At 70.9% G+C, this 57,671-nt stretch carries 44 protein-coding genes and 3 pseudogenes (1 of these 47 running past the window's edge); 38 read left to right on the forward strand and 9 right to left on the reverse strand.

The window, feature by feature from the left end; genetic code table 11:
- Positions 1 to 105 (forward strand): annotated as a pseudogene (locus ACWD04_RS28455) (ketol-acid reductoisomerase); the annotation flags it as partial.
- A gap of 296 nt (positions 106 to 401) precedes the next feature.
- Positions 402 to 1,994: a phosphoglycerate dehydrogenase gene (gene serA, locus ACWD04_RS28460; RefSeq protein ID WP_451136599.1), complete on the forward strand. Its 1,593-nt coding sequence runs from the start codon at positions 402 to 404 to the stop codon at positions 1,992 to 1,994.
- An 88-nt stretch (positions 1,995 to 2,082) separates the two neighbouring features.
- Here serA and ACWD04_RS28465 read toward each other — a convergent pair whose 3' ends face one another.
- A complete protein-coding gene (locus tag ACWD04_RS28465) occupies positions 2,083 to 3,222 on the reverse strand; it encodes a PucR family transcriptional regulator (protein ID WP_451136600.1) in 1,140 nt (379 codons plus the stop codon).
- Positions 3,223 to 3,399: 177 nt separating this feature from the next.
- Between ACWD04_RS28465 and ACWD04_RS28470 the strand changes: the two genes are divergently transcribed.
- The gene (locus tag ACWD04_RS28470) at positions 3,400 to 4,326 is read left to right on the forward strand and encodes a proline dehydrogenase family protein (protein WP_451136601.1); all 927 of its coding nucleotides are present in this window, start codon (positions 3,400 to 3,402) and stop codon (positions 4,324 to 4,326) included.
- A gap of 45 nt (positions 4,327 to 4,371) precedes the next feature.
- A complete protein-coding gene (gene pruA / locus ACWD04_RS28475) occupies positions 4,372 to 6,003 on the forward strand; it encodes an L-glutamate gamma-semialdehyde dehydrogenase (RefSeq protein WP_451136602.1) in 1,632 nt (543 codons plus the stop codon).
- 114 nt (positions 6,004 to 6,117) lie between these two features.
- On the opposite strand, the gene ACWD04_RS28480 is transcribed toward pruA, so the two are convergent.
- Positions 6,118 to 8,409, reverse strand: a complete 2,292-nt coding sequence (locus tag ACWD04_RS28480) for an exo-beta-d-1,3/1,6-glucosidase (RefSeq protein ID WP_451136603.1) — start codon at positions 8,407 to 8,409, stop codon at positions 6,118 to 6,120.
- Between the two features lie 118 nt (positions 8,410 to 8,527).
- Between ACWD04_RS28480 and ACWD04_RS28485 the strand changes: the two genes are divergently transcribed.
- From ACWD04_RS28485 to cimA, 6 genes and pseudogenes are all read left to right on the forward strand, one after another.
- Positions 8,528 to 9,169 (forward strand): TetR/AcrR family transcriptional regulator, encoded by a 642-nt coding sequence (locus ACWD04_RS28485; RefSeq protein ID WP_451136604.1) that lies wholly within the window; start codon positions 8,528 to 8,530, stop codon positions 9,167 to 9,169.
- Positions 9,170 to 9,409: 240 nt separating this feature from the next.
- A complete protein-coding gene (locus tag ACWD04_RS28490; protein ID WP_451136605.1) occupies positions 9,410 to 9,538 on the forward strand; it encodes a hypothetical protein in 129 nt (42 codons plus the stop codon).
- 98 nt (positions 9,539 to 9,636) lie between these two features.
- Complete coding sequence (locus ACWD04_RS28495; protein WP_451136606.1) at positions 9,637 to 10,680, forward strand: 3-isopropylmalate dehydrogenase; 1,044 nt, start codon at positions 9,637 to 9,639, stop codon at positions 10,678 to 10,680.
- 293 nt (positions 10,681 to 10,973) lie between these two features.
- Positions 10,974 to 12,077, forward strand: a complete 1,104-nt coding sequence (locus tag ACWD04_RS28500; RefSeq protein WP_451136607.1) for a branched-chain amino acid aminotransferase — start codon at positions 10,974 to 10,976, stop codon at positions 12,075 to 12,077.
- Positions 12,078 to 12,178: 101 nt separating this feature from the next.
- A pseudogene (locus ACWD04_RS28505) lies at positions 12,179 to 12,256 on the forward strand (transcriptional regulator); the annotation flags it as partial.
- A gap of 308 nt (positions 12,257 to 12,564) precedes the next feature.
- Entirely contained in the window at positions 12,565 to 14,172 is a 1,608-nt protein-coding gene (cimA, locus tag ACWD04_RS28510; RefSeq protein WP_451136608.1) for a citramalate synthase, read from the forward strand.
- 7 nt (positions 14,173 to 14,179) lie between these two features.
- On the opposite strand, the gene ACWD04_RS28515 is transcribed toward cimA, so the two are convergent.
- Entirely contained in the window at positions 14,180 to 16,048 is a 1,869-nt protein-coding gene (locus ACWD04_RS28515; RefSeq protein WP_451136609.1) for a ricin-type beta-trefoil lectin domain protein, read from the reverse strand.
- A 280-nt stretch (positions 16,049 to 16,328) separates the two neighbouring features.
- Here ACWD04_RS28515 and ACWD04_RS28520 point away from each other — a divergent pair, with 280 nt between their 5' ends.
- The 9 genes from ACWD04_RS28520 (at position 16,329) to ACWD04_RS28560 (ending at position 29,198) form a co-directional block, all read left to right on the forward strand.
- Positions 16,329 to 17,303 (forward strand): LacI family DNA-binding transcriptional regulator, encoded by a 975-nt coding sequence (locus ACWD04_RS28520; protein WP_451136610.1) that lies wholly within the window; start codon positions 16,329 to 16,331, stop codon positions 17,301 to 17,303.
- A gap of 129 nt (positions 17,304 to 17,432) precedes the next feature.
- Positions 17,433 to 19,109: an ABC transporter substrate-binding protein gene (locus ACWD04_RS28525; RefSeq protein WP_451136611.1), complete on the forward strand. Its 1,677-nt coding sequence runs from the start codon at positions 17,433 to 17,435 to the stop codon at positions 19,107 to 19,109.
- Positions 19,110 to 19,128: 19 nt separating this feature from the next.
- Positions 19,129 to 20,184, forward strand: coding sequence for an ABC transporter ATP-binding protein (locus ACWD04_RS28530; protein ID WP_451136612.1), 1,056 nt, complete (start codon positions 19,129 to 19,131; stop codon positions 20,182 to 20,184).
- On the forward strand, positions 20,181 to 21,161 hold the full coding sequence (locus ACWD04_RS28535; protein WP_451136613.1) for an ABC transporter permease: 981 nt from the start codon (positions 20,181 to 20,183) through the stop codon (positions 21,159 to 21,161). Before ACWD04_RS28530 ends, ACWD04_RS28535 begins: the two co-directional genes overlap by 4 nt.
- A gap of 5 nt (positions 21,162 to 21,166) precedes the next feature.
- A complete protein-coding gene (locus tag ACWD04_RS28540; protein ID WP_451136650.1) occupies positions 21,167 to 22,171 on the forward strand; it encodes an ABC transporter permease in 1,005 nt (334 codons plus the stop codon).
- The gene (locus ACWD04_RS28545; RefSeq protein WP_451136614.1) at positions 22,168 to 23,154 is read left to right on the forward strand and encodes an ABC transporter ATP-binding protein; all 987 of its coding nucleotides are present in this window, start codon (positions 22,168 to 22,170) and stop codon (positions 23,152 to 23,154) included. The genes ACWD04_RS28540 and ACWD04_RS28545 overlap by 4 nt, the downstream gene beginning before the upstream one ends.
- 53 nt (positions 23,155 to 23,207) lie before the next feature.
- Positions 23,208 to 24,620, forward strand: a complete 1,413-nt coding sequence (locus ACWD04_RS28550) for a GH1 family beta-glucosidase (RefSeq protein WP_451136615.1) — start codon at positions 23,208 to 23,210, stop codon at positions 24,618 to 24,620.
- Positions 24,621 to 24,664: 44 nt separating this feature from the next.
- Positions 24,665 to 27,751 carry a glycoside hydrolase family 3 N-terminal domain-containing protein gene (locus tag ACWD04_RS28555; protein WP_451136616.1) on the forward strand — a complete coding sequence of 1,029 codons (3,087 nt, stop codon included), beginning with the start codon at positions 24,665 to 24,667 and terminating at the stop codon, positions 27,749 to 27,751.
- A 61-nt stretch (positions 27,752 to 27,812) separates the two neighbouring features.
- Positions 27,813 to 29,198 carry a hypothetical protein gene (locus tag ACWD04_RS28560; protein WP_451136617.1) on the forward strand — a complete coding sequence of 462 codons (1,386 nt, stop codon included), beginning with the start codon at positions 27,813 to 27,815 and terminating at the stop codon, positions 29,196 to 29,198.
- An 11-nt stretch (positions 29,199 to 29,209) separates the two neighbouring features.
- Here the strand turns inward: ACWD04_RS28560 and ACWD04_RS28565 are convergent, their stop codons facing one another.
- The 3 genes and pseudogenes from ACWD04_RS28565 to ACWD04_RS28575 form a co-directional block, all read right to left on the reverse strand.
- Entirely contained in the window at positions 29,210 to 30,013 is an 804-nt protein-coding gene (locus tag ACWD04_RS28565; RefSeq protein ID WP_451136618.1) for a MerR family transcriptional regulator, read from the reverse strand.
- Positions 30,006 to 30,523, reverse strand: a pseudogene (locus tag ACWD04_RS28570) (VOC family protein). The gene ACWD04_RS28565 and the pseudogene ACWD04_RS28570 overlap by 8 nt, the downstream one beginning before the upstream one ends.
- A 34-nt stretch (positions 30,524 to 30,557) precedes the next feature.
- Positions 30,558 to 31,142, reverse strand: a complete 585-nt coding sequence (locus tag ACWD04_RS28575; protein WP_451136619.1) for an MSMEG_1061 family FMN-dependent PPOX-type flavoprotein — start codon at positions 31,140 to 31,142, stop codon at positions 30,558 to 30,560.
- Between the two features lie 159 nt (positions 31,143 to 31,301).
- Between ACWD04_RS28575 and ACWD04_RS28580 the strand changes: the two genes are divergently transcribed.
- The 5 genes from ACWD04_RS28580 to ppk2 all read left to right on the forward strand — a co-directional run bounded on the left by ACWD04_RS28580 (position 31,302) and on the right by ppk2 (position 36,400).
- Positions 31,302 to 32,369, forward strand: a complete 1,068-nt coding sequence (locus ACWD04_RS28580) for a FecCD family ABC transporter permease (RefSeq protein ID WP_451136620.1) — start codon at positions 31,302 to 31,304, stop codon at positions 32,367 to 32,369.
- Positions 32,366 to 33,439 (forward strand): FecCD family ABC transporter permease, encoded by a 1,074-nt coding sequence (locus tag ACWD04_RS28585; RefSeq protein ID WP_451136621.1) that lies wholly within the window; start codon positions 32,366 to 32,368, stop codon positions 33,437 to 33,439. Before ACWD04_RS28580 ends, ACWD04_RS28585 begins: the two co-directional genes overlap by 4 nt.
- A gap of 61 nt (positions 33,440 to 33,500) precedes the next feature.
- Complete coding sequence (locus ACWD04_RS28590; RefSeq protein WP_451136622.1) at positions 33,501 to 34,322, forward strand: ABC transporter ATP-binding protein; 822 nt, start codon at positions 33,501 to 33,503, stop codon at positions 34,320 to 34,322.
- A gap of 30 nt (positions 34,323 to 34,352) precedes the next feature.
- Positions 34,353 to 35,372: an iron-siderophore ABC transporter substrate-binding protein gene (locus ACWD04_RS28595; protein WP_451136623.1), complete on the forward strand. Its 1,020-nt coding sequence runs from the start codon at positions 34,353 to 34,355 to the stop codon at positions 35,370 to 35,372.
- 77 nt (positions 35,373 to 35,449) lie between these two features.
- A complete protein-coding gene (gene ppk2 / locus ACWD04_RS28600) occupies positions 35,450 to 36,400 on the forward strand; it encodes a polyphosphate kinase 2 (RefSeq protein WP_451136624.1) in 951 nt (316 codons plus the stop codon).
- 277 nt (positions 36,401 to 36,677) lie between these two features.
- On the opposite strand, the gene ACWD04_RS28605 is transcribed toward ppk2, so the two are convergent.
- Positions 36,678 to 39,674 carry an AAA family ATPase gene (locus ACWD04_RS28605; protein WP_451136625.1) on the reverse strand — a complete coding sequence of 999 codons (2,997 nt, stop codon included), beginning with the start codon at positions 39,672 to 39,674 and terminating at the stop codon, positions 36,678 to 36,680.
- A gap of 129 nt (positions 39,675 to 39,803) precedes the next feature.
- Here ACWD04_RS28605 and ACWD04_RS28610 point away from each other — a divergent pair, with 129 nt between their 5' ends.
- The 3 genes from ACWD04_RS28610 (at position 39,804) to ACWD04_RS28620 (ending at position 43,521) form a co-directional block, all read left to right on the forward strand.
- Positions 39,804 to 40,442: a helix-turn-helix transcriptional regulator gene (locus ACWD04_RS28610; RefSeq protein WP_451136626.1), complete on the forward strand. Its 639-nt coding sequence runs from the start codon at positions 39,804 to 39,806 to the stop codon at positions 40,440 to 40,442.
- Between the two features lie 281 nt (positions 40,443 to 40,723).
- Entirely contained in the window at positions 40,724 to 41,413 is a 690-nt protein-coding gene (locus tag ACWD04_RS28615) for a DUF4255 domain-containing protein (RefSeq protein ID WP_451136627.1), read from the forward strand.
- Positions 41,410 to 43,521 (forward strand): ATP-binding protein, encoded by a 2,112-nt coding sequence (locus ACWD04_RS28620; RefSeq protein ID WP_451136628.1) that lies wholly within the window; start codon positions 41,410 to 41,412, stop codon positions 43,519 to 43,521. The genes ACWD04_RS28615 and ACWD04_RS28620 overlap by 4 nt, the downstream gene beginning before the upstream one ends.
- 75 nt (positions 43,522 to 43,596) lie before the next feature.
- Here the strand turns inward: ACWD04_RS28620 and ACWD04_RS28625 are convergent, their stop codons facing one another.
- Complete coding sequence (locus tag ACWD04_RS28625; protein WP_451136629.1) at positions 43,597 to 45,132, reverse strand: COG1470 family protein; 1,536 nt, start codon at positions 45,130 to 45,132, stop codon at positions 43,597 to 43,599.
- 343 nt (positions 45,133 to 45,475) lie between these two features.
- Here ACWD04_RS28625 and ACWD04_RS28630 point away from each other — a divergent pair, with 343 nt between their 5' ends.
- The 4 genes from ACWD04_RS28630 (at position 45,476) to ACWD04_RS28645 (ending at position 48,266) form a co-directional block, all read left to right on the forward strand.
- A complete protein-coding gene (locus tag ACWD04_RS28630; protein ID WP_451136630.1) occupies positions 45,476 to 47,104 on the forward strand; it encodes a phage tail sheath family protein in 1,629 nt (542 codons plus the stop codon).
- Positions 47,105 to 47,179: 75 nt separating this feature from the next.
- Positions 47,180 to 47,623, forward strand: coding sequence for a phage tail protein (locus ACWD04_RS28635; protein WP_033298593.1), 444 nt, complete (start codon positions 47,180 to 47,182; stop codon positions 47,621 to 47,623).
- Positions 47,623 to 48,111, forward strand: a complete 489-nt coding sequence (locus ACWD04_RS28640; RefSeq protein ID WP_451136631.1) for a hypothetical protein — start codon at positions 47,623 to 47,625, stop codon at positions 48,109 to 48,111. Before ACWD04_RS28635 ends, ACWD04_RS28640 begins: the two co-directional genes overlap by 1 nt.
- Positions 48,108 to 48,266, forward strand: a complete 159-nt coding sequence (locus ACWD04_RS28645) for a DUF6760 family protein (RefSeq protein ID WP_014153881.1) — start codon at positions 48,108 to 48,110, stop codon at positions 48,264 to 48,266. The genes ACWD04_RS28640 and ACWD04_RS28645 overlap by 4 nt, the downstream gene beginning before the upstream one ends.
- Positions 48,267 to 49,632: 1,366 nt before the next feature.
- Here ACWD04_RS28645 and ACWD04_RS28650 read toward each other — a convergent pair.
- Positions 49,633 to 49,983: a hypothetical protein gene (locus tag ACWD04_RS28650; protein ID WP_451136632.1), complete on the reverse strand. Its 351-nt coding sequence runs from the start codon at positions 49,981 to 49,983 to the stop codon at positions 49,633 to 49,635.
- Between the two features lie 1,594 nt (positions 49,984 to 51,577).
- Here ACWD04_RS28650 and ACWD04_RS28655 point away from each other — a divergent pair.
- The 7 genes from ACWD04_RS28655 to ACWD04_RS28685 all read left to right on the forward strand — a co-directional run.
- Entirely contained in the window at positions 51,578 to 51,811 is a 234-nt protein-coding gene (locus ACWD04_RS28655) for a hypothetical protein (protein WP_451136633.1), read from the forward strand.
- Between the two features lie 103 nt (positions 51,812 to 51,914).
- A complete protein-coding gene (locus ACWD04_RS28660) occupies positions 51,915 to 52,352 on the forward strand; it encodes a phage tail protein (RefSeq protein WP_451136634.1) in 438 nt (145 codons plus the stop codon).
- Positions 52,353 to 52,355: 3 nt separating this feature from the next.
- Entirely contained in the window at positions 52,356 to 53,078 is a 723-nt protein-coding gene (locus ACWD04_RS28665) for a CIS tube protein (protein WP_451136635.1), read from the forward strand.
- Positions 53,078 to 54,958, forward strand: coding sequence for a VgrG-related protein (locus tag ACWD04_RS28670; RefSeq protein WP_451136636.1), 1,881 nt, complete (start codon positions 53,078 to 53,080; stop codon positions 54,956 to 54,958). Before ACWD04_RS28665 ends, ACWD04_RS28670 begins: the two co-directional genes overlap by 1 nt.
- Positions 54,958 to 55,401, forward strand: coding sequence for a GPW/gp25 family protein (locus ACWD04_RS28675; RefSeq protein ID WP_451136637.1), 444 nt, complete (start codon positions 54,958 to 54,960; stop codon positions 55,399 to 55,401). Before ACWD04_RS28670 ends, ACWD04_RS28675 begins: the two co-directional genes overlap by 1 nt.
- Positions 55,401 to 57,359 (forward strand): putative baseplate assembly protein, encoded by a 1,959-nt coding sequence (locus ACWD04_RS28680; protein WP_451136638.1) that lies wholly within the window; start codon positions 55,401 to 55,403, stop codon positions 57,357 to 57,359. Before ACWD04_RS28675 ends, ACWD04_RS28680 begins: the two co-directional genes overlap by 1 nt.
- Before the next feature lie 14 nt (positions 57,360 to 57,373).
- Positions 57,374 to 57,671: the 5' portion of a phage tail protein gene (locus tag ACWD04_RS28685; protein WP_451136651.1), read on the forward strand. Its footprint extends 350 nt past the window's final position; only the first 298 of its 648 coding nucleotides appear in the window; its start codon is at positions 57,374 to 57,376; the stop codon falls past the right edge of the window.

A 57,671-nucleotide genomic window follows, 5' to 3' on the forward strand; every position in this document is an offset into this window, starting at 1 on the left:
CCCAAGTACAACGAGTACAAGAAGGCCGACAGCGAGTCCCTGCTGGAGACCACCGGCAAGGAGCTCCGCAAGCTCATGAGCTGGGTCGACAACGAGGACGCCTGAGTTCTCGCCGGGGGGCAGGTCCGTACGCCCTGCCCCCCGGCGCAGGCCGGCCTCACACCCCGTGTCACTGCGGGGAAAGGCGGGTGGCAGGAAGGCGGACCGCACGTCTGTGCAGGCCGTCCACCCCGTGCGGGTGATCCTTCCACCGGGGCGCAGTCCGTGCCCGGCCGCATGACTACACTTCTCAACACATACACGCGTCAGGGCCCACAGTGTCGTGCGTCTTCCACGCGGCTAGCCCCTCCACGCCTGCGGCCGTCGGGACGGCCGTCCGCACTGGACTTGTGAGGACACACGTGAGCTCGAAACCTGTCGTACTCATCGCCGAAGAGCTGTCGCCCGCCACGGTTGACGCTCTGGGCCCGGATTTCGAGATCCGGCATTGCAACGGCGCGGACCGCGCCGAACTCCTCCCCGCGATCTCCGACGTCGACGCGATCCTGGTGCGCTCCGCCACCAAGGTCGATGCCGAGGCCATCGCCGCGGCGAAGCAGCTCAAGGTCGTCGCCCGCGCAGGCGTCGGTCTGGACAACGTCGACGTCTCCTCGGCCACCAAGGCCGGCGTGATGGTCGTCAACGCGCCGACGTCCAACATCGTCACCGCCGCCGAGCTGGCCTGTGGTCTGCTCGTCGCCACCGCGCGCAACATCCCGCAGGCCAACACCGCGCTGAAGAACGGCGAGTGGAAGCGCTCCAAGTACACGGGTGTGGAGCTCAGCGAGAAGACCCTCGGCGTCGTCGGCCTCGGCCGTATCGGCGTGCTGGTCGCGCAGCGCATGTCGGCCTTCGGCATGAAGATCGTCGCGTACGACCCCTACGTGCAGCCCGCGCGCGCCGCGCAGATGGGCGTCAAGCTTCTCACGCTGGACGAGCTGCTCGAGGTCTCCGACTTCATCACGGTGCACCTCCCCAAGACCCCGGAGACGCTCGGCCTCATCGGCGACGACGCGCTGCACAAGGTGAAGCCCTCCGTGCGCATCGTCAACGCCGCGCGCGGCGGCATCGTCGACGAGGAGGCGCTCGCCTCCGCCCTCAAGGAGGGCCGGGTCGCCGGCGCCGGTCTGGACGTGTACACCAAGGAGCCCTGCACGGACTCCCCGCTGTTCCAGTTCGACCAGGTCGTCTGCACCCCGCACCTCGGTGCCTCCACCGACGAGGCGCAGGAGAAGGCGGGCATCGCGGTCGCCACGTCCGTCCGTCTGGCCCTTGCCGGTGAGCTCGTGCCCGACGCGGTCAACGTCCAGGGCGGCGTCATCGCCGAGGACGTGCGCCCCGGCCTGCCGCTCGCCGAGAAGCTCGGCCGGATCTTCACCGCGCTCGCGGGCGAGGTCGCGGCCCGTCTCGACGTCGAGGTCTACGGCGAGATCACCCAGCACGACGTGAAGGTGCTCGAACTCTCCGCGCTCAAGGGCGTCTTCGAGGACGTCGTCGACGAGACCGTCAGCTATGTCAACGCCCCGCTCTTCGCGCAGGAGCGCGGTGTCGAGGTCCGCCTCACCACCAGCTCCGAGTCGCCGGACCACCGCAACGTGGTGACCGTCCGGGGCACGCTGTCGAGCGGCGAGGAGGTCGCGGTCTCCGGCACGCTGGCCGGTCCCAAGCACCTCCAGAAGATCGTCGCGATCGGCGAGCACGACGTCGACCTGGCGCTGGCCGACCACATGGTCGTCCTGCGCTACGAGGACCGTCCCGGCGTCGTCGGCGCGGTCGGCAAGATCCTCGGCGAGGCCGGGCTGAACATCGCCGGCATGCAGGTCTCGCGGCAGGACGCGGGCGGCGAGGCGCTGGTCGTCCTCACCGTCGACGACACCATCCCGCAGTCGGTCCTCACCGAGATCGCCGAGGAGATCGGTGCCGCCTCGGCGCGTTCGGTGAACCTCACCGACTGACCAGGCAGACACACGACGACCGCGCCCGGCGGACAGATTTCGCTCTGTCCGCCGGGCGCGGTCGTACGAGGTCCCGCCGGCCCGGGATTCACAGCCGGGCCTGCTTCAGCGCCATGTGCAGCAGCAGCCGGTCCTCGCCGTCGTTCAGGTCGAGGCCGGTGAGCTGCTGGATCCGGGCGAGCCGGTAGTAGAGCGTCTGGCGGTGGATGCCCAGCTCGGTGGCGGTCCGGCTCGCCTGGCCCGCGCGGTCGAGGAACACCTCGGCGGTGCGGGCCAGTTCCGTGTGGGCCGGGGTCAGCAGGGGGCGGACGGCCGGGTCCGGCGCCGTGTCAGGGGTGCGGGGCAGGGCGGCCAGCAGTCGGTACGGTCCGATGGCCGCCCAGTCGGCGACCGGGCCGAAGCGCGATTCCGCCGCGGCCGCACGGGCGGCGGACAGGGCCTCGTGCCAGGAGTCGGCCAGCTCCGCCAGACCTCGGCGGGCGGCGGCGAGACCGCCGGTCGCGGCGGGACCTGCGGTGGCCCGCAACCGCTCCGCGGCCGTCGTCGCCGGATCGAGCGCCTCGGGGGAGCGCAGCCGGACCAGGGCGGCCAGGGCCTGGGCACCGGCGCCGGGCACCGCGGCGAGGGCCGCCGCCGACGGCACCGTACGCACGGAAGGGGTCTCGCCCGGCCACGGGGTCACGCACACCACGGTGTGCAGGCCGTCCGCGTCTGTGCCGAGGGCCTCGCGCAGCGCGCCCACCGCCATGTCGCGCTGCCATCCGCGCCCGGCGACGAGCACCGCGCCGAACTCCCGTGACAGGTCCGCTCCGGCCCGCTCCTCGTCGGCGAGCAGGGCGCCGATCCGGGCCGCCACGTCCATGGCCGCCGTCAGCTGTTCCTCCGTCGGTCCGGGGTCCGCGTCCAGCAGCCACACATAGCCCAGGACGACACCCCGATGGCGTACCGGAAGGCAGACGCGGTCCCGGAACACCCCGGCCTCCGGGGCGGCCGGGATACGGACCGGGCCCGTCGCACGGGTGATGCCGAAGCCCTCGAACCAGGCGCGCACGGCGGGCGTGGAGCGCCGGGTCAGGATCGAGCGCGTACGGACGGGATCCATGGCCGTGTCGTCGTCGCTGTCATGAGCCCCGAAGGCGACCAGGCCGAAATCGCGGTTCTCCAGGGTCGCGGGGGTGCTGAGCAGCGCGGAGATCTCGTCGACCAGCTCCTGGTAATCGCCCTTCACCCCGTTATTCTCGCACCCCTTCAGACATATGTCTGAGATCCAGTACACGGATGCGTGACAGCTGTCGATGGCACGGGATTGCGGGGGTCCCTAGATTTCACAGTGGTTCTCCGTGCCGTCCCGGTCCGTTCATCCGCGTCCCGGTCCGGCCTCGTTCGTACTCCGTGGAGGTGCCCCGTGCTGGGTCCCGTGATTCTCGCCGCATCCCGCAGCGACAAGATGCGTCGTTTCATCTCGGCCGCGCCGGGCACCAAGCAGGTCGTCGGCCGCTTCATCGCGGGCGAGGGCGTCGACCAGGTCGTCCCGGTCATCCAGGACGCGGCCGCCAAGGGCCTCGATGTCACCCTCGACGTCGTGGGTGAGGACATCACCACCCCCGGGCAGGCCGCCGCCGCCCGCGACGCCTACCTGGAGCTGGCCGGCCGCCTCGAGAAGCTGGGGCTCGGCGAGCGCGCCGAGATGTCCGTCAAGCTCTCGATGTTCGGCCAGGCGCTGGAAGGCGGCCACGAGCTGGCTCTCGCGAACATCCGTCCCGTCGTCGAGGCCGCCGCCGCGATCGGCACCACGGTCACGCTGGACGCCGAGGACCACACCACCCTCGACTCGATGTTCGCCATCCACGAGGAGCTGCGGAAGGACTTCCCGCAGACCGGCTGCGTGATCCAGTCCTACCTGTTCCGTACCGAGGCCGACGCCCGCCGCCTCGCCGCCGCGGGCAGCCGGGTCCGCCTGGTGAAGGGCGCGTACAAGGAGCCCGCCTCCGTCGCCTACCAGAACAAGCCGGAGATCGACAAGGCGTACGTCCGCATCCTGAAGACGCTGATGCAGGGGGAGGGCTACCCGATGATCGGGTCCCACGATCCCCGTCTCATCGCGATCGGCCAGGAGCTCGCGCGCCAGGCCGGGCGCAAACTGGATGAGTACGAGTTCCAGATGCTGTACGGCATCCGCAGCGAGGAGCATGTCCGGCTCGCGGCCGAGGGCCACCGGATGCGCGTCTACACGGCGTACGGCACCGACTGGTACGGATACTTCATGCGCCGCCTCGCGGAGAAGCCGGCCAACCTGCTCTTCTTCGCCCGCTCCGTCGTCACCAAGGGCTGACCTGCCCGGCCGACCACCCACCTCAACCAAGGAGACAAGGCACTCATGGACGCTGTCACCCAGGTCCCCGCGCCGGTCAACGAGCCGGTCCACTCCTACGCCCCCGGCACCGCCGAGCGAGCCCGTCTGGAGGCGAAGCTCAAGGAGCTCGCCGAGAACCCCATCGACCTGCCGATGACCATCGGCGGCGAGAAGCGGATGGGTGGCGGCGCGCGCTTCGACGTCGTGCAGCCGCACAACCACAAGGCCGTCATCGGTACCGCCGCCGCGGCCACCGAGGCCGACGCCCAGGACGCGGTCGACGCGGCCCTCGCCGCCGCCCCGGCCTGGCGCGCGATGTCCTTCGACGACCGCGCCGCGATCATCCTGCGCGCCGCCGAGCTGCTCTCCGGCCCCTGGCGCGAGACGCTGGCCGCCTCCACGATGCTCGGCCAGGGCAAGACCGCACAGCAGGCGGAGATCGACTGTCCCTGTGAGCTCGTCGACTTCTGGCGCTTCAACGTGCACTACGCGCGCCAGATCCTCGCCGAGCAGCCGCCGGCGAACTCTCCCGGCGTGTGGAACCGCATGGACCACCGCCCGCTCGAGGGCTTCGTCTACGCGATCACGCCGTTCAACTTCTCGGCCATCGCGGGCAACCTGCCCACCGCCCCCGCCCTCATGGGCAACGTCGTGGTGTGGAAGCCGTCCCCGACGCAGACCCACGCGGCCGTGCTGCTGATGCAGCTCCTGGAGGAGGCCGGACTGCCCGAGGGCGTCATCAACCTGGTCACCGGCGACGGCATCGCCGTCTCCGAGGTGGCTCTGAACCACCGCGACCTGGCCGGTGTCCACTTCACCGGCTCGACCCCCACCTTCCAGCACCTGTGGAAGACGGTCGGCAACAACATCGCCAACTACCGCACCTACCCGCGGCTCGTCGGCGAGACCGGCGGCAAGGACTTCGTCGTCGCACACCCCAGCGCCGACCGCGCCGTGCTGAAGACCGCGCTGACCCGCGGCTCCTTCGAGTACCAGGGCCAGAAGTGCTCGGCCTCCTCCCGTGCGTACATCCCGGCCTCCATCTGGAACTCCGGGTTCCGGGAGGAGTTCGCGGCCGAGGTCGACGGCATCACCATGGGTGACGTCACCGACCTGTCGCACTTCATGGGCGCCGTCATCGACGAGCGTTCCTTCGCGAAGAACAAGGCGGCGATCGACCGCGCCAAGGCCGACCCGACGTGCACGATCGTCGCCGGCGGCACGTACGACGGCTCCGTCGGCTACTTCGTCCGTCCGACCGTCATCGTCTGCGACGACCCGGCCAACGAAGTCTTCACCACCGAATACTTCGGCCCGATCCTTGCCGTGCACGTCTACCAGGACGAGAAGTACGACGCGATGCTGGAGCAGATGGAGTCGGTCTCCGACTACGCGCTGACCGGCGCGGTCATCTCCAACGACCGTGCGGCGGCCGCGTACACGATGGACAAGCTCCGCTACGCGGCGGGCAACTTCTACATCAACGACAAGTCGACCGGTGCCGTCGTCGGCCAGCAGCCCTTCGGCGGCGGCCGTGGCTCCGGCACCAACGACAAGGCGGGCGCCCCGCAGAACCTGCAGCGCTGGACGCTGACCCGCGCCATCAAGGAGACGCTGGTCGCGCCGACCGACTACATCTACCCCCACCAGGGCTGACGCCCCCGGGGCGCCCGCACCGGGCGCCCCGCCCCGCCCTCCGCCTCCCGGCCGGCTCCCCCCGCCTGCCGGGAGGCGGTTTCCATCTCCGGGGTCCGGCACCCCCGCGTGACCTCAGCCCTTCACGGTGAAACCGGCCCGCAGGAGGGTGTCGTCGCCGGAGGACGGGCCGACCAGCAGCTCGAAGGCGCCGGGCTCGACGACCCGACGGCCCGCCGCGTCCACGAGGGTGCACTCCGAGACCGGCAGCTCCAGGTGCACCTCGCGTTCCTCCCCCGGGGCGAGCGTCACCTGCCGGTAGGTCTTCAGCTCCTTCTCGGCCCAGGTCACGGACGTCACGGTGTCGCTGATGTACGCCTGCACGGTCTCCAGGGCCGGCCGCGCGCCGGTGTTGCGGACGGTGACGCGCGCCCTCAGCGTGTCGCTCTCCCCGACGGTCGCCTCGAGCACCTCCAGGCCGGAGTACGCGACGGTCGTGTAGCTCAGGCCCTCGCCGAACACGAAGGCCGGACGCTGGGTGAGGTCGGCGTACCGGGAGCCGTGCTGGCCGCGGATCTGGTTGTAGTACGTCGGCTGCTGCCCCGCGTGCCGGGCGAAGGAGACAGGCAGCCGCCCCGACGGCTCGACGAGGCCCAGCAGGACCTCGGCCACCGCCCGGCCGCCCTGCATGCCCGGGTTGAAGGCGTGCAGGACCGCGGCCGCGGCGAGGGCGGACGGCGGGAGCACCAGCGGCTTCGAGCTGATGACCACGACGACGAGCGGCGTGCCGGTCGCGGCGAGCGCGTCGAGCAACGCGGCCTGGCCGCCGACGAGTTCCAGGGTCGCGGTCGAACGTCCCTCGCCCACCAGCTCGATACGGTCACCCACCACGGCGACGACGTAGTCGGCGGCCTCGGCCGCGGCGACGGCCTCGCCGATCAGGGCCTCGGAGGGCTCCGCCGGGACGACGACGTCCGGGCGGGGCTGTCCGTCAGGGAAGAACGCCCCCTCCGGGTCGGGGCCCACGGAGAGGATCTCGGCGCCTCGCGCGTAGGTGACGTCCCAGCCGTCCGGGACGTGTTCGCGGAAGCCGTCGAGCACGGTGCGGATCATGGGGCGCGGGTGGCCGTCCGGCAGCCAGTCCACCTGGCCGGAGGAGCCCGCCCAGTCGCCCAGCTGGGTCTGCGCGTCATCGGCGTTGGGCCCGATCACGGCGACCCTGCGCGGAGCCTGTCCCGCCCCGGCGACGGCGCGTCCGTCCGGGCCCGGCACGAACCCGCCGGCCAGCGGCAGGGTGCCGTCGTTGGTGAGCAGGACCAGCGAGCGGCGGGCGGCCTCCAGATTCAGCACGGCGTGCCCGGCGCTGCCGATGACCGCGGCCTGCCGGGCGGTGTCGGGGTGACGGGGGTCCTCGAAGAGGCCCAGCTCGAACTTCAGGGTCAGGACGCGCCGTACCGCCGCGTCGATCGCCGCCTCGTCCAGGGTGCCCTCGGCGACCGCGTGCTGCGCGCCCTCGAAGAACTGCGGGGTGGTCATCACCACGTCGTTGCCCGCCTGGGCCGCCGCGGCGGCCGCCTGGGTGTGGTCAGCGTAGATCTTCTGCTCCCACACCATGCGGCCGACGTTGTCCCAGTCGGTGACCAGCGTGCCGGTGTAGCCCCACTCGCCGCGCAGCACCTCGTTCAGCAGCCAGTCGTTGACCGTGATCGGCACCCCGTCCATGGACTGGTAGCCGAGCATGAACGTACGGCAGCCCTCACGGGCGACCCGCTCGAACGGGGGCAGGAACCAGGAGCGCAGCTTGCGCCGGGAGAGGTCGGCCTCGCTCGCGTCCCGGCCGCCCTGTGTCTCGGAGTAGCCCGCGAAGTGCTTGGCGCACGCCAGGACCGCCGTCGGGTCACCCAGACCCTCGCCCTGGTAACCGCGCACCATCGCCGAGGCCAGCTCGCCGATCAGGAAGGGGTCTTCGCCGAAGGTCTCGCTGACCCGGCCCCAGCGCAGGTCACGGGTGATACAGAGCACCGGCGAGAACGTCCAGTGGACGCCTGTCGCCGCGACCTCGACGGCGGTGGCCCTGGCGACGCGCTCCACGAGCTCCGGGTCCCAGGTCGCGGCCAGTCCGAGCTGCGTGGGGTAGATCGTGGCGCCCTCCCAGAAGGAGTGGCCGTGGATGCAGTCCTCCGCGACCAGCAGCGGGATGCGCAGCCGGGTCCGGTCGGTCAGCGCCGCCGCTTCCAGGACGCGCTCGGGGGAGGCGTGGAGGATCGAACCCGCGTGCAGGTCCTCGATGAGGTGACGTACCCCGTCCTTGGCGTTCAGCTGGAGCATCTGGCCGGTCTTCTCGGCCAGGGTCATGCGGCCGAGGAGGTCGTCGACCCGCTCGGCGACGGGGAGCGCGGGGTCGAGGTAGGGCAGGGAGGGGGACACGAGGGGTCCTTTCGCGACACGGTTCCGCCCTCACCATAGAGTCGATACCGACCACCTGGTAAGTATCTCCGGAGGGTTGAACGGCTATCCGGTGCGTCGAAGTGCGGGAGAGTGGCGAGTGACGGCCGAAGAGCGGCGCGGCTACGCGAAGGGCCGCGCGAAGCGGCGCGAAATCCTGGGCCAGGCCATGTCCCTGTTCGGTGAGGCCGGCTATCGGGGGGCTTCGCTGCGGGTGATCGCGACCCGGTGCGGTATCTCGCACACCGGCCTGTTGCATCACTTCCCGACCAAGGAGGCGCTGCTGCTCGCGGTCCTGGAGCACCGTGACGACGTGGACGACGAGTGGCTCTCGCTGGGCGGCACCACGGGCGTCGGGCGGCTTCGGCGGTTCGTCGAGCTGGCCGAGCTGAACTCCACCCGGCGGGGGATCGTCGAGCTGTTCTCGGTGGTCTCCACCGAGGCGACGGCCGCCGATCACCCGGCTCACGGATATTTCGTGCGCCGCTACGAGAACTCGGTCGCGGGCGCGCAGCTCGCTTACGAACAGGCGCGGCTGGAGGGTGTGCTGCGGGCCGGTATCGCCCCCGACGCCGCGGGCCGGCAGCTGATCGCGCTGATGGACGGGCTCCAGGTGCAGTGGCTGCTCAGCGACTGCGTCACGGACATGGCCGGTGTCCTGCGCGCACACATGGAGGCGCAGCTCACCGTGGCTCTCCGAGGCCGCCGCGACGAGGTCAGCCGACGCGGCCGTCTCAGATAGTAGGAAGTCCGAGTATCTGTAGAGACAAGTGGCCCGAGCTGTCCTAACTTTGTGGGAGCCGAACGAATCGCTGATCCGGCGACCGGCGTGTGTGAGCGTGCCGAAGCAGGCAATCCCTGCGGCATCCGCTCCCCGCCCCTTCAGGCGCCTCGAAATCCCGATCTCGACAACGCGATCCCGACATCCGTCGCGCGAAGTCCCGATCCCGCAATCCACGCGATCTCAAGGAGTCGATCCCTCATGACCGAGACCACTGTCCGCCGCGTCCGTCACGCCTCCCGCCCCGCCGAGTCGGAGCGCAAGAACGCCGCCGCCGCCCTGCAGCGGGCTCTCGACCGCCGGGACAACGGCGGGTCGACGGGTCACTGAGGGGATCCCTCTGTCGGCGCCCGTCATCCGGAGCCATGCGACGTCCGTATCGTGGACGTCGAATGTCATGGGGTGGGACGGAGGGCTAGGGTTCTCACATGTCTCGCAGCATCGATCTCGCAGTGATCCCCGGCGACGGTATCGGCCAGGAGGTCGTCACCCAGGGCCTCAAGGTTCTCAACGCTGTCCTCCCGCAGGATGTGAAGCTGGAGGCCAAGGAGTACGACCTCGGCGCCCGGCGATGGCACCGCACCGGTGAGACCCTTCCCGACGCGGAGCTGGAAGCCCTCAAGGGCCACGACGCCATCCTGCTCGGTGCCATCGGGGACCCGTCCGTGCCCTCGGGCGTGCTGGAGCGCGGGCTGCTGCTGAAGCTGCGTTTCGCGTTCGACCACTTCATCAACCTGCGGCCGTCGAAGCTCTTCCCGAACACCGCCACGCCGCTGGCCGGCCGGCCGGAGATCGATTTCGTCGTCGTCCGCGAGGGAACCGAGGGCCCGTACACGGGCAACGGCGGTTCCCTGCGCACGGGCACGGAGCACGAGGTCGCCACCGAGGTCAGTGTCAACACCGCCTACGGCGTCGAGCGTGTCGTGCGTGACGCCTTCGCGCGTGCCGCCGCCCGCCCGCGCAAGAAGCTGACGCTGGTCCACAAGAACAACGTCCTCGTGTACGCCGGCCGCCTGTGGAAGAACACCTTCGACAAGGTCGCGACCGAGTTCCCCGAGGTCACCACCGACTATCTGCACGTCGACGCCGCGACGATCTTCTTCGTCTCCCAGCCGGAGCGCTTCGACGTCATCGTCACCGACAACCTCTTCGGTGACATCCTCACCGACCTCGCCGCGGCGGTGACCGGCGGCATCGGCCTGGCCGCTTCGGGCAACATCAACCCGACGGGCGCCTTCCCGTCCATGTTCGAGCCGGTGCACGGCACCGCGCCCGACATCGCGGGCCAGGGCAAGGCCGACCCCACGGCCACGATCCTCTCCGTCGCCCTCCTGCTGCGCCACCTCGGCTACGAGGCCGAGGCCGTGCGCATCGAGGAGGCCGTCTCCGCCGATCTCGCGGAGCGTGACGGAAAGAACGCACGCACCACCGACGAGATCGGTGACGCGCTCGCGGTACGTGTAGCGAGCTGACCCGACGTCTCCACTTCGAAGCCGCCGGGTCGCAACCGCACCCGGCGGCTTCACCTCGCGGTCTCCGGGTGCCACCATCGACCCCTGGACCGCGTTTTCGCGTCGTGCGAGCGACATCGTGAAACGTCACCGCAATCGAGTCATTTCGTGCAGAGCCGCCCCCGGGAGATAATCGAACGCGGGACCGCGGCTCGCCGTAGAGCTCGGACGTCCTACAACCTGCCCGGCGCTTCCGGGCGGGAGAAGGCGTGAGCGCGGTCCATCACACACAAGACCGTGAAGGACACGCACTCATGACGACGCCCACGATCGAGCTCAAGCCCTCCTCGCACCCGCTGTCCGACGCGGAGCGCGAGGCGGCCCTGGCCAACCCCGGATTCGGCCGGCACTTCACCGACCACATGGTGACGATCAGCTGGACCGAGGGCCGCGGCTGGCACGACGCGCAGCTCGTGCCGTACGGTCCGCTGTCGCTCGACCCGGCCAACATGACGCTGCACTACGCGCAGGAGATCTTCGAGGGGCTCAAGGCCTACCGGCAGCCCGACGGCACGGTCGCCACCTTCCGTCCGGAGGCCAACGCCGCACGCTTCCAGCGGTCCGCCGCCCGGCTCGCGATGCCGGAGCTGCCCGTCGAGACCTTCATCGAGGCCTGTGACGTCCTGGTCCAGCAGGACCGGGCCTGGGTCCCGGCGCACGGCGGCGAGGAGTCCCTCTATCTGCGCCCCTTCATGATCGCCGCAGAGGTGGGCCTCGGTGTCCGGCCGGCCAACGAGTACCTCTTCCTCGTCATCGCCTCTCCCGCCGGCGCCTACTTCCCCGGCGGTGTGAAGCCGGTCTCGATCTGGCTCTCCCAGGACCGGGTGCGCGCCGTTCCCGGCGGTGTGGGCGACGCCAAGACCGGCGGCAACTACGCCGCCTCCCTCCTCGCCCAGGCCGAGGCGGCGGCGCAGGGCTGCGACCAGGTCGCGTACCTCGACGCAGTCGAGCACAAGTGGGTCGAGGAGCTCGGCGGCATGAACCTCTACTTCGTGTACGAGCAGGAGGACGGCGGCAGGCGGATCGTCACCCCCTCCCTCACCGGGTCGCTGCTCGCCGGCGTCACCCGCGACTCCCTGCTCACCGTCGCCCGTGACCTCGGTTACGCCTCCGAGGAGGGCCGCGTCTCCATCGATCAGTGGCGCGCCGACACCGAGAACGGCACCCTCACCGAGGTCTTCGCCTGCGGCACCGCCGCCGTCATCACGCCCGTCGGCACCGTGAAGTCCGCGGACGGCGAGTGGACCCAGGGCGACGGCACCCCCGGCGAGGTCACCCTCAAGCTGCGCGAGCGCCTGCTGGACATCCAGCGCGGCATCGCCGAGGACACCCACGGCTGGATGCACGAGCTCGGCTAGTCACCGGTCGTACGCAAGAAGGCCGCGCCCCTCGCGGCGGTTCCCAGGGGGCGCGGCCTTCGTCGTCTCGTGTCGCGAGGTACGAGCGCCGCTCAGGGCCTCGGCTCGGCGCCTACGTCGCGCCGTACGTCCCCGACGGCCACCGCGACCCGCACCGGACGCTCCGGCTGGAGGCCTGGGCAGTGCGACGAGGTCCTCGCCCGCATCCTGAGACGGGCCGGGGCCCGGGAGCGCCGCTGTGCCAGACTGCGTGCGTGTCCTCGTTCGCCATGATTATCGGCAGCAGGCGCGCCGGTCCGCAGTGACCGTCCCGTATCACCACGTACGGAACGGACATCGTGCCCCAGACCCGCGCGCAGACCTCTCGCACCCGCGAGGGGTTTTTTCGTTTTCCGGCCCACACCACGGCAGGAGCGAGGCACGCGAGAGGATGGGGGCAAGTGGAGCCGATTCGTCCGGATCCGCTCACCCGACAGGAGTCAGAAGCATGACCACCAAGGCCACAGCCCCCGACGACACCTTCCACGTCTTCGACACCACCCTGCGCGACGGTGCGCAGCGCGAAGGCATCAACCTGACCGTCGCGGACAAGCTGACCATTGCCCGGCATCTGGACGACTTCGGCGTGGGCTTCATCGAGGGCGGTTGGCCCGGAGCCAACCCACGCGACACCGAATTCTTCGCCCGTGCCCAGCAGGAGATCGACTTCCAGCACGCCCAGCTCGTCGCCTTCGGCGCCACCCGCAGGGCAGGAGGCAAGGCCGCCGAGGACCCGCAGGTGCAGGCGCTCCTGGACTCGGGCGCCCCGGTGATCACGCTGGTCGCCAAGTCCCACGACCGCCACGTGGAGCTCGCCCTGCGCACCACCCTGGAGGAGAACCTGGAAATGGTCCGCGACACCGTCGCCCACCTCCGGGAACAGGGCCGCCGGGTCTTCGTCGACTGCGAGCACTTCTTCGACGGGTACCGTGCCGACGCCGAGTACGCCAAGTCGGTCGTACGCACCGCCCACGAGGCCGGCGCCGATGTGGTCATCCTCTGCGACACCAACGGCGGGATGCTTCCCGCCCAGGTCCAGGCCGTCGTCTCCACCGTCCTCGCCGACACCGGCGCCCGGCTCGGCATCCACGCCCAGGACGACACGGGCTGCGCGGTCGCCAACACCCTGGCCGCCGTGGACGCGGGCGCCACTCATGTGCAGTGCACGGCCAACGGCTACGGCGAGCGGGTCGGGAACGCCAACCTCTTCCCGGTCGTCGCCGCGCTGGAACTCAAGTACGGCAAGACCGTCCTGCACGAGGGCGCGCTCGCCGAGATGACCCGCATCTCCCACGCCATCGCCGAGGTCGTCAACCTCACGCCCTCCACCCATCAGCCGTACGTCGGTGTCTCGGCCTTCGCCCACAAGGCCGGACTGCACGCCTCCGCGATCAAGGTCGACCCGGACCTCTACCAGCACATCGACCCCGAACTCGTCGGCAACACCATGCGGATGCTCGTCTCCGACATGGCGGGCCGCGCCTCCATCGAGCTCAAGGGCAAGGAGCTCGGCATCGACCTGGGAGATGACCGCGCGCTCGTCCAACGGGTCGTCGACCGGGTCAAGGAGCGGGAGCTCAAGGGCTACACGTACGAGGCGGCCGACGCCTCCTTCGAGCTGCTGCTGCGCGCCGAGGTCGAGGGCCGTCCCCGCCGATACTTCCGCACCGAGTCCTGGCGGGCCATCGTCGAGAACCGTCCCGACGGCACCCACGCCAACGAGGCGACCGTGAAGCTCTGGGCCAAGGGGGAGCGGATCGTCGCCACGGCCGAGGGCAACGGCCCGGTCAACGCCCTGGACCGGGCGCTGCGCGTCGGCCTGGAGCGGATCTACCCGCAGCTCGCCAAGCTGGAGCTGATCGACTACAAGGTCCGCATCCTCGAAGGCCGCACCGGCACCGAATCCACCACCCGGGTGCTGATCGCCACGGGCGACGGATCCGGTGACTGGGCGACGGTCGGCGTGGCCGAGAACGTCATCGCCGCGTCCTGGCAGGCGCTGGAGGACGCGTACACCTACGGTCTGCTGCGCGCGGGCGTCGAGCCCACCGACTAGGAGTCCCTCACCGGAGCCGCCACTTCTGGTTGGCGGCTCCGGTGCAGGTCCAGATCTGCACGCGGGCGCCGTTCGCCGTGGACCGGTCGGCCACGTCCAGGCACTTGTCGGCCGCCGTGTTGACCACGTCTCCGGTCGAGGAGTCGTACGTCCAGCGTTGCGCGCCGGAGCCGTTGCAGGTGTACAGCTGGACCTTCGCCCCGTCGGCCGTCGAGCCCGATGTGACGTCCAGGCAGGCGCCCAGCACCTTGACGGAGCCGTCCGCGCCGACCGTCCAGCGCTGGTTGGCCGCGCCGGTGCAGTCCCAGATCTGGACGGGGGTGCCGTCGGTGCCGGTGTTGCCCGTGGCGTCCAGGCACTTTCCGCCGAGGCCGGTCAGGGCACCGCTGCTGCCCTGGGAGCCCGACTGGGTCCCCGACCAGGTGAACGTCGCCGAGGTACGGCCGGGCAGGGAGTAGGTGAACTTCTGCCCGCCCCAGTTGACGGTGACCTGCTGGGCGGAGGACGAACCGTTGTACGCGATCAGCGCCTTCGAGCCGTCCGGGTTGCGCCAGGCCACGTTGGGCACGGCCGAGCTGCCGGTGGAGGCGATCCGGGCGGCGCCCGGCCGGACGTACTTCGTCAGGTGGCCCATCGTGTAGTACTCGATGGTGTAGTCGACCTGACCGTGCCTGCTGTCCCCGTTGTGCACGGTGATCAGGCCGTCGCAGGTACCGCAGCCGCCGTTGTGCGGGCCCCGGTTCTGGTCGACGGCCAGCGACCACTTGGTCACCGACTTCGCCCAGTTGCGGGTGTAGTCGATGATGTTCAGCATGTCCTCGCGCTGCTGGTCGCCGATCCAGGTGCCGCCCGAGTGCTCGGTCTGAAAGGCGTCCAGCTGCGGGTACTGGTTGTGCACGGCGGTCTGCTTCGCTATGTCACCGCCGTAGCCGTGCCAGGCGACGCCGCCGAAGTTCGGGTGGCTGCGCACCGCCGGGTCGTCGACGGTCGGGGCCGCGTACGCGTCGTAGCTGTCCCAGTTCCAGTCGTGCGCGAGCACCTTGGTGGAGAGGCCGGCCGACTGGAGTCCGGGCAGCAGCTCGCTCTTGGTGAAGTAGGCGAGACCCGAGCCGTTCCAGCTCATGGAGGGGTAGCCGGAGCAGCAGGTCGGCTCGTTCTGCGCGGTGACGTAGTCGACCGGGACGCCCTGGGCCTTCCACGCCTGGAGGTACTTCACGAAGTAGTCCGCGTAGACGCCGTAGTTCTCGGCCTTCAGCCAGCCACCGTTGAGCTGTCCGTTGTCCTTCATCCAGGCCGGCGCCGTCCACGGGGAGGCGACCGTCGTCAGCGCCGGATTGAGCTGCTTGGCCTGCTCGGTGAGCGGCAGCACGTCCTGCAGATCGTGTGCGATCGAGAAGTCGGCGAGATCCGGGTCCGTCCGGCCGGCCGGCATGTCGTCGTAGGTGTAGCCGAAACGAGCCAGGTCGGACCCGCCCATCGGATTGCGTACGAACGACAGCCCGATGCCCTCCGTGGGCGAGAAGAGCTTTTTCATCGTCGCGTCGCGGGTGGCCTGGCTGAGGGCGCCGCTGCCCTTCATCAGCCAGGCCGCCGTGTCCGTGAACGAGGCGCCGCCGCCGGTGAAGGTCTGGTAGCGGGTGTTCTCGTCGACGGTGATGTTCGTGCCGGGGCCACCGTTGCCGGCGCCGAAGGCGATCGGCGTCTGCGCCTGGAGGCCGCGGGTGACATGGCGGCCGCCGGAGTCGTCCGTCGTGGTCAGCGCGATGTTCACGGTCTCGCCGGCGGCCTGTGCGGTGCCGGAGGAGAGCCCGGTCAGTCCCGCGGTCGCGAGCATCGTCGCGACGAGGACTCTCGCCGCTCTGCTTGTCCGATTCATGGGCTGCTGCCTTTCTCGGCAGGGGCGTGGGGGAAATTCCGTCGAACGAGCGTGAGTGAACTGGTTATTACGTGTCCGCGTCAAGAGGTTGTTACGTTCAAGAGGTGAACGAAAGGTCTCCCGGACCCGCTTCGGGCATGGGGGTGGACCAATCTCGGCGTGAAGTATTGACGCTCCTGTTCCGGCGCGGTTAACTCCAGCCGCAACGCCGGTACCGGTTCCGGAACCGGTACCGAAGCTCCGCCCCACCCCCTGCCCCGCCTTGTCCCTGGAGGCCCCGTTGCGTGTCACCATCGCCGATGTCGCCCGCGAGGCCGGCGTCAGCAAGACGACCGTGTCACGGGTCATCAACCGCAAGGGTGAAGTGGACGGTTCGACGGCCGCCCGTGTTCGTGAAGTGATCGCAGTCCTCGGCTACGTACCCAGCTCGGGCGCCGTCGGACTGGCCCGTGGCAGCAGCCGGACGGTCGGCATGCTGGTCCCCTCACTCACCTGGCCGTGGATGGGCGAGGTGCTCCAAGGGGTCGTCGACACCGTCGAGGCGGCCGATTACGGGCTGCTGCTCTTCACCTGCAACCGGGGCGCCGAGTCCGTCGAGCGCTTCACCACCCAGGTGTCGGCGCGTGCCTTCGACGGGCTCGTCGTCGTCGAGCCGGAGAACACGCTCGACCAGCTCACCGCTCTGCACCGGTCCGGTCTGCCGATCGTCCTGATCGACGACAGGGGCCACCACCCGGAATTCCCCTCCGTCGTGACCACCAATCACGAGGGAGGCGCGTCCGCCGCCCGTCATCTGCGGACCGCCGGACGCACCGGACCCCTGGTCGTCACCGGCCCGGAGCACTTCGGCTGCGTACGTGACCGGCTCGCGGGCTTCCGTTCGGTCCTGCCCACCGAGCTGGTCGTGGACGGGGACTTCACCGAGCGCGGTGGCCGTCTCGCCGTGGAGGAACTCCTGGCGGCGGGCACCCGGTTCGACTCCGTCTTCGCGCACAACGACATCAGCGCGGCCGGGGTCCTGCGGGCCCTGAGGGCGGCCGGCCGCCGTGTACCCGACGACATCGCGGTGGTCGGCTTCGACGACATCCCGATGGCCGAACACACCGAACCGCCGCTGACCACCGTGCGCCAGCCCGCCCGGCAGATGGGCGAGGCCGCGGCCCGTCTGCTGCTCTCCCGTCTCGGCGGCACCGCGGTACCGGACGGCCCGGTCGTGCTGCCCACCGAACTGGTCGTGCGCCACTCGGCGCCGTAACGGACCCGGCCCCGCCGGTCACCCGTCCGCATCCCCGAACCAGCCGCACCCGCCTCACCCGCACCAGGCGCGTCGAGCGCCCTGCCCATGCCCCGGATCTCCCAGACCCGCAGTCCTCCTGGAGTCGCCATGTCCGTACGCCGTCGTCACTCTCTGAGAGCGCTCTCAGCAGCCACCGCCGTGGTCGCGCTCGCCGCCGGCTGCTCGTCCGCCAACTCCGGCGCCGACAAGGGGGGCGCCGGCGCCTCCGGCGTGCTGACCCTCGGCAAGCCGGACGGGCCGCAGACGAACAACAGCAACCCGTTCCTCGCCACCTCGGCGAGCGCCACCCTCGGCTACCGGCACATGATCTACGAGCCGCTGGCGATGACCAACCAGATCCGCCCCACCGACGAGGCGGACCCGTGGCTGGCGACCGCGTGGGACTGGCAGTCCAACTTCACCGAGCTCACCTTCACGCTCGACAAGCGGGCCGAGTGGGCCGACGGCAAGCCGCTGACCGCGGCCGACGTCGCCTTCACCTTCGAACTGCTGAAGAAGCACCCGGCGCTCAACGGCAACGGCATCCCCTACGACGGCATCGCGGTCGAGGGTGAGAAGGTGGTCCTGACCTTCAGGGAATCGCAGTTCGTCAACCAGAACAAGATCATTACGACGTACGTCGTGCCCAAGCACATCTGGGAGAAGGTCGAGAACCCGGAGACCTGGCCCAACCGCACCCCGGTCGGCTCCGGCCCGTACAAGCTGAAGACCTTCACCCCGCAGACCACGACGCTGACGGCCACGCCCACTTACTGGAAGGGCGAGACCAAGGTCAAGGAGCTGCGCTACACCGCGTACAACGACAACAGCGCCGCGACCACGGCCCTGGCGAACGGCAAGCTCGAGTGGTCGTTCGTCTTCATGCCGAACTACAAGCAGCTGTACGTCGCCAAGGACCCCGAGAACCACAAGCTCTGGTTCCCCTCCGGGCTCGGCATCCACGGCCTGTGGTTCAACACCGCCCGCAAGCCGTTCGACAACCCGGCCCTGCGCAAGGCGATGGCCATGGTCGTCGACCGCAAGGCGATCCACGTGCAGGCCCAGGCGACCCTCTACCCGGAGATCAGCAACCCGACCGGCATCCCGCTGCCCGCCGGAGAGTCGTTCCTCGCCCCGGAGTACAAGAACGCCACCACGGCGCCCGACGTGGCCGGAGCCAAGAAGATCCTCGACGAGGCAGGCTTCGACCTGAGCGGCGGTGTCCTGAAGGACCCGAGCGGCAAGCCGGTGGAGCTGACCTTCACCGACCCGGCCGGCTGGAACGACTACATCACCGGGCTGTCCATCATCAAGGACAACATCAAGCAGCTCGGTATCGAGGCCAAGGTCAAGACGCAGACCGCCGAGGCGTGGGGCAACGACGTCGCCACCGGCAACTTCGACGCCACCCTGCACTGGACCAACAGCGGTGCCACGCCGTACGACATGTACCAGAACATCATGGACGGGGCCATCCTCCAGCCCATCGGAAAGAGCTCCCAGCTGGGCAACTTCGGCCGCTTCAAGAGCCCCGAGGCCACCGCGGCGCTGAAGGAGTACGCCAACGCCACCGACGACACCACGCGCACCAGGGCGATGAACACGCTACAGAAGATCATGGTCGAGCAGGCGCCCGTCATCCCCACGGCCGCGGCCCCCATCGGTGCCGAGTACTCCACCAGGAACTGGGTGGGCTGGCCCACCGAGAAGGACCCGTACGCAGCCCCGCAGCACACCCAGCCCGACGTGCTGGAAGTCGTGCTGAACCTCAAGCCCGCCAAGTAAGTACGGGGACGAACCGGCCATGACCACCGAACAGTCCGCAGACGTGCGCACCGCGAACGACGTGGTGCTCGAAGCACGCGGAGTCACCAAGCACTTTCCCGTACGGCGCACCGCCGGTGACCTCGTCGCCCGCAGACGCCGCACCGTCCACGCCGTCGACGACGTCTCGCTGAAGCTCCGGCGCGGCACCGTCACGGCCCTGGTGGGGGAGTCGGGCTCCGGAAAGTCCACCGTCGCACGGCTGCTCGCCCAGCTGTACCCGCTCACCGCGGGGGAGATACACCTGGGCGGCACGGCGGTGAAGGCCGGGCGTGGCCGGTCCTTCCGCAGATACGTCAAGCAGGTCCAGCTGATCTTCCAGGACCCGTTCGCCTCGCTCAACCCGGTGCACACCGTGCGCTACCACCTGACCCGGGCACTCAAGATCCACGACCGGGCGGGGAACGGGGAAGCGGACCTGGAGAAGAACCTGGCCGCTCTGCTCGAACGTGTCCAGCTGACTCCTCCTCATCAGTTCCTGGACAAGTTCCCGCACGAGCTGTCGGGAGGGCAGCGCCAGCGCGTCGCGATAGCGCGCGCGCTCGGCGCCGACCCTCAGGTGCTGCTGGCCGACGAGCCGGTGTCGATGCTGGACGTGTCGATCCGGCTCGGCGTCCTCAACCTGCTGCGCGACCTCAAGGAGCGTCTGCACCTCGCGATCCTCTACATCACCCACGACATCGCGTCCGCCCGCTACTTCGCGGACACGACCCTGGTGATGTACGCGGGCCGGATCGTCGAGGGCGGTGACAGCGAGACCGTCACCCAGCACCCCGCGCACCCCTACACCCAGCTGCTGATCGCCTCCGCGCCGGACCCCGACCGGGTGGCGGACGAAGAGGCGCAGGAAGAGACCGGAAGCGGCGAGCCGCCCTCACTGATCGCCCCGCCGGACGGCTGCCGCTTCCACCCCCGCTGCCCGAAGGCCATGGAGCGCTGCCGTACCGAACTGCCGCCGCGCTTCGACCTGGCGGACGGACAGTGGGCCGCCTGCTGGCTGTACGACGGCACCACCGCCGAGGGAGCAGCGAAGTGAAGTACATCCTCCAGCGGCTGGCCTTCTACGCGGTCACCGCGTGGGCAGCCATCACCATCAACTTCCTGCTCCCGCGCCTGATGCCGGGCGACCCGGTGGAGGCTCTGATGAGCCGGTACCAGGGACAGCTCGACACCAGCGCCATCGCCTCCCTGAAGGCGCTGTTCGGGCTCGACGAGAACCAGTCCATCTGGTCGCAGTACACCGACTACTGGTCCCACCTGTTCGACGGCGACCTCGGCCTGTCCTTCACCTTCTTCCCGACCCCGGTCAGCGAGGTGATCTCCCAGTCACTGCCCTGGACGCTCGCGCTGGTCGGCATCACCACTCTGATCAGCTTCCTGCTCGGCACCGGCATCGGCGTCTACAGCGGCTGGCGGCGCGGCTCCTGGCTGGACGGGCTGCTGCCCGTGACCACCTTCATCTCCGCCATCCCGTACTTCTGGCTCGGCCTCATCGCCATCGCGCTGTTCGCGGTGAAGTGGCAGATCTTCCCGGCCGCCGGAGGGTACGACAACTCCCTGGTCCCGGCCTTCGACTGGCCGTTCATCTCCAGCGCGCTCTACCACGGGGTGCTCCCCGGGGTGACGATCGTGCTGAGCGCCATCGCCGGCTGGATCCTCGGCATGCGCAACATGATGGTGACCGTCTCCTCCGAGGACTACGTCATGGTGGCGCAGGCCAAGGGGCTGTCCGAGCGGCGCGTGATGTTCTCCTACGCCGCACGCAACGCGGTTCTGCCCAACATCTCGGGCTTCGCCCTCTCGCTGGGCTTCATCGTCGGCGGCACCCTGCTGGTCGAGATGGTCTTCTCCTACCCGGGCATCGGCTTCCAGCTGTTCCAGGCCGTCGGAGCCAAGGACTACCCGCTGATGCAGGGCGTCTTCCTGATCATCACGCTCTCCGTGCTCGCCGCGAACCTGCTGGCCGACATGGCCTACGCCCTCCTCGACCCGCGCACCCGCAAGGAGGCATGACGATCATGGCCGTCACCACCACCGACGTAGTCGTCACGGACACCGCCCCCGCCGCGTCCCGGGCCAGGCTCCGCTTCCTGCGCGGCGGGAAGACCCGCACCGGGCTGCTGATCCTCGCGTTCTTCGTCGTTCTCGCCGTGGCGGGCCCCTGGCTCGCCCCGTACGACCCGGACGCGATGAGCGACCAGTTGCTGCAACCGCCCTCCGCCGACCACTGGTTCGGGACGACGCAGACCGGGCAGGACGTTCTCTCGCAGATCCTGGTCGGCACCCGCGGCGTGCTGCTCGTCGGCTTCCTCGCCGGCATCCTGGCGACGGTGCTGTCCGTGCTCATCGGGGTCAGCGCCGGATTCCTCGGCGGAGCCGCCGACGAAATCCTCTCGATGCTCTCCAACATCTTCCTCGTCATCCCGGGCCTGCCACTGATCATCATCATCGCGAGCTTCGTCGAGGACACCGGGGACCTGCTGATCGCCGCCGTCATCGCCCTCACCTCCTGGGCCTGGGGCGCGCGCGTCCTGCGCGCCCAGACCCTGTCGCTCCGGCGCCGCGACTACGTGGAGGCGGCGCGGGCGACCGGCGAATCCACCTGGCGGATCATCCTGTTCGAGGTCATGCCGAACCTCACCGCCGTCATCGCGTCCGGCTTCGTCGGCACCGTCATCTTCGCGGTCCTCTCGGAGATCACCCTCGCCTTCATCGGCGTCGCCGACATCTCCCACTGGAACTGGGGCACCGTGCTCTTCTGGGCCCAGTCCAACCAGGCCCTGGCCCAGGGAGCCTGGTGGTGGTTCGTCCCGGCCGGACTGTGCATCGCCCTGCTGGGCACCGCCCTCTCGCTCATCAACTTCGGCATCGACGAGTTCGTCAACCCGCGCCTGCGCACCGCGACCGGCGCCTCCCGAAAGGTCCGGATGCGGGTCGGCTTCACCCCGGTGGCCCGCACCGCGCCCGAGGCGCCCACCGCACCCGGGTCGCCCGGAACGCCCAGCAAGGAGCACAGCGCATGACCGCCGAGCCGATCCTCACCATCAGCGGCCTGAACGTCGACTACGGCACCGGTGCGAGCGGTGTCCGCGCGCTGCGGGACATCGACCTCACCCTGCACCGCGGTGAAGTCCTCGGCCTGGCAGGCGAGTCGGGCTCGGGCAAGTCCACACTCGCGTACGCCGTGACCCGGCTGCTCTCCCCACCCGGGGTGATCACCGGGGGCGACGTCCACTACCACCGGCCGGGCGGCGGGCCCGTCGACATCCTCTCCCTCACCCCGGACGAGCTGCGCGCCTTCCGATGGCAGGAACTGTCGATCGTGTTCCAGGGCGCGATGAACTCGCTGAACCCGGTGCACACCGTCCACAGCCAGCTCACCGACGTCCTCACCGCGCACCGACCCGGCATGCGGGCGGCCGAGCGCACCGCGCGGGCCGAGGAACTGCTGCACCTCGTCGGGATCTCCGCCGACCGGCTCGCCGCCTACCCGCACCAGCTCTCCGGCGGCATGCGGCAGCGCGTGATGATCGCGATGGCACTCGCCCTGGAACCCGAGATCGTCATCATGGACGAGCCCACCACCGCCCTCGACGTGGTGATGCAGCGGCAGATCCTGCGCAAGCTGGTGGAGCTGCGGGAGCGCCTCTCCTTCTCCGTCGTGTTCATCACCCATGACATCTCGCTGCTGATCGAGTTCTCCGACCGGATCGCGATCATGTACGGCGGACGGATCGTCGAGCAGGCCGGCGCCGCCGAAATCTACCGCGACCCCCGCCACCCCTACAGCGAGGGCCTCCTGCACTCCTTCCCCGCGCTGCACGGACCCCGCCGCGAGCTCACCGGCATCCCCGGCTCGCCCCCGCACCTGTCCGCGATGCCCACCGGCTGCGCCTTCCACCCCCGCTGCGGCAAGGCGTTCGAGCCGTGCGCCCGGCGAGTACCGGTTCTCGCCCCGCCGGAGGCAGGCCAGGACCGCGAGGCCGCCTGCTGGCTGCACCACTGACCGACCGTACCGACGCACACCACCCCGCAGCAGAACCGGAGTCACGGAGAGCCATGAACCTCGTCACGCCCCGCAGCAGCCCGCAGCCCACCGCCGTCCAGGGACTCCCTTCCGACTTCCGCTGGGGCGTCGCCACCTCCTCGTACCAGATCGAGGGCGCAGCCTCAAAGGACGGCCGCACCCCTTCGATCTGGGACACCTACTGTCGTGTGCCGGGCGCCGTCCACAACGCGGAACACGGTGACGTGGCCTGCGACCACTACCACCGGATGCCCGAGGACGTGCAGCTGATCGCGGGCCTCGGCGTCGACACGTACCGCTTCTCGCTGGCCTGGCCGCGTATCCAGCCGGGCGGCCGGGGCCCCGCCAACGCCAAGGGCCTCGACTTCTACAAGCGACTGGTCGACGAGCTCCAGGACAGGAACGTCACCCCCTGGATCACCCTCTACCACTGGGACCTGCCGCAGGAGCTGGAGGACGCGGGCGGCTGGCCGGCCCGCGACACAGCCCTGCGCTTCGCCGAGTACGCCATGCTCGCCTACGAGGCACTGGGCGACCGGGTCGAGCACTGGACGACCCTGAACGAGCCGTGGTGCTCGGCGATGCTCGGATACGCCTACGGGGTGCACGCCCCCGGCCGCACCGACCTGGGCGACGCCATGGGAGCCGTCCACCACCTGCTTCTGGGCCACGGTCTCGCCGCCCGGCAGATGCGTGAGGCGGCGGGGAGCAACCCGCTGGAACTCGGCATCACCCTCAACCTCGGCACCGCCACCCCGGAGACCGGCAGCGAGGCGGACCGGGAGGCCTGCCGCCGCGCCGACGGCATGGGCACCCGTCTCTACCTCGACCCGATCGTCCACGGCCGCTACCCGCAGGACGTCGTCGACGACCTCGCGGCGCAGAACATCGAACTGCCCGTCCAGGAAGGCGACCTGGCCGCCATCGCCACCCCCCTCGACGTCCTCGGTGTCAACTTCTACCGGGGCGCCCTGTTCTCCGGAGTCACCGAAGACGGATCGCCGACCGACGCCGGCGGCCTGCCCGTCGTCCGCGGGGTGGAGCGCGACCTGCCCCGCACGGCCATGGACTGGGAGATCACCCCCACCGAGCTCACCGATCTGCTGCTGCGGCTCCAGCGCGACTACGGGCTGCCGACCGTCATCACCGAGAACGGAGCGGCTTTCGACGACACGGTCGCCGCCGACGGCTCGGTGCCCGACACCGACCGCACCGCCTATCTCGCCGACCACGTCGCCGCCGTGTCCGAGGCCCGCAGGCAGGGCGCGGACGTCCGGGGCTACTTCGCCTGGTCGCTGATGGACAACTTCGAGTGGGCCTACGGCTACGACAAGCGGTTCGGCATCGTCCGCGTCGACTACGACACACAGGTGCGGACGCTCAAGGACAGTGCCAAGTGGTACCGCGACACGATCCGGCTCACCCGGAACGCCAGCACCGACTGATCTCCCCCGTGCCGAACCACCACCGGAGCAGAGAAGAGCCGCACATGCCCCGTACGCCCCACGCACGCGCACGCCACCGGGCGAGACCGGTGACCGCCGCGCTCGCCGCCGCCACCGTCCTCGCCTCCCTGCTCGCCGGAGCCGTCCCCAGCGCGGCGGCCGACGGCGACGAGCCCGCACCGGTCCTCGTCGACCGTTTCGAGGGCGAGGTCCCCCTCGGCAACCCGCCGGCCGACTCCCTGTTCACCTGGGGCGGTGACAGCGACGACCACCCCGCTCTGGAGCTCAAGGAGCGCGCCGACGCCCCCGAAGGCGCCAAGGTCCTCCAGGGCACCTACGACATCAGCGCCTACGGCGGGCTCAGCCACGAGTTCGCCGTGGACCAGCCCCCGAAGGACTGGACGGCCCACCAGGGCATCCGCTTCTGGTGGTACGGCCAGAACACCGCGCCGCTGCCGCCCGGTTCGGGCAAGCGGATCAACTTCGAGATCAAGGACGGCGGCGCGAACGGTGGCGCCTCCGAGCTGTGGACCACCTCCTTCACCGACGACTGGGAGGGCTGGCACCAGGTCGAGATCCCCTTCGCGGACTTCGTCTACCGGGCCGACTACCAGCCCGTCGGCGGCATCGACCAGGTCCTCGGCCTGAACGAGATGTGGGGCTACGCCCTCACGCTTCCGACCGGCGCACCCGGCTCCTTCGCCATGGACGCAGTCGAGCTGTACGGGAAGGCCGACCCGGCCCTGAAGTCGAACGTCGTCGTCGACTCCGCCGTGCACCCGGTGACGGAGGGCGCTACCGCGGACATCAAGATCTCCGTCGCCACCACCGGCTCCCTCCCCGTCGAGGAGCCCGTCACGGTCGCGTACACCACGAAGGGCGGCAGCGCCGGCGCCGGCAAGGACTACACGGCGGTCACCGGCACGCACACCTTCCCGGCGGGCACCGCCTCCGGCAGCACGCACACCGTCTCCGTGGACACCGCCAAGGACAAGGGTGCCGAGCCGGCGGAGACGATCCCGCTGGAACTCACCGTCACCGGGGCCAAGGCGCCCAAGGAGAACCCGCAGGTCGTCATCGACGCCCACGGACTGCCGTACCAGAACACGAAGCTCCCGGTGAAGAAGCGCGTCGCCGACCTGCTGTCGCGGATGTCCCCGGCCGAGAAGGCCGGCCAGATGACCCAGGCCGAACGCAACGCGCTGAAGGCGCAGGGCGATATCGCCACGTACGACCTCGGCTCGCTGCTCTCCGGCGGCGGCTCCGTGCCCACCCCGAACACGCCCGAGGCCTGGGCGAAGATGACCGACGCCTACCAGTTGCGCGCGCAGGCGACCCGCTTCCAGATCCCGCTGATCTACGGTGTGGACGCGGTGCACGGCCACAACAACGTGATCGGCGCGACGATCATGCCGCACAACATCGGCATCGGCGCGAGCCGTGACCCGAAGCTCGCCGGGAAGACGGGCGCCGTCACCGCGAGCGAGGTCCGCGCCACCGGCGTCCCGTGGGACTTCGCACCCTGTGTGTGCGTCACCCGTGACGAGCGCTGGGGACGTTCCTACGAGGCGTACGGAGAGGACCCGGCCCTGGTCGAGGCCATGGAGACGGTCATCACCGGCATGCAGGGCAGCCCGTCCGGCAGGGACCTCGACCGCAACGACAAGGTGCTGGCCAGCGCCAAGCACTTCGTCGGCGACGGCGGCACGGACTTCGGCTCGTCGACGACCGGTTCGTACACCATCGACCAGGGCGTCACGAAGGTCACCCGCCAGGAACTCGAAGCGGTGCACCTCTCGCCGTTCACCGAGTCCGTGAAGCGGGGCGTGGGCACGGTCATGCCGTCGTACTCCTCGCTGGACATCATCGGCGACGACGCCGGCCCGGTGAAGATGCACGCGCACGCGGAGATGATCAACGGCGTACTCAAGGACCGGATGGGCTTCGAGGGCTTCGTCATCAGCGACTGGCAGGCCATCGACCAGATTCCCGGTGACTACGCGAGCGACGTCCGCACCTCGGTCAACGCCGGGCTCGACATGATCATGGTCCCGACCGCGTACCAGGACTTCACGAAGACGCTCCAGGACGAGGTCACCGCCGGCCGGATCACCCCGGCCCGGATCGACGACGCGGTGTCCCGGATCCTGACGCAGAAGTTCCGCCTCGGCCTCTTCGAGAAGCCGTACGCCGACACGACGAACCTGGACAAGGTCGGCTCCGCCGAGCACCGTGCGGTCGCCCGCGAGGCAGCCGCCACGTCCCAGGTGCTGCTGAAGAACGACGGCGCGGTGCTGCCGCTCAAGGCGTCGCAGAAGGTCTACGTCGCCGGCTCCAACGCCGACGACCTCGGCAACCAGGCCGGCGGCTGGACCATCAGCTGGCAGGGTGCCTCCGGTGCCACCACCACGGGCACGACGATCCTGAAGGGCATCGAGAAGAACACCTCCGGGGCCACCTGGTCCCAGGACGCCTCCGCCCCCACCGAGGGGTACGACGTCGGAGTCGTGGTCGTCGGCGAGAAGCCGTACGCCGAGGGCATCGGGGACGTCGGCAACGGCCATGACCTGGAACTCACCGACGCCGACAAGAAGGCCGTCGACACCGTCTGCGCCGCCATGAAGTGCGCGGTCCTCATCGTCTCGGGCCGTCCGCAGCTCATCGGCGACCGCCTCGGTGACATCGACGCCCTGGTCGCCTCCTGGCTGCCCGGCACCGAGGGCGACGGTGTCGCCGACGTCCTCTACGGCAAGCGGGCCTTCACGGGACAGCTCCCGGTGACCTGGCCGAAGTCCGAGTCGCAGCTGCCGGTCAACGTCGGCGACGCGGCGTACGACCCGCAGTTCCCGTACGGCTGGGGACTGACCACCCTCGAAAAGGCCCCGACGGGCGGCGAAGTCACCCTCACCGGCCTCGCCGTCGCCGCGCGGCTCGCCGAGCGGGCGGGCCTCGGGAAGACCGCGGCGGGCAAGGAGATCGTGGACCGGGCGAGGCTGCTGGTCCAGCAGAAGACCGGCGGGAAGCTCACCGAGGCGGTGTCGAAGCCGTTCGCCGAGGCCGACCACCTGCTGCTCACCGGTGACCTCGACGGAGCGGTGGCGAAGCTGCGCACGGCGTACCGCGCCGTGTAACAGCGGACACGTGACCCGGGCGGGCGACGCATTTTTCGCCCGTCCGGGTTACTTTCGGAGTATGCGGAAAAGGCTGTTCGCTCCCCTGTGGGCCTGCCTGCTGCTGATGATCTCGGCGGCCGTGCTGGCACTCATCCCCGCTGCCCAGGCCGCCGCCCCTGCGACGATCGACGACGCCGCCCGCGCTCTGCGCCAGGGCCCCGTGTACGTCGACCCGGCGGCTTCCGGTCAGCTCTCGGCGTCCCAGGAGGCCGCTCTGGAGAAGAAGATCACGGACGCCGACAAGCCGGTCTTCGTGGCCGTCCTGCCCGCGACGTCCGCGTACCCGCCCGAGAACCTCCTGCAGAACCTGCGCACCGACACCGGGATCACCGGCGTCTACGCGGTCCGCCTCGGCGACGGCTTCGACGCGGGCGCCGACCCGCAGGTGATGCCGACCCGGGCCGTCGAGAACCTCACCACCGCCGTGAAGGCACCCGGCACGGACACGTCCGCCGCGACCCAGCTCAACGCCTTCGTCGACCGCGCCGTCGACGAGGCCAAGGGCAGCGCCCCGGCCTCCTGGTCCGGCGGCGGGGCCGCCGACGGCGCCGCGAACGGCGTGCCGGTGGGCGGACTGATCGTCCTCGGCGGCGTCGTCCTCGTGGGCGGAGGCACCGCGCTCGCCGTGGCCCGCCGGAACAGGAAGCGCAAGGAGGAGGAAGAGCAGGCCGCTCTCGAGAGGCTGCGCGTCGTCGTGGACGAGGACATCACCGCGTACGGCGAGACCCTGGACCGGCTGGACTTCCACCCCGCCGAGAAGGGCGCCGACGACGCGATGCGCATCGACTACGAGCGCGCGCTCGACTCCTACGAGGACGCCAAGTCCCGCATGGGCAACGCCCGGCACCCCTCCGACGTACGCGAGGTCACCCGCGCCCTGGAGGACGGCCGGTTCTCTCTCGCGGTCCTGGAGGCCCGCCGTAAGGGCGGCGTGCTCCCGGCGCGCCGGCCGCCCTGCTTCTTCGACCCGCGCCACGGGCCCTCGGTCGCGGACGTCCTGTGGACGCCGTCCGGCGGTGCGGCCCGCGAGGTCCCGGTCTGCGGCGCCGACGAGGTCCGCCTGCGCGAGGGCGAGGACCCGATGAGCCGCACCGTCGACGTCGGCGACGGCCGGCGGCGCCCCTACTGGGAGGCGGGGCCTGCCTACGGCCCCTGGGCCGGCGGCTACTTCGGCGGCGGCCTGCTGCCGGGCCTGCTGGTCGGCACCATGCTCGGCTCGATGCTCTCCACCCCCGCGTACGCGGGGGAGTACGGCGGCGGCGACTTCGGCGGAGGCGGGGGCGGTGACTGGGGCGGCGGTGACGTCTCCGGTTCCGACTTCGACTCCTCCGGCTTCGGCGGCGGTGGTTTCGGCGACGGCGGCGGTTTCAGCGGCGGCGGAGGCTTCGACGGCGGAGGGTTCTAGGTGCGGAGAACCTACTGCCAGGTCGCGGTGTCGGGGTCGATGCCGTGGGCGCGCGCGCAGGCGTCGACGATTCGACGGAACCACGTGGCAAGGCCTGCGCGGATGCCGTCGTAGTGGGCGGCAAATGCCGGATCGGCCTCATACATGCGGCCGAGACAGACCTGCATCTGCCTGGTGAGGGGAAAGTACGAAGCGGACATCTCGCGGTGCTGTTCGACGAGGTGATTCGCTTCCGGGCTGCCAGGTGTGACGCCGGCGTCCATCGCGTCCCCGAGGGCGCGGTCGAGGCGGGCAACGGCGTCGGCGATGTCCTGCCATTCCTCCGGACCGCGAGAAGCTGAGCGTTCGGCGTACTGCTGCCATTGCGCCGTGTCTCCGTAGCGCTGACGGGCTTGGGCGGGCCAGTCCGGGTCCCACTGGGGGCCGAAGATCGCGGCCTGCTGCTCGATGGTCAGCAGCAGGCCGCGCTCGTGGGCGTCGATCATTCGATCCAGTCCGGCGCTGAGCTGCTGGAGGCGGTCGATCCGTTCAGCGACATCGTTGCGCTGCGCGCGCAAGGCACCGGGCACGTCTGCGGTCGAGTCGTCCAGGACGGCCCGGATCCTGTCCAGGCCGAGACCGGTCTCGCGGCAGACGACGACGCGGTGCAGGCGTTCCAGATCACCAGCGGTGTAGACCCGGTATCCGGCAGCCGTGCGCAGTGACGGCCGCGCCAGACCGATCTCGTCCCAGTGGTGCAGCGCGCGGACCATCACGCCCAGACGCGTCGAGACCTGACCGACGGTCAGGCCGTCGGCGTCGGTGGGATCAGGCATGCTCCTCATTGTCACCGCGACCGACGCCCGGCGGGGTGATCCCGATGGACTCAAGGTTCCGCGCCTCCTGACCGGCCGGATCGAAGGGCTTCGCCGCAGTGAAGACGATCCGTGCGTTCTCGGGGGTGATCACCTCCACATCGCGGGTGTTCCAGAAGGTGTCCCGTGGACCGTCGACCGAGTCCGGACGCAGCGCACGGCAGGCTTCGACAAGGGAATCGACCTGGCTGACGCTCATCGCAGGCGTCTCCTCCGGATCGCTCGCCGCCGTGACGAGGAGTACGTCCTGGAAGGCCCACCGGCGCAGATGCACGAGTTCGCCCGGGATGCTGAACAGCTCGATGAACCCGAGCCCACGAATCCAGAAGTCGACCGACGCCGCCAGGTCGCTCGTGGGGATCGTCACGAACGCCGGCATCCCGTAGATGCCACGGAACGGCTCCGGCGGGACCGCATCCGGGCCGGGAGTGGGTACGGGCTTGTCTCGAACGCGTTGTAGTAGTCGCTCATGCACACCACCCTTCCGCCTCACGCAACGTGAGGGTCAAGCCGGGCGGGCGCCCTCCCACGTCTCCGGGGCCCACATGCCCGAGCGCTTGAGCGATGCCGGGCAGTGCAGGTAGATCTCGTCGATGTCCACGACCAGCGCCAGATCGGGGCGGCGGCCCTTCACCGTCATCCCGTCGAAGAAGGGGGCGTCGGTGAGGATGCGGGCGCGGCCGTTGATGCGAAGGACGGTCATCGTGCCCGGTATGAGGTAGAGCAGCCCGACGTGCGGGTTGGACAGGATGTTGTGGAAGCTGTCGCCGCGACGGTTGCCCGGCAGGTCGGGCAGCGCGAGGGTGCGCGAGTCAAGGACGAGCGTGAAGCCCGGTTCGCCGCCGCGCGGTGAGGTGTCGCAGTTGCCGTCGGCGTCGGAGGTCGACACGGCGCAGAACGGCGCACGGGCCAGGAGGCCCAGGTCGTCCTCGGTGAGCTCCTCGTGCACCTTGTCGATGACGAGCGGCCACGGTGTGCCGAGGATCTCGCGCAACTGCTCCGCCGACTCCAGGGGCACCGCCCCGGCCAGGGGGTCACCGTCGGGGGAGGGCGCGACGGCGGTGGCTGCCACGGGCGCTGCGTTCGGCAAGGGATTCTCCGTACCTCTTGGGGGCACCGCAGCGGATCGCTGACCTGGCACTGTTAGGCTCACCTTACTTATGCTCGCGGGTGCACTCCGTCCCGGGGGCGACGAGCGAGGGTGAGGAACAGTGCGCAACCGCATGTCGCAGCCCCGGGTGTACGGGCTGTGAGCGGACCAGTACTCCACGGAGCGGACGGACGGAAGACCGGGGCACCCGAGCGGCGTCGTGCACGCAGCCGCCCCGTCCTGGCCCTCGGACTCCTCGCCGCCGTGGCCGTCCTGCTGCTGACCGTCCTGGCGAGCCTCGCCGTCGGCTCCGGGGACGTGGCCTTCGATGACGTACTGAGGGGCGTGTTCGACCCGGACCTCGGTGTCAAGGGCCAGCTCATCGTCCAGGAGGTCCGCGTTCCCCGCACCGTGGCGGGTCTGCTGGCCGGGGCGGCGCTCGGCCTGGCGGGCACGGTGATGCAGGGAGTGGCCCGTAATCCGCTCGCCGATCCCCAGCTGCTCGGCATCAACGCGGGTGCCTCGGTCGCCGTGGTGTGTTCGATCAGCTTCTTCGGGTTCACGGTCGTCACGCAGTACATCTGGTTCGGCTTCCTCGGCGCACTCCTCGCCGCCCTCCTCGTGTACGGCGTCGGCTCGCTCGGCCGCGAGGGCGCCACCCCGGTGAAGCTGGCGCTGGCCGGCGCGGCGACGAGCGCGGTACTCACCTCCGTGACCAGCGTGGTCCTGCTCCAGGACCGCGAGAGCTACGACCGCTTCCGCTTCTGGCAGCTCGGCGCGCTCACCGCCCGGGACGCGGAGGTGCTGTGGCAGGTGTCCCCGTTCATCGCGGCCGGCGCGGTCCTGGCGCTGCTCCTCGGCCCGCAGCTCAATGCCTTGTCCCTCGGCGACGACCTGGCCCGCGGCCTCGGCCAGCGGGTGGGCCTCGCCCGGCTGACCTCGGCACTCGCCGTCGTGCTGCTGTGCGGCGCGGCGACCGTCGTCGCCGGTCCGATCGGCTTCGTCGGCCTCGCCGTACCGCACGCCGCCCGGCTCATCACCGGCCCCGACTACCGCTGGGTCCTCCCGTACAGCATGGTGCTCGCCCCGGTCATGCTGCTCGTCGCCGACATCGTCGGCCGGGTCGTCGCCCCGCCCGGCGAGGTGCAGGTGGGCGTGGTCACCGCCGCGATCGGCTGCATCCCCTTCATCTGGCTCGTCCGGCGCAGGAAGCAGGTGGAGCTGTGACCGGGCTCCTGCGCGAGGAGACGCCCGATGCCCGCCTCGCGGACGCCGTCCGCACGGTGACACGGGTACGCGGCCGTGGGCGCCGCCGCTCCGTGCTGGTGGCGGCCTGCCTGCTGTCCGCCGTGGTGGCGGCGTTCGCCGTCTCGCTCAGTGTCGGCGACATGGTGATGCCGCTCGGCAAGGTCGTGGAGACCCTGTCCGGCGGCGGTGACGGCGGCTCGCGGTTCGTCGTGCTGGAACTCCGCCTGCCCCGGGCGCTGCTCGCGATCCTCGTCGGCATCGGCTTCGGGCTCTCCGGAGCCGTCTTCCAGTCCCTGCTGCGCAACCCGCTGGCCAGCCCGGACGTCATCGGCATCAGCGCGGGGGCGAGCGCGGTCGCCGTCACCGCGTCGCTGCTCTTCCAGGTCAGCGGCCTCGCCCTGTCCGGAAGCGCCCTGGTCGGGGCGGTGGGCGCCGGCGCGGCGATCTACCTGCTCGCCTGGCGCCAGGGCGTCGCCGGCCAGCGCCTCGTGCTGATCGGCGTAGGCTTCGGCACCGGCCTGAGCAGCATCGTCTGGTACGTGATGGCACGCTCCGACACCGCCGACGCCCAGGAGGCGTACCTCTGGCTGACGGGCACCCTCAACGGCCGCTCCTGGGGCCAGGTGTGGCCGCTGCTGAGCGCCCTCGCCGTCCTCGTGCCGCTCACCGCTCTCGCCGCCCGCGCGCTGGGCCCGCTCCAGCTCGGGGACGACGCGGCCGCCGGTCTCGGTGCCCGGGTCGAGCCCGGCCGGCTGGCGCTGCTGGGCTGTGCGACCGCCCTCGCGGGCGTCGCGACCGCGGCGGCGGGGCCCATCGGCTTCGTGGCGTTCGTGGCCGGGCCGATCGCCCGCCGTCTGGTCCCGGGACGGGGCGCGGCCCTGCCGCACGCGGCCCTGACCGGGGCCCTGATCGTCCTGGTGGCCGACTTCGGCGCCCAGCACCTGCTGCCGTCGGTCCAGCTGCCGGTGGGCGCGGTCACCAGCATCATCGGCGCCCCCTATCTGCTGCTGCTCCTGGCCCGCGCCAACCGCGGGGGCAGCGGTGGCTGACCTGCGGACATCCCGGACGGGCGACTTCGAGACGGACGACAAGGAAAGGCGTGGCAGCGCCATGACTGAACACACTCTTCGAGCCCAGGACGTCCGTCTCGGCTACGGCGACCGGGAGATCGTCTCCGGCTTGAGCGTCAGCGTCCCGCCGGGCCGGATCACGGTCATCGTGGGACCGAACGCCTGCGGCAAGTCGACGCTGCTGCGGGCGATGGCGCGGCTGCTCGCACCCTCGGAGGGCGCGGTGCTGCTGGACGGCCGGAGCATCCAGGAGATGCCGACGAAGGAGGTTGCCGCGGTGCTCGGCATCCTTCCGCAGAGCCCGTCCGCCCCGGAGGGGATCACGGTCTCCGACCTCGTCGGGCGCGGCCGTTATCCGCACCAGGGCTGGTTCCGGCGCTGGGGCGCCGAGGACGACGAGGCGGTCGCCCAGGCGTTGCTCTCGACGGGCACCCTGGACCTCGCCGAGCGCCCGGTGGACGAACTCTCGGGCGGGCAGCGCCAGCGGGTATGGATCGCGATGGCGCTCTCGCAGCGTACGGACATCCTGTTGCTGGACGAGCCGACGACCTTTCTGGACGCCAGCCACCAGCTGGACGTCCTGGACCTGCTCACCGACCTGAACCATGAGCACGGCGTCACGATGGTGGCGGTGCTGCACGACCTGAATCTGGCCTGCCGCTACGCCGACCACATGATCGCCATGAGGGACGGGCAGATCGTCGCGGAGGGCCGGCCGTCCGACATCGTGACGGAGTCGCTGGTCGGCGAAGTGTTCGGCATGCGCTGCTCGGTGATGGAGGATCCGGCGTCGGCTACGCCCATGGTGGTGCCGCTCGGCCGCCACCACGTGCGGGGCGCGGCTGCCCATCCCGGAGCATGATCAACGTGTAGTTAGGCTACCCTAATCGGCATGAACGATTCTGCTCCACGCCCCCGCCGCACCCCGGTCCTGATGGCAGGTGTCGTCGCGGCCCTCCTCGTCGGCCTGGCCGCCTGCGGCTCCTCCGACGACACCGCGGGCTCCGATTCCGCCTCCTCCTCGGGCGGGGCGGCCGAGGGCGCCTTCCCCGCGAAGGTCGCGACGAAGTTCGGCGACGTCACCGTCGACAAGGCCCCCAAGCGCATCGTCGCGCTGGGCTGGGGCGACGCCGAGACGGTCCTCGCCCTCGGCGGTCAGCCCGTCGGGGCGAGTGACTGGCTGGCGTTCGGCGGCGAGGGCGTCGGACCGTGGGCCAAGGGCATGTACGACAAGAGCCCGCAGATGATCGGCACGCTGGAGCCCGAGTTCGAGAAGATCGCGTCCCTGCAGCCCGACCTCATCCTGGACACCAAGTCCAGCGGCGACCAGACGCGTTACGACACCCTGAGCAAGATAGCCCCGACCGTGGGCGTGCCCGAGGGCGGCGATCAGTACAAGCTCTCCTGGGAGAAGCAGACCGAGATGGTCGCCGCCGCGATGGGCGTCCCGGAGAAGGGCGAGAAGCTCATCGCGGACACCGAGGCGAAGTTCGCCGAGGCCGTGAAGGCGCACCCCGAGTTCAAGGGCAGCACGGTCACGCTCGGCTCCCGGACCTCCGAGGGCTACGGCGCCTACGTGTCCGGAACCGGGCGGGTCGACTTCGTCGAGCGCCTCGGCTTCGAGAACAACCCGGCCGTCGAGGCCAAGGCCGGTGAGGGCTTCTCGGTTCCCGTCTCCAAGGAGAACCTGGACCTCCTCGACGCCGACCTGACGGTCATGGCCCCCATCGGCATCCCGGCCACCGACATCAGCGACGACCCGCTGTACAAGGCCGTCCCGTCGGTGAAGGCCGGGCACTCCCTCGTCTTCGACGACCAGGGCATCAGTCAGGCGTTCGCCACCGACTCGGTGCTGTCGACCGGCTACGCGATCGACAAGGTCGTCCCGCTCTTCGCGGAGAAGATGAAGTAGGCGGCCGCACCGCTTCGCACCCCGCTTCCCGTGCCACCTGGTGGCGCGGGGAGTGAACGGGTGCCAATCTTGGCCTGATGGACCGCGATGAGGTGGAGAAGCAGCTGCTGGACGGTCTGACCGTCGACACCAGCAGGCCGGAACAGCCGATCCTGCTGGACGCGGCGGGCAGGCCGATCAAGACCTGGCGCGAGAACTACCCGTACGACCGCAAGATCCGCCGCAAGGAGTACGAGCGGATCAAGCGCATCCTGCAGATCGAGATGCTCAAACTCCAGCGGTGGACCAAGGACACCGGCGCGCGGGTCGTCGTGCTCTGCGAGGGGCGGGACGCGGCCGGCAAGGGCGGCACCATCCAGCGCTTCACCGAGCGCCTCAATCCGCGTGGCGCGCGCATCGTGGCCCTGGACAAGCCCACGGACCGCGAGCGCGGCCAGTGGTACTTCCAGCGCTATGCGGCTCACCTTCCGGCGCCGGGCGAGATCGTCTTCTTCGACCGCTCCTGGTACAACCGGGCCGGGGTCGAACGCGTCATGGGCTTCTGCACCCCGCCGGAGTACGAACTCTTCCTCAGGCAGTGCCCGGCCTTCGAGCAGATGCTCGTCGACGACGGGATCGTCGTCGTCAAGTTCTGGTTCTCCGTCTCCCGCGCCGAGCAGCGCACGCGCTTCGCCATCCGCCAGGTCGACCCGGTGCGCCAGTGGAAGCTCTCGCCGACGGACATAGACTCCCTCGACCGGTGGGACGACTACACCACGGCGAAGATCGACATGTTCCGCGCCACGGACACCGGGCACGCGCCGTGGACCGTGGTGAAGAGCAACGACAAACGCAGGGCCCGCCTCGAAGCGATGCGCAGTCTCCTCGCCCGCGTCGACTACGCGGCGAAGGACCCCGACGCCGTCGGCAAGCCGGACCCCCTCATCGTGGGCGCCGCCGCGACCCTGCTGGAGCCGGGCGAGGAGGACACCGCCCTCTCACCCACCCGCCTCGCCCCGAACACGGAGGGGCCCGGGGAGCACCCCTGAGAGGTCTCAGCCGCGCGTGGCGATGACGTCGTCGTCAACGGTGGCCGGCGTCTTGCCGTGCCTGTTCTGCTCCGTGGCAGGGGGAGGGGCCACCGAGGTGCGGCCCCGCGTCGTGATGCTCGTGGCTCTCCTGCTGCGGACAGGTCCGCGAGGGCGGAAACCCGGATGTGGGCGGGTGAGAAGGAGGGCCGCGAGGGTAACTCCGCAGTCAGGACAGATCCGGGCAGGCAGACGGACGGCTGGCCCCTCGATCCGCGCGCGGGCCGCGCCGTGCCGGTCAAGTGGGCTCATCCCGGGCACTGTTCAGCGCTGCCGGAAGGCCGCCTCTCCGTCGTATGCCGAGTTTGCGGTAGGTGCTGGTGAGATGGGTTTCCACCGTACGCCGCGCCAGGTGCAGCTGTTCGGAGATCTCGGCGTTCGTCCGGCCGTCGGAGGCCAGTGTGGCGATGCGGAGTTCGCCGGCGGTCAGTGAGCCGCGGCCCGTGAGCGCGGCGTTCCTGCTGCGGGCGCCGCTGGCGCCCAGGGCCAGTTCCGCGCAGCCGGACAGCCGGACCGCGCCCAGTCGTTCGGCCGCCGTCGCGGCCTCCCTGAGCAGCGTGCGTGCACGGCGAGGCTGACCGGCGGCCGTGAGCTGGATGCCGTGGGCGATGAGTGCGGGGATCAGCTCGATGTCGAGTGATGTGCCGCGCAGGATGCCGACGGCCTCGGCGGTGAGTTGGAGACCGCGTCGGCCGCCGGTGGCCGCGCCGAGGACGCGCAGGGCGCGACCCCGGGCCCGGGGCGTGTCCCATACGGCGGCGTACCGGCTCTCCTCGGCGGCGAGCGTGAGGGCCTCCCACGACTCCCCCAGCAGGAGATGGCATTCGGCGGCGGCCGAGCGCCACGGTGTGACGACAAGGCTCTCCACGTCGCGGCCGAGCTGGCGCCTGCCGCATTCCCGGAAGTCGCGCAGGGCGCCCGCAGGATCGCCGACGGACGCCCGCAGGACACCACGCGCGTAGAGGAATCGATCCTGCTCCCCATTGTCCTGTGCTTCGTCGACCTCGACACCGGCGATGAGCTGTTCGGCCTCGGCGGGACGGCCGCACTCGACGAGTGCGAGGACGCGGTGGGCCAGGAAGGTGCTCGCACCCGTGCGGGGCGAGTCGCCCGGAGCCGGGAGTCTGTCGGCGGTCTCCTCCAGCACCCGCCGGTGATCGCCACGCGCGGCAGCGGTGTCCACCCGCGCGTTGAGCAGCGGCCGGTGGGCGGGGTGCAGTGGCGTCAGCCGGTGTTCGGACAGCCCGGTCCTGATGATTCGTTCGGCGTCGTCCGACGCGTCGGCCCACTGCGCCACAGCGGCGGCCGCAGCCAGCAGGTAGGGCACCAGAAGTGGATCCTCCGGGGCCGTCAGCAGCCGCCGGACCTGCCGCATGGCCGACTCGGCGGACAGCAGCCCGGCCGTCGCCTCGTACCGGACCAGCAGGGCACGCAGAGCCGGGCTGATCCATTCCGGGGAGCGCTCGGCGCGCTCGCGCAGCCCGGTGTAGACGGCCCGCCGGATCTCGGGGTCGTGGTCGGAGAAGAACGCCGACGCCGTCTGGATCGTACGGGCGAGGACGGGTTCGCCGTCCAGCGAGCCCAGATCGCGCATGACGTCGAGCGCGGCGTACGGCTTGCCCCGGTGGGCCAGGACGTTGCCCAGGTTGACCGCGGCCACCACCCGGTCCCTGGGCCGCTCCTGGAGGTGCAGCGCCTCGGCCAGCCGGGGTATGCCACCGGTCCGTAAGGCGGCGAACTCCAGTTCGCCGAGCGCTGTGAGCACCGCGGCCCGGCGCTCGCGCGGCATCGGTTCGTCCAGCGCGCGGCGCAGATAGTGTGCGGCGGCGCCGGTCCTGCCGGCCCTGGACGCGTCGGCTGCCGCGTCCAGGAGGGCCTTGGCGAAGGGCGCCGTACCGCCGGGCGCCGTATGCAGCAGATGCCCGGCCACCGCCTCGGCCCCGTCGCCCCGGCGGTGGCGGATTTCCGCCGCGCGGAGGTGCAGGGCCTGCCGGTGCGAGCGCGGCCGGCCGTCGAGGACCGCTCCGCGCAGCAGAGGGTGCGCGAAGCGCGGGACGCCGGTACCAGGGGCGCGGCGCAGCAGTCCGAGCCGGAGCATCGCGGTGATCCAGCCACCGACGCGTTCGGGGTCGGTACCGGTGAGCTCGGAGAGGAAATCGGCGAATTCGTCGCCGAGGCCGTGGCCCGGGCAGGGGGCGCCGTGCCAGGCGGGCCCCTTGCGGGGGCCGGGCATACCGGGACCGCCGGAGAGCCCGTGTCCCCCCTCCACTTCGCCCTTCCTCCCCTCGCAGTACCGCGCCGCGTCCTCCAGTTCGGCGAGTGCGCGGGCGACCATGGTGCTCTCGTGGCCCGTGCTGCTCAGCCACCACGAGACCGCTGCCACGAACGCCCCCGGGTACAGCTCGGCGCAGTTCTCGGGCAGTCCTGGCTCCGGGCAGCCGCCGTCCGCGTCGCCGGGCCGGCCGCGGTGCGGGAAGACCGCCCGCAGATCGTCGAGCAGCGCGCGCAGCAGCAGCGGGTTGCCGGCGCCCGCCCGTACGCAGCCGTCCACCCAGGTGTCGCTGGTGTCCGGGCCCAGGGCACCGCGTACCAGCTCCTCGGCGGCGGGACGGCTCAGGGGCGCCACCGCGTGCATCCGGACCACGCCGGGGGGCAGGGAGTACGCGAGGCCCGGTGCCGGCGGGGCGATGTCGTACTGCCCGCGCTCGGTCACCACCATCAGGACCGGCATCCCGGCCAGCTGCCGGGCGCCCTCGGTCAGCCAGCGCCGGGAGGCCTGGTCGGCGAGGTGTGCGTCGTCGACGGCGACCAGCAGGGGTGAATCGGCCGCGTGCTCGCACAGCAACTGCCACAGGCGGGACGGGTGGCGGAGGTGGCGCGGGGTCTCCGGGGTGTCGCTCTGGAGGCCGGCGAAATTGCGCGGTGGGTCGAGGAGCTGAGTGACGAGGGCGAGGGGGATGCCGGAGCTCTCGGCGGAGGCATGGGCCCGCAGGACCCGCATGCCGAGCCCCGCGCCCAGTTCGGCGGCGGCCTCCAGCAGGGCGCTGCGGCCCGTACCGGTGGGCCCGCGGAACAGGACCAGCCGTCCGGATCCGTCCATGGCCCGGCCCACCTCCGCTGCCAGCAGGTCCAGCGCGGACTCGCGTTCGAGCAGTCCGGCTGAGGCGGGGCTCAGCGCCGACGGCGGGACCGTGACCGGTGGACGGGGGCGTAACCGACCCGATGACGCTTTCACGAGAACTTTGCCCCGATCTCGTGGTCGGTCTCGTGGTGGGCCACGTTGTGGTCGTCCTTTCGGCGAAGGAAGGATGGGAGGAGCGGGAACGGTTCGTTCCGACACTGCAAGACGCGAGGACGTACAGGCATGGTTGGTCGAGCCCCGGTCAGAATCCCCGTGGAGGTCCATGCGTCGGACCCGCTGTCCCTGGACGGAGCGGTCAGCCAGCTTCGGCGGCACTCCGAGGTGGAGCTCATCGATGAGGGCGCGGGCCGGCCGGGCACGGTCGCGGTCCTGCTGGCCGAGGCACTGGACGAACCCACGCTGTCGCGGCTGAGGCGGCTGACACGCGCGGACGGGACCAGGACCGTCCTCGTCACGAGCCTGATCCGCGAGGTGGAGCTGCTCCAGGTGATCGAGTACGGAGTCGGCGCGATCGTCTGGCGGCGCGAGGCCACCGGCCACCGCCTCCTACGGGCGGTCCTGGCGGCCTCCCGGGGCGACGGGGATCTGCCCTCGGACCTGCTGGGGCGGCTGATGGCCCAGGTCGGCACGTTGCAGCGCGGCGCGACCAGCGCGTCGGGCGCCACGGCATCCGGCCTGGCTCCACGCGAGGTCGATGTGCTCCGACTGGTGGCCGAGGGCATGGACACCGGGGAGATTGCCAGCAAACTGTCGTACTCCGAACGCACGGTCAAGAACGTCATGCACGGTCTGACGACCCGGCTGCAGCTTCGCAACCGTGCCCATGCCGTCGCATATGCCTTACGGGAAGGCTACATCTGATGGTCCGTGCGCCGATGCAAGGGCCCTGAGGGCAGGGGAAGGGCGACGCGGGGGTAGTGGTGTTGCCCCTCGACCGTCCCCCGTGCGCCTCGCGGGGCGGGCGTCCTGAAGGCGACGATGGACTGGGGCGCTCCGTGCCGAGGTCTGCCCGTGTCGGGCTGGACCCCGGACGGCCCGGCCGAGTGCAGTGACAGGCTGATACATGACAGGTCGTTCCGCGGCGGTTCGTTCGGCGACGAGCGGTCCCGCGACGGGCAGCGACGGTGAAGGGCAGGACGACCGTGATCCACGAGGTGGATGACATCCTGAGAGGGCTGCTCGTCCGCGGCGCTTTCGCCGGGTCCGACGTCGAGGTCACCTTCGACGCCCCGACGCGCGAGTGGGCGGCCAGACGGAACGCCCCTACCATCGACGCGTATCTCTACGACATCCGCGAGGACACCAAGCGGCGCCAGCGCGGCAAGATGTCGCTCCGCGACGAGCAAGGGATCGTCCTCAAACAGCACCAGCCGCCACGCTGGTTCCGGCTCTCATACCTCGTCACGGCCTGGACCAAGCGCCCGCAGGACGAACATCGGATGCTCTCCGCCGTACTGCACACGCTGCTGCCCAAGGAGATCCTCCCACCGGAGGACCTGACCGGCACACTCGCCGGACTGGGCCTCTCCGTCCCGCTGACCGTCGCGGGGCTGCACACCGAGGCGCGCTCACTCGCGGACATCTGGTCCGCGCTCGGCGGCGAACTCAAACCCTCGCTCGACGTGGTGATCACCGCGCCCTTCCTGGCCTACCCCGAGTACAGGGTCGGTCCGCCCGTCACGGAAGGGCTCGGCGTTCAGGTACGTGGGACGGAAGGCCGGCCCGACGACAGTCCCGTGCGTCACCACAGCGCGGAGAGCGTCGAAGTCGCCAAGAAGGACTTCGCGCAGAAGCACGGCACGACAGGAACGCCGCAGGAGCAGCGGAAGTGAGCGACCACTCCTCTCCGCTCCTCGAACGGCTCGCAGAGCTGCGCGAGCGGGTGGCCGACCTCGTCGAGCATCGCAGCGCCACCGACCCGACGGCCGCCGATCCGATGCGAGGGATGTATCTGACGGGCGACGCGGTACGGCACCTGCTGTCCGGGAGTACGGGGGGCGCCCGTCCCGCCGGCCCGGACGAGCTGGGCGGGTCCGGGGAACCGGAGACCGCGGAGAAGCCCGAGCCGTCCGACGACGACCGCCTGCACTGGCTCGCCCACTGGCTGGAGCTCAGCCCGCTCGACACCCAGATCCTGCTGATCGCGCTGGCCCCCGACCTGGACCGCACGTTCGAGTCGCTGTACGGCTACCTCAACGACGACGTCACACGTCGCCGGGCGACCGTCGCGCTCGCGCTCGACCTGTGCGGGGTCCCCACGCACTCCGCCGCCGGACGGTCCCGATTCCGTCCGGCCGCGCGGCTGCTCACTCGCGGACTGATCGAGATCGACGATCCCGAACGCCCCTTCCTCAGCCGCTCCTTGCGCGTTCCCGACAGGGTCGTCGCCCATCTGCTGGGCGACGACACCCCGGACTCGGCGCTGGAGGGGACCGTACGCCTGCTTCCGTACCTGCCCGTGGAAGAGGACGCTAAGAGCCCGGAGGGGGCGGCGAGCACCGGCACGGTGCACGGCGTGGACCCGCTGGTACGGAGGCTGGCGGATCAGCTTTCGGCGCGTCCGCTCATGGTCTACCTGCGTGAGCACCGCGACGGCGACGGGCTCGCCTTCGCCACCGTCGCCCTGGGCGCGGCCGGTGTCCCGGCCCTGCATCTCGTCCCGGGGGAACGCCCGGGGGGTCACCGCCCCGAGGAGCACGCGCCGGTGGAACGCACGGCGGGGGAGCGCCTCCCGTACCGGGAACTGCTCCGTGAGGCGAGGCTGACCGGGCGCGCGATCGTGGTGAGCTCGCTGCCCGAGAAGCCCCAGGAGCTGCTCCGGGCGCTCGCGGTGAACGACATCCCGGTGCTGCTCGCGGACTCGCGCCCGTACGACCCGCAGTGGTGGGACAGGGGGCGCGACCCCATCGTGCTGGACGCGCCCCGGCAGCGTGCCGGAGATCTCGACGCCTGGCGGGCGGCGCTCGGCCCGGAGGAGCCGCAGTTCGACCTGGCGCCGGTCGTCGCCGCGTACCGGCTCGGGCCCGGCGGGATCGACCGCGCGTCCCGCGCGGCGCTGGACCTCGCCGCGTTCGACGGTACGGAGCTGTCCGCCGCACATCTGCGGCTCGCGGCCCGGCAGCAGTCCGCATCGGGTCTCGAGCGGCACGCCCGCCGTATCCGGCCCGACGTCGGCTGGAACGACCTCGTGCTGCCCGAGGGCCCGCTGGCACAGCTACATGAACTGGTCCTTCGGGCCCAGCACCGCGACCGGGTGCTCGGCGACTGGCGGCTGAGCGCGGGCGGCGGGCGTGGGCGGGGCGTGGTGGGGCTGTTCGCGGGCGATTCCGGCACCGGGAAGACGCTCTCCGCCGAGGTGGTCGCGGGTGCACTCGGCCTCGATCTCTACGTCGTACAGCTGCCGTCCATCGTTGACAAGTACGTCGGTGAGACGGAGAAGAACCTGGAGCGGATCTTCACCGAGGCCGACCGGACGGACGCGGTGCTGCTCTTCGACGAGGCGGACGCCGTCTTCGGTAAGCGCTCCGAGGTCAGCAGCTCCAACGACCGCCACGCGAACATGGAGAGCGCCTATCTGCTCCAGCGTCTGGAGTCGTTCGACGGCATCGCTCTGCTGACCACCAACCTGCGTTCGAACATCGACGACGCCTTCACACGCCGGCTGGACCTGGTGGTGGACTTCCCCTTCCCCGACGAGGTGCAGCGCCTGGCGCTCTGGCGGCACAGCCTCGCCCACGTCCCGTGCGCCGACGACATCGATCCGGCGTCCTGCGCGGCGGACTTCGAGCTGGCGGGCGGCTCGATCCGCAGCGCGGTCGTCACGGCCGCGTACGCGGCGGCGGGCCGCGGCGACGGCGTCTCGACGGCGGATCTGCTGGCGGGCGCCCGGCGCGAGTACCGCAAGGCGGGCCGGCTGGTCCTGGACGACGCGTCCTGGTAGGCCGGTCGCGCCGGGGGCCGGGGTCGTCCACCAGGACGGCAGGCCCCCGGCCCCCGGGGCGACGACCCGGGTCGTCTACTCCATCGGTGCCGGGAGCCAGTCCTTGGCCGTCACCGTGCCCGGCTCGTCCTGTCCGTTGATCCAGCCCACCTTCGTCTTGTTGAGCGTCAACTCGTCGAGGACCCCGGTCTGCTCGGCAGCGAACTGGCCCTGGTACTCCTTGATCCTGCTGAAGAGGCCCGGGGTCGGCTTCTCCTTGCGCTGTACGTGCTCGCGCAGGTAGTCGATGTTGGCCTTCGTGCACGCGACCGTGATCGTCAGGTCGCCGTCGTCGAACTCGGCCTGCGTGCCCCAGAGCATGACGTTCCGCACCCACGGCACCTCCGGGCTGGGCTCGTCCGCCTTCAGCGACACCGTCTTCGCGTCGACGAAGTGCGATGCGAGGAGCGCGGTCATCGTGGAGCGGCCCAGGTTTCCGAGTCCGTCGGTCTTCGCCAGCGCGCTGAAGTCGCCGTACGTCGAGTCGTTGGACTGCTGGAAGCACTTCAGCGCCTTCTCGGTCGCAGCGTCCAGCTTGCCCACCGTGTGTGCGGCGGTCAGCTTGCAGCCACCTGCCCCCGAGGCCAGCCGTACCTGTGCGAACTGCACGAAGAGGTTCGGCTTGTCCTCCGACGTGATGGGCAGCGGGCCCCGCTCGACCTTCTTCTCCTCCTTCGCGGGCTTCTCCTCGCTCCCTCCGCCGCCGCCCGACGAATCCGGCTTCTCGGAGGGCTCGGTGTCCTGCGTGGGCTTCTGGGCCGGCTGCTCCGGCGGTTCATCCGGCAGCGCGGTGGCCGCCGCCTGCTCGAGCTTCGGCTGCGCGAGGGTGCGGACCGGTGCCTTGTAGGTGAACCAGAGCACGAGGCCGGTGATGGTGAGAGCGAGCAGCAGACTCAGCGTGGTCATCATCCAGAGCGGCAGCAGACTGCGCTGTACGTACGTCCCGTTCACCGCCAGGGGCTCGAACCCCGAGCGTCGCACCGACAGCTCGTAGGGCCGCTCCTGCTTCTGCCCCACCCAGGTGATCTGCCGGGGCTTGAGCGTCGCGTCGACGAAGGCGGCGCGGCCGGGCCGGATCTGGACGTTGGACGGGACGATCTCGTACGAGAGGTCGTCGCTGGCCTTGTCCCCGCCGCCGATCGACGCCGTGAGCACGGTGTTGCCGAGGTTGTCGACGGCCAGCTTGGGCCGGCCCCTGAAGCGCCCCTTGACGGTCTGCGGGACCAGCTCGGCCCGCACCTCCATGAACGTGGTGAAGGTGACGTTGCCCTCGGCGACCGTGGTGGTCTCCGGGTGCTCGGTGGGCAGGATGCGCACACCGTACGGGTGCGGCCCCGCGGTCGCGTCCGGGGTTCTGGGCGGGGCGAACGTCAGCTCCACGACTCCGGTGGTACCTGGAAAGAGCCTGAGGGAAGGCGGTTCCACCGAGACGTACGGTGCGACGTCGCCGACCGCCTCGAAGCGGTACTCATCGACGACGTCGCCGGTGTTGCGCAGACGCAGTCGTACGGTGGTGCTGCTGCCCGGGTCGACCGTGGTCGAGGCGGGCTCCAGAGATGTCCAGGTGGTCACCCGACGGACGCTACTGCCCATGGGAGAGGCGATGTCAGAGGACGCGGGGTAGTGCCGCTGCCCGAAAGGTAACGCGCGCTGCCCTCGCGTCCCTTCGCGTGCGACTCCGGTCGAGGGGCGGGGACCGCGCCAGCGGCCGCACTCCACGGTGCGGCGCCCGATGCCGCCCCGCCGCGTCCCTCCAGGAGCCGTGATGACGCGAGGAGACCTCGGGGGCCTTCCCTGTTGCCCTTGGGGGCATGTGCGGTGCCCTCGACAAGGCACTGAAGGGCGTTTACCCGCTCGCACCTCTGCCGCGAGTGTTGAGTCTGGCCTTGTATCGGTACCTCGAGGAGAGCAGAGCATGCCGTCTTACCTTTCGCCGGGCGTGTACGTGGAAGAGGTGGCCAGCGGCTCTCGTCCGATCGAGGGGGTCGGCACCTCGGTGGCCGCATTCGTCGGGCTGGCGCCCGACGGTCCTCTGAACGAGCCGACGCTGGTCACCAACTGGACCCAGTACGTGGCTTCCTTCGGCGAGTTCACCGACGGCTACTTCCTGGCGCACTCGGTGTACGGCTTCTTCAACAACGGAGGGTCCGCCGCCTATGTGGTCCGCGTGGGCGGAGCGCCCGGCGGAGTGACAGGCGCGGCGGGCGAGGGTACCGACCCGGTCGGCGGACAGCGCGGCCGGTCGGCCGTCGCCGCCGGTGCCGCGGCGCCTGCCGCACTGACGGCCGGGGAGCCCCAGGCCCTGGGTACGTTCAAGGTGTCGGCCGTCGCGCCCGGCGAGAGCGGCACCCTCAGCGTCGAGGTCACGGACGCCGAGGGCGAGGGCCCCGCCGAGCGTTTCCGGCTGGTCGTCAAGGACGGCACGAAGCCCGTCGAGACCTTCGACGTCTCGGCGAAGAAGAGCGCCCGCAACTATGTGGTCGCTCAGGTCAAGGAACGCTCCAAGCTGATCTCCGTGCAGGAAGGGGCCGCGGCCTCGCAACTCGCCCGCCCCGACAACCAGACGGTCGCGCTCGAGGCGCCTGTCGCCGCCGCGCAGACCCCCGCGGTGCCGGACGCGGCGGAGAGCGAGTCCGTCGGCATAGCCGAGTACCTCGGCGACTCCTCGGACCGCACCGGCTTCGGCGGTCTCGAAGCGGTGGACGAGATCTCGATGGTCGCCGTCCCCGACCTGATGGCCGCCTACCAGCGCGGCGCGATCGACCTGGAGGCCGTGAAGGCCGTCCAGCTCGGTCTGATCGCCCACTGCGAACTGATGGGCGACCGGCTGGCGATCATCGACCCGCCGCCCGGCCTCAACGCCAGGCAGATCCGGGTGTGGCGTCAGGAGACGTCCAACTACGACTCCAAGTACGCGGCTCTCTACTACCCGTGGATCAAGGTCTTCGACCCGGCCGGCGGCCAGACCCGGCTGATCCCGCCGAGCGGCCACGTCGCCGGCATCTGGGCCCGCAACGACTCCGAGCGTGGCGTGCACAAGGCCCCCGCCAACGAGGTCGTCCGGGGCGCCGTCGACCTGGAGATGCAGATCACCCGGGGCGAGCAGGACCTGCTCAACCCGATCGGAGTCAACTGCATCCGCACCTTCCCCGGCCGCGGCATCCGCGTCTGGGGTGCGCGCACCCTCTCCTCCGATCCGGCCTGGCGCTACCTCAACGTCCGCAGGTACTTCAACTACCTGGAGGAGTCGATCCTCAACGGCACGCAGTGGGTGGTGTTCGAGCCCAACGACCAGGCGCTGTGGGCCCGGATCAGGCGGAACATCTCGGCGTTCCTGGTGACGGAGTGGCGCAGCGGCGCGCTGTTCGGCGCCACGCCGGAGGACGCCTACTACGTGAAGTGCGACGCCGAGACCAACCCCCCGGAGTCGGTGGACCTGGGACGGGTCATCTGCCAGATCGGGGTCTCGCCGGTCAAGCCCGCCGAGTTCGTGATCTTCCGGCTGGCGCAGTTCTCCGGCGGCAGCGGCGAGTTGGAGGAGTAGGACGTCACACACTCCGGACCCGCTTGACCTCGCGTACAGCCACAGGCCCCAGCACCAGTAGAAGGAACGGCTTTCATGAGTCTCTCCCAGGGTGATGCCCTCACTACCCACAACTTCGGCCTCCAGATCGACGGAGTCATGGTCGAGTACCTCCACGCCGTGGGCGAGGTGGGGATGGAACAGGACGTCATCGAGTACCAGCAGGTCTCGGCGAACGGCCAGCCGATCACCAAGAAGATGCCCGGCGTGAAGAAGGCCGGCGAGACCACCGTCACACGCGGGATGGAGCAGTCCACCGCCTTCACCGAGTGGATCAACGCCTCGCTGCGCGGTGACATGGGCTCGGCCCGCAAGAACGCGAGCATCATCTACATGGACTACCAGTACAACCCGGTCAGGCGTCAGCACCTGCGCAACGCCTGGTGCACCAAGGTCATGGGTGCGGCGGCGACGGCCGGCGAGGCCTCCGTGATGACCGAGACCGTCACGATCGTCTACGAAGAGCTGGTCACCGAGTAATGCGCCGTGGACCGGCCAGGCCCGCCACCGGCGCCGGCGCCGCTGCCGTCACGCCCGCTCCCGCGGACGTGACGGCCCCGGCCGTCGCACCGGCACAAGCACCGCCCGCACGGCAGCAGTTGCAAACGGAGTTCGCGTTCGAGTTGCCGCGCGGGTACGTGGACGACATGGGAACCGTGCACCGCGAGGGTGTCATGCGGCTGGCGACCGCCCGGGACGAGCTGATCCCGCTGCGGGACATGCGGGTGCAGGAGAACCCCGCGTATCTCTCGGTGGTGCTGCTCGGCCGGGTCATCACCCAGTTGGGCACCGTGGCACACATGCACGACGGCGTGGTGGAGAACATGTTCGCCTCCGACCTCGCCTTTCTGCAGGACTTCTACCGTCAGGTCAACGCCGAGGGCCACACCAGGGCCGGCGTGTCCTGCCCGCACTGCGAGCAGCCGTTCGAGGTCGAGCTCGGCGGGAGCCGCCTGGGGGAATCGTGACGTACGCGACCGACCGGATTCATGAGGAGATCGCGTACATCGCCTACCACTTCCACTGGAACCTCGACGACATCCTGGATCTGGAACACCGTGAGCGGCGGCGATATGCCGAGCAGATCGCCACGTTGGTGACGCGTGCTGCAACGGAGCGGTGATGGGCATATTCGACCGGCTCAAGGGCCGGGGCCGAGGCAGGAACCAGAGCCGTGGCCTGGGCCAGGCGCAGGGCGAGGGCGTCACGGCACCCGCCCCCGAGGCGTCCGCCGGCGACGGTGCCGGCGTCCCCGGCCGGGGACGGGACTGGGCCGGTCTGCCGCCGATCCAGCGCGCGCTGCGGGCACCGGCGAGGCAGACGGTCGCGTCCGCTGACTTCGGTGGCTCGCTGGCCACCTGGCAGAACCACTCCTTCTCCGGGACGCTCTCGCACGCGGTCCTGGACGATGCTCCGACCGGTCTCATCAAGGACACGGTGTCGTTCGCCCTGGGCTCCGGGCCGGCAGCCCCCGGAGAGGCCAGGCTCTACCCGGTGGCGGCCCCGACGGGCGGCGGTGACGGAGAGGGCGGCGATCCGGGCGGCCGGACCGATCGGCAGGGGCCTTCGGTCCAGCGCGCCCTGGGCCCGCGGGTCGCTCCCGTCCGGCCCCGGCCGGGGTCCACGCCCTCGGCGCTGACCCGGGCTTCAGCCCCGGCCAAGGTCCAGCGCCGGGTGCTGCCCGCGGTGTTGCCGAGCAGGACGACGCCTGCCCCGGCGGCAGGGGCAGACGCGCGGGTGTCTGTGCCGACGTCCGCTCCGCCGCAGGTGCCTTCGCCTTCCGCCACCTCTTCTCCGGCTCCCGCTCCCCGCCCTGCTCTCCCGCCCTCCGCCGGGACTCCGGCCGGCGCCGTCCCTGTGCAGCGCCCGGAGGGAGGCCAGGACGGGCCCCGCGGCGGTTCCGCGCGGACGGAGCCGCCGGGCCCCCGGCGACCGGGGCCGACGGGGGCGCCCGAGGCGGCACCGCCGTCGGACCGGAGCCGTCCGGCTCACACCGCCTCACTCCCCGTACAGCGACGGGAGGCCGGCGCTCCCGGCCGGGCGGCCGGACCGGCGGGCTCCGCCCCGCCGCGGCGCTCGTCGCTCGGCCCCCCGATGTCAGGACCGGTGGTGCCCCCGGCGCCACCGACGGCGCGGACCTCCCCGGCACAGCAGCGTCGCGGCATCGCCGCCCCCGTCGTACGACCGTCACCGCAGGCACCGCAGGCACCGCCGATACGGCAGGCACCGGAATCGCCGGCAGTCACGCCCCCGGGCATCTCCGGGGGCGAAGTGCCGTCGGGGCGGGCGTCTGCGTCCGGCGGTGGCGGGAACAGCGGGACGTCTCCTGTGCGCGGGGCACCTGCGGCCGGGCCGGAAGCTGTTGCGCGCGCGGCCGGTACGTCGGGGACAGGCCCGTCCGGGGCCGGTACGCCCGGAACGGGTGCACCCGGGCCACGTCCGGCCGTCCGGCCCGGGCTGGGAGCTCCGTCGAGCCGGCCTGTCGGCGGTCAGGCGGCCAGCCCGGCGGCCGCCCCCGCGGTGCGCCGGCAGACCGGTGCCCCGGCTCCCGGCCACACCCCCCTCGTACAGCGTTCACCGGCGGCCGGCGGCCGGCCGAGCGCCCCGCCGTCGCCGCCTGCGCCGTCCGCGCGGCCTGCGGCTGGGCCGGTGGCGCCCGCCACCGCTTCCGCGCCGGCGCTGCCCGTACAGCGGCGCGACGTCCCTGACGGGGCGTCACCGAGCCGACGTGGGCCGATGGCAGCGGGGCTCCGTCCGGTTCCGGAGGCCGACGTCTCCGAGCCCACCAGCTCCTCCAGCTCCGGTACGGGTGCGAGCGGCGCGGTGCCGGGGCCCGCCACCCCTGTGCGACCTGTCGTCCCGACGCGTGCGAGCTCCGCCTCGGCGGCCGATTCGAGTGCGGGAAGGGCTGGTGGTTCCGGTTCCGCAGCGGTACAGCGGCTCGCCGCCCCAGGGACAACTGATCACGGTGCTGTGCCGACGCCGGCAGGGCCGGGTGGTAAATCCGGCCCTGCCGGCGAACCGTCGGTGCGGCGTGTTCCCGTACGGGGCCCGGCACCCGCACCCGGCCCCCGTACCGTTCTTCCTTCGTCATCCGCCCACCCGGCCGAGGTTCGCCGTTCCGGTCCGGTTGCCGGCGGTCCAGCAGTGGCCTCTGGTGAGGCGGTGCCCAGCGCGCCTGTACGACCGCTGAGCGGATCCGAGGGGGCCGGCGCCGACAGAGATGCTCCGTCGCTGGGTTCGACGCCGCCCGTGGCGTCGCGCGGATCGGCAGCAGCCCGGCCGGCCGCTGCGACGCCGGTGCAGCGGGCAGCACCGCCCACCGTGACGGTGCGGCGGCCGGGAGCGGCTTCGGCCGTCCCGCCTGTGAGCCGCACACGGTCGCTGCCCGTACTCGGCGCCGGTCCCGCACCCGTCTCCGACACCGGCTCTGCGAAACCGGAGCCGGTGAGGCCCCTCGCGAACGACGCACCCGGACCCGGCCGTGAGGGCGGCGCGCTGCCTGTGCAGCGGTCGTCCCTCGCCCAGCCCCCGCCCCGGACCCCCGCCTCCGTTCCGGCCTCCCGCAACCCGGTGGCGCCCACGAGTGCCCTGCCGTCCGGGGGGCGAACGCCCGCCGTGCCCGTGGCGTCGGCCGACGCTCCTTCGGCGTCGCGGTCGCGGCCCATGCCGGTCGCCCCGCTGGTGGGTTCCTCGCGACCGGTCACGGCCGCCGGGTTCACGCCGCCTCCGGTGGGTCCGGAGACCGCAGCCTCTGCCGCGGTGACGGGCAGCGCGCCGGCGGCCACCGCGCGGCGCGCACCCGCTGCCGGAGTCTCCGCGCCGCCGGGCGTCCGCGATGCCGCACCACGCTCCTCGCGTGCGACGGCCCCCGCTCCGACGACGAGGAGCGCCCCGGCCGTCGTGCGTCCGCACCGCGTCCGGAGCGCGGCCGCAGCAGGTGCGGCCTCGGGAGCCGCCGTAACGGTCGGTGCTCGCCGGCACGCGGTGCAGCGTTCGGTGGCGCCGTCGCCGGTGCCCCCCGCTGCCGTCCGGCCACTGCCCCGGACAACCGCCCGCTCCGCCCCTCCCGCCATGCCGTCCACGCCTGTGCGACCCGGCGGCGGAGGGCACCATCTCAACGGTGTCGCCGCGGCTCTCCCGGTCGTTCAGCGTTCCGCGTCCGCGTCAGCGCCGCCCGTCCCGGCCGGGATCGCTCACCCGCCGGTGCCGGGCGCTCCCGGAGGCTCCCGCCCTCCCGAAGCCTCCGGTGTCCAGGCCGCCTCCGTGGACCGGCCTGTCCGGAGCCCCGTCGTGCCCCTGGTGCCCGCCCGGCCCGCTCCGGCCGCCGCGCTCCCCGTGCAGCGGGCGCCCGCCGTCCCGGCCGCGCGGCCCTCTCAGCCCCCCTCCGCGGCTCCGGCCCCGGTCCGGACACCAGCACCCGCTCCTGCGCGTGTGACCGCACAGCGCCGCGCCACGTCCGTCGCGGCGGGGCGGAGTGGCGAGGGCGAGGCCTCCCGGGACAGGCCCCCGCCCTCCGTGACGAGCCAGTTCAAACCGCGCGAGCTGAAAGAGGACCAGATGGCCGAGCTGGTCCACCGGATGATCGGGCCGATGACCCGGTTGCTGCGCACCGAGCTGCGGCTCGACCGGGAGCGGGTCGGCAGGCTGCGCGACCCACGCCACTGACAGTCCGTGCGAGAGCCGAGCCGCACGATCCGTCCCGCAAGCCCGTACGTCCGGCCCCGCCGGCCCCCCGACCGCACGTGGAACCGCAGGAAGGCCCCACCCGATGCCCCAGGAACTCGACGCAGGCTCCACCATCTTCTTCAACCTCACCATCGACGGTGAGAGCCTGGGCAACTTCAACGGTTGCGAAGGGCTCTCGTCCCAGGTCGAGATCGAGCAGCGGCAGGAGGGCGGCAACAACGGATTCGTCTGGCAGCTGCCCTCCCGCGTCACCTTCTCCAACATCACGCTGACCCGGCCCCTCACGGAGGACACCGCGAAGGTGGCGGAGTGGATCTCCTCCGTGACCACGGGGGTGACCCGGCCCACCGGGCAGATCGCCGCGCTGCGCGCGGACGGTTCGATGGTCGCCCAGTGGGGGCTGATCGACGTACTCCCGGTGAGCTGGCGCGGTCCTTCCTTCGACCCGGCGAGCCCCGCCGTGGCCACCGAGGTCCTGGAGATCGCCCATCACGGGTTCACGGACGCGGGGGAGGCGTAATCGATGAGATTCTCCAGCTTCGGCATCGGTGACAGCCTGGTCCGGGCGACGCTCGCCATCCACCAGCCGCCGATCGGCAGCAGCACCAAACCCGGCGCGCTCATGAAGACGTTCAACTTCGACTTCAACCCGTCCCAGTTGTCGCTGACCCGCAGGGCTCAGTGGAAGACCACGCCCACCGCCGCGGTGAGGGACGGCGCGGTCCCGGAGTTCATGGGGCCCGAGCCCCGGGAGATGACCGTGGAGATCTTCCTCGATCGCTCCGAGGAGCCGGACAGCAGCGATGTGCGCAAGAAGGTCGAAGCCCTCTTCTCCTGCTGTGAGACGACCACCGCCAGCATCGCGGCGAAGCAGCCGTCGACTCCGTGGGTGGTCTTCGAGTGGGGTGCCTTCTCCACGGCCCGCTTCAACGCGTACGTCAGCTCCGTGGAGGCCCAGTACACCCTCTTCAACACCAACGGAATGCCCATCCGGGCCGTCTGCCAGGTGAACCTGCACGAGATCCCGAGCAGCACTCCCGGCCAGAACCCCACCTCCGGCGCGCTCACCACACGCCGGGTGCACCGGGTCGTGGCCGGCGACTCGCTCCCGCTCCTGGCGTGGCGCGAGTACGGCGACGCCACGGTGTGGCGCACGATCGCCGAGGCCAACGGCATCGACGATCCGACGGCGCTGACGCCCGGTGCCGAGCTGATGCTTCCCGCCGCTGAAGAGGTCGGCGCCTGATGACCGATATCGGTTTCTCCAACATCCTCACGGTGCAGATCGCCGGTGCGAAGCTCAAGTCCCCGGAGGACAAGAAGCTGGTGGCGGGCCGCGTCGACTTCGGCGCGGGCGTGCCCGGTGCGTTCCAGCTCACCTTCCGTGACGACAAGAAGGACATCCTCGCCAAGCTGAACGTCGAGATCGGCGTGCCGGTGGTCATCTCACCCCTTTCGGACGGCAAGGGCACGCCGCTGATCACCGGCGAGGTCACCGCCCTGGAGACCGACTACGACCGCACCGGTACCTTCACCGTCATCCGTGGTTACGACAAGGGGCACCGCATGCTCCGGCAGCGCCGGGTGGCGGCGTACAAGAACAAGACCGCCACCGAGATCGCGGTCGAACTGGCGCGTAAGAACGGCATTCCGATGGGGAAGACCCAACGGACCAAGGGGCAGTACGAGTTCATCAGCCAGGCCAACGTCACCGACTGGGACTTCGTCCAGCGGCTCGCGGACGAGAACGAGATGGTGATGTCCATCAACTCGAAGGGCAGGTTCCAGTTCGTCAAGCGGCAGCACGCGGCGCTGGCGCCCCCGGAGAGCACGCCGAGCGGAAAGGGCGCGCTCCTCCTGAAGGGAGGCGAGGAGATCCTGCGCTGCCGCGCGGCGGTCACCTCGGCCGACCAGGTGACCGCTGTCGAGGCGCGCGGCTGGAACGTCACCACCAAACAGCCTCTGGTATCCAAGGCGCCCGCAGCGGACAACTCGGGCTTCGCCATCGGTACGAAGCCGTCCGAGGTGTCCAAGAAGTTCGGCAAGGCCGAACTCGTCGTGACCGACACGCCCTACGACAAGCTCGACGAGGTCAAGCACGCCGCCGACGCCGTGGCGGACGACGTGACCTCCTCCTTCGCCGAGGTGGAGATCACCGCGCGGGGCAACACCGAACTGCGTCCCGGGGTCGCCGTCACCCTCACGGACGTCGGGAAGCCGTTCCAGGGCAAGTACACGGTCACGGCTGCCCGCCACACCTTCGGCGACCAGGAGCACTACGAGACGTTCCTGAACGTCAGCGGCCGTCAGTGGCGTTCGCTGTACGGGCTCACGTCCGGAGGCGGCGGGGCGGGTACGGCCGGCCTGCCGAGCGTCGCCAATGCCCTGGTCACCGACATCAAGGACCCGTTGAGGCAGGGCAGGGTCAAGCTGAGGTTCCCGTGGCTGGACGACATGTACGTCAGCGACTGGACCCGGACCGTCCAGTTCGGCGGGGTCAAGGGCGGCAGCATGATCTCACCGGACGTGGACGACGAGGTACTGGTGGCGTTCGACCGCGGCGCCCTGGACCACCCGTACGTCATCGGCGGCCTCTACAACGGCGTCGACAAGCCGGATCCCGTCGACGTGCCGGTGTACGACCCGACGCGCGGAAAGGTCACCAGACGGACCCTGTCGGACCGCAGCAACAACCGTATCGACCTGCTCGACCAGAGCGTCGGCCTCAAGCGCGGGGTGCGGCTCTCCACCGGCGACAACCGGCTCACCATCAATCTGGACCGGACGAGGACCGAGATCGTCGTGGACAGCAAGGGGAAGGTCTCCATCAGAGGGAGCGGCGCCGTGGCCATCAACGCGGGCGGCAACCTCTCGCTGAACGCGGTGGGCTCCCTGACGATCCGCAGCGGCGGGCCGATGAACATCAACGCGGCGAGCGCCCTGTCCGTGAAGACGGGCGGCCTCACGTCCGTGAACTCGGGCGGGGCGCTCAACATGATGGCCGGTTCGGCCATGTCGTTGACCGCGGGTCTCTCCCTGAAGATCAACTCGGGCGTGGACATCGGCCTGAACGCGCCTGCGGTCCTTTCCAAGTTGAAGCCGGTGCTGACGGTGGGAGGAGTCTGATGGCAGAACAGTTCGTCGGCTCCGGATGGGCTTTCCCGCTGCGCATCAGCCCCACCGGCGGCATCGCCATGGTCAGCGGGGAACGCGAGGTCGAGGAGGCCATCCGGCTCGTCCTCTCCACCGCACCCGGGGAGCGGCCGATGCGGCCCGAATTCGGCTGCGCCATCCACGACATGGTCTTCGCCCCCGTCAACGAGGCCACCGCGGGCCGGATCCAGCACGAGGTGCACAGCTGCCTGGACCGCTGGGAACCGCGCATCGAGGTGGATGACGTCACGGTGACGTCCGGCGCGGAACAGGGCGTGCTCTTCATCGACGTCCGCTACTCGATCACGGGCACGAACAACCCGCGCAGCCTGGTTTTCCCGTTCTACGTGATCCCCTCCCACGACGGGCCCGAGGGGTCCGGCACGCCCGACGAGAACCTTGGAAGCGACCGCTGATGGCCCTCCCCTCCCCGAACCTCGACGACCGGCGCTTCCAGCAGTTCGTCGACGACGCCAAGCGCTACATCCAGCAGCGCGCCCCCGAGTGGACCGACCACAACGTCTCCGACCCGGGCGTGACCCTCGTCGAGACGGTCGCCCACATGGCCGACCAGATCGTGTACCGGCTCAACCGGGTGCCCGAGAAGAACCACCTCGCGTTCCTGGACCTCATCGGGATCACGCTCTTCCCCCCGTCCGCGGCGCGCGCCGATGTCACGTTCTGGCTGTCGGCGCCGCAACAGCAGCCTGTCGTGCTGGCGACGGGCACCGAGGTCGCCACGGTCCGTACCCAGACCGAGGACGCGGTGGTCTTCGCCACCGAGCGCGAACTCAGCGTGATCCCGTGCGAGTTGTCGTACCTCGTGGTCCAGCGGGTCGATCAGGAAGCGGTCGACCGCACCTCGGACCTGGCCGAGTCCAAGGACGTGCACTGCTTCACGGAGGCCCCGCGCCCCGGTGACCGCGTGCTGTTCGGGCTCAGCGCCGCCGTACCGGACTGCGTGGTCGTCCTGGAGCTCGACAGCCAGGTGGACGGTGTCGGTGTCGACCCCAGACAGCCGCCGCTCGCCTGGGAGGCGTGGACCGCCGACGGCTGGGTCGGCTGCGACGTCGACCGGGACACCACCGGCGGGCTCAACCGCCCCGGCGAGGTCGTGCTGCACGTCCCCAGCGGCCACGCGCTCTCCCGCACCGGGCGGCGCGAGGCGGGCTGGTTGCGCTGCCGGGTCACCGAGCCGGAACAGGGCCAGCCCTTCTACACCACCTCGCCCACCATCCGCTCCGCCGAGGCGTTCAGCATCGGTGGCACCACCGGCGTCGTGCACGCCGAGACGGTGCGGGACGAGGCGCTGGGGGAGTCCACCGGGCTGCCGGGACACCGGTTGCGGCTGGCCAACAGCCCCGTCGTCGGCGACGCGCAGCCGCTGCTCCTCCAGGTCGCCGAGCGCGACGGCTGGGTCGACTGGGAGACCGTCGGCCACTTCGCCGCCTCGGGCCCCACCGACCGGCACATCACCCTGGACGCGACCACCGGCGAGATAGCCTTCGGCCCGTCCGTCCGCGAACCGGACGGCACCCTGCGTCAGTACGGGGCCGTACCGCCCAAGGGCGCGCCCATCCGGGCCCGCCGCTACCGTACCGGCGGCGGAAAGGCGGGCAATGTCGCGAGGGGCGCCATCCAGGTGCTGCGCGACTCGATCCCGTACGTCTCCGACGTCGTCAACCGGGAGGCCGCGCGCGGTGGGGTCGACGGCGAGACCGTCGAGGAGGCGAAGCGCAGGGCACCCATCGCGCTGAGTGCGCAGGACCGCGCCGTGACCCTGCGGGACTACGAGGAACTCGCCCGGCGCGCGGCGCCCGAGACCGCGCGCATCACCTGCCTCGAGGCCGAGCCGGACGAGCACGGCGCGCACGCCGTACGAGTGCTGGTCGTCCCGCAGGCCGTGTCCGATCCGGGCGGCCGGCTGCGCTTCGAGCAACTCGTCCCTGGAGACGCCCTGCTGGGGCGCATCACCCGGTACCTGGACGAACGGCGCCTGATCGGAACCCGATTGGCGGTCGGGCCCCCGTTCTACCAGGGGGTGACGGTCGTCGCGACGGTGCACGCCTTCCGCGGCACCGACACCGACCGGGTCAGGCGGCAGGCGCACGACGCCCTGTACCGCCACCTCGACCCGCTGACCGGGGGAGCACACGGCACGGGCTGGCCCTTCGGCCGTCCGGTGCAGGCGGGTGAGGTGTTCGCGGTGCTGCAACGGGTGCCCGGCGTCGAGCTGGTGGACGAGGTGCTGCTGCACCCCGCCGACCCGCTCAGCGGAAAGCGCGGCGATCCCACGGAGCGGATCGACCTCGAACCCCCCGCGCTCGTCTTCTCGTTCGACCACCGCGTCCGGGTGATAGGGGACGCCTCGTGACCACGAGCGGGAGCATGCGCGGCTCCGTCGACGGACTCGGCTCCTCGGCGCCGCTGGGCGTGATGCTGCCGGCGGTGTTCGCCGACGACGATCTCGCCCAGCGCTTCGTCGCGGGTCTCGACGAGGTCCTCGCGCCGCTCCACAACGTGCTCGACTGTCTGGACGCCTACTTCACGCCGGCGCTCGCCCCCGCGGACTTCACCCGCTGGCTCGGCAGCTGGGTGGGAGCGGAGACCGAGGGGCCCGACACGGCCGGGCGCACCGACGGAGCCGTGGGCCGGGACCTGACGGAGGCCGCGCTCACCGGTCCGT

The sequence above is a fragment of the Streptomyces sp. NPDC002911 genome, assembly GCF_053591835.1.

What these genes read in the sequence shown, in the direction of transcription:
- ACWD04_RS28500 (WP_451136607.1), top strand. Translation starts at nt 10,974, where the DNA reads ATGACGACGCCCACGATCGAGCTCAAGCCCTCCTCGCACCCGCTGTCC.
- ACWD04_RS28530 (WP_451136612.1), top strand. Translation starts at nt 19,129, where the DNA reads ATGACCACCGAACAGTCCGCAGACGTGCGCACCGCGAACGACGTGGTG.
- ACWD04_RS28660 (WP_451136634.1), top strand. Translation starts at nt 51,915, where the DNA reads ATGCCCCAGGAACTCGACGCAGGCTCCACCATCTTCTTCAACCTCACC.
- ACWD04_RS28665 (WP_451136635.1), top strand. Translation starts at nt 52,356, where the DNA reads ATGAGATTCTCCAGCTTCGGCATCGGTGACAGCCTGGTCCGGGCGACG.
- ACWD04_RS28555 (WP_451136616.1), top strand. Translation starts at nt 24,665, where the DNA reads ATGCCCCGTACGCCCCACGCACGCGCACGCCACCGGGCGAGACCGGTG.
- ACWD04_RS28670 (WP_451136636.1), top strand. Translation starts at nt 53,078, where the DNA reads ATGACCGATATCGGTTTCTCCAACATCCTCACGGTGCAGATCGCCGGT.
- ACWD04_RS28680 (WP_451136638.1), top strand. Translation starts at nt 55,401, where the DNA reads ATGGCCCTCCCCTCCCCGAACCTCGACGACCGGCGCTTCCAGCAGTTC.
- ACWD04_RS28610 (WP_451136626.1), top strand. Translation starts at nt 39,804, where the DNA reads ATGGTTGGTCGAGCCCCGGTCAGAATCCCCGTGGAGGTCCATGCGTCG.
- ACWD04_RS28640 (WP_451136631.1), top strand. Translation starts at nt 47,623, where the DNA reads ATGCGCCGTGGACCGGCCAGGCCCGCCACCGGCGCCGGCGCCGCTGCC.
- ACWD04_RS28635 (WP_033298593.1), top strand. Translation starts at nt 47,180, where the DNA reads ATGAGTCTCTCCCAGGGTGATGCCCTCACTACCCACAACTTCGGCCTC.
- ACWD04_RS28490 (WP_451136605.1), top strand. Translation starts at nt 9,410, where the DNA reads ATGACCGAGACCACTGTCCGCCGCGTCCGTCACGCCTCCCGCCCCGCC.
- ACWD04_RS28550 (WP_451136615.1), top strand. Translation starts at nt 23,208, where the DNA reads ATGAACCTCGTCACGCCCCGCAGCAGCCCGCAGCCCACCGCCGTCCAG.
- pruA (WP_451136602.1), top strand. Translation starts at nt 4,372, where the DNA reads ATGGACGCTGTCACCCAGGTCCCCGCGCCGGTCAACGAGCCGGTCCAC.
- ppk2 (WP_451136624.1), top strand. Translation starts at nt 35,450, where the DNA reads ATGGACCGCGATGAGGTGGAGAAGCAGCTGCTGGACGGTCTGACCGTC.
- ACWD04_RS28525 (WP_451136611.1), top strand. Translation starts at nt 17,433, where the DNA reads ATGTCCGTACGCCGTCGTCACTCTCTGAGAGCGCTCTCAGCAGCCACC.
- ACWD04_RS28515 (WP_451136609.1), bottom strand. Translation starts at nt 16,048, where the DNA reads ATGAATCGGACAAGCAGAGCGGCGAGAGTCCTCGTCGCGACGATGCTC.
- ACWD04_RS28590 (WP_451136622.1), top strand. Translation starts at nt 33,501, where the DNA reads ATGACTGAACACACTCTTCGAGCCCAGGACGTCCGTCTCGGCTACGGC.
- cimA (WP_451136608.1), top strand. Translation starts at nt 12,565, where the DNA reads ATGACCACCAAGGCCACAGCCCCCGACGACACCTTCCACGTCTTCGAC.
- ACWD04_RS28560 (WP_451136617.1), top strand. Translation starts at nt 27,813, where the DNA reads ATGCGGAAAAGGCTGTTCGCTCCCCTGTGGGCCTGCCTGCTGCTGATG.
- ACWD04_RS28595 (WP_451136623.1), top strand. Translation starts at nt 34,353, where the DNA reads ATGAACGATTCTGCTCCACGCCCCCGCCGCACCCCGGTCCTGATGGCA.
- ACWD04_RS28540 (WP_451136650.1), top strand. Translation starts at nt 21,167, where the DNA reads ATGGCCGTCACCACCACCGACGTAGTCGTCACGGACACCGCCCCCGCC.
- ACWD04_RS28495 (WP_451136606.1), top strand. Translation starts at nt 9,637, where the DNA reads ATGTCTCGCAGCATCGATCTCGCAGTGATCCCCGGCGACGGTATCGGC.
- ACWD04_RS28565 (WP_451136618.1), bottom strand. Translation starts at nt 30,013, where the DNA reads ATGCCTGATCCCACCGACGCCGACGGCCTGACCGTCGGTCAGGTCTCG.
- ACWD04_RS28675 (WP_451136637.1), top strand. Translation starts at nt 54,958, where the DNA reads ATGGCAGAACAGTTCGTCGGCTCCGGATGGGCTTTCCCGCTGCGCATC.
- ACWD04_RS28630 (WP_451136630.1), top strand. Translation starts at nt 45,476, where the DNA reads ATGCCGTCTTACCTTTCGCCGGGCGTGTACGTGGAAGAGGTGGCCAGC.
- ACWD04_RS28545 (WP_451136614.1), top strand. Translation starts at nt 22,168, where the DNA reads ATGACCGCCGAGCCGATCCTCACCATCAGCGGCCTGAACGTCGACTAC.